Source organism: Bacillus sp. RHFS10 (assembly GCF_016757475.1).
In the GTDB taxonomy this organism is placed as follows: domain Bacteria; phylum Bacillota; class Bacilli; order Bacillales; family Bacillaceae; genus Bacillus; species Bacillus subtilis_G.
Genome location: NZ_JAESPO010000002.1, coordinates 691,635 through 749,305, shown reverse-complemented (window position 1 = coordinate 749,305; position 57,671 = coordinate 691,635). Strand labels below are relative to the sequence as shown.

At 45.0% G+C, this 57,671-nt stretch carries 54 protein-coding genes, 1 tRNA gene and 1 pseudogene (2 of these 56 cut by a window edge); 14 read left to right on the top strand and 42 right to left on the bottom strand.

The features are described from left to right. Positions 1-72, bottom strand: partial view of an ABC transporter ATP-binding protein gene (locus tag JMN17_RS10405; protein ID WP_087993492.1) — the start only. 834 nt of this gene lie to the left of the window's left edge; 72 of the gene's 906 nt are visible here — the first part of the coding sequence; the start codon lies at positions 70-72; its stop codon lies off the left edge, out of view. A gap of 276 nt (positions 73-348) precedes the next feature. Here JMN17_RS10405 and JMN17_RS10400 point away from each other — a divergent pair, with 276 nt between their 5' ends. Then, complete coding sequence (locus tag JMN17_RS10400) at positions 349-1,161, top strand: alpha/beta fold hydrolase (protein ID WP_202328007.1); 813 nt, start codon at positions 349-351, stop codon at positions 1,159-1,161. A gap of 29 nt (positions 1,162-1,190) precedes the next feature. Next, a complete protein-coding gene (locus tag JMN17_RS10395) occupies positions 1,191-2,402 on the top strand; it encodes a PP2C family protein-serine/threonine phosphatase (RefSeq protein ID WP_087993494.1) in 1,212 nt (403 codons plus the stop codon). A 50-nt stretch (positions 2,403-2,452) separates the two neighbouring features. Here JMN17_RS10395 and JMN17_RS10390 read toward each other — a convergent pair whose 3' ends face one another. The 7 genes from JMN17_RS10390 to lutR form a co-directional block, all read right to left on the bottom strand. After that, positions 2,453-3,742, bottom strand: a complete 1,290-nt coding sequence (locus JMN17_RS10390) for an arabinogalactan endo-1,4-beta-galactosidase (protein WP_202328006.1) — start codon at positions 3,740-3,742, stop codon at positions 2,453-2,455. Positions 3,743-3,819: 77 nt separating this feature from the next. After that, positions 3,820-5,883 (bottom strand): beta-galactosidase GanA, encoded by a 2,064-nt coding sequence (ganA, locus tag JMN17_RS10385; RefSeq protein ID WP_202328234.1) that lies wholly within the window; start codon positions 5,881-5,883, stop codon positions 3,820-3,822. A gap of 18 nt (positions 5,884-5,901) precedes the next feature. Then, positions 5,902-6,753: an arabinogalactan oligomer ABC transporter permease GanQ gene (ganQ, locus tag JMN17_RS10380; RefSeq protein ID WP_202328005.1), complete on the bottom strand. Its 852-nt coding sequence runs from the start codon at positions 6,751-6,753 to the stop codon at positions 5,902-5,904. A gap of 3 nt (positions 6,754-6,756) precedes the next feature. Further along, entirely contained in the window at positions 6,757-8,013 is a 1,257-nt protein-coding gene (ganP, locus tag JMN17_RS10375; protein WP_087993497.1) for an arabinogalactan oligomer ABC transporter permease GanP, read from the bottom strand. Between the two features lie 39 nt (positions 8,014-8,052). Beyond that, a complete protein-coding gene (locus JMN17_RS10370; protein WP_202328004.1) occupies positions 8,053-9,318 on the bottom strand; it encodes a sugar ABC transporter substrate-binding protein in 1,266 nt (421 codons plus the stop codon). Between the two features lie 139 nt (positions 9,319-9,457). Continuing rightward, a complete protein-coding gene (ganR, locus tag JMN17_RS10365) occupies positions 9,458-10,450 on the bottom strand; it encodes a galactan degradation operon transcriptional regulator GanR (RefSeq protein WP_202328003.1) in 993 nt (330 codons plus the stop codon). 162 nt (positions 10,451-10,612) lie between these two features. Further along, entirely contained in the window at positions 10,613-11,335 is a 723-nt protein-coding gene (gene lutR, locus JMN17_RS10360) for an L-lactate utilization/bacilysin biosynthesis transcriptional regulator LutR (protein ID WP_202328002.1), read from the bottom strand. A gap of 230 nt (positions 11,336-11,565) precedes the next feature. On the opposite strand from lutR, the gene lutP reads away from it, so the two are divergent. Further along, positions 11,566-13,263, top strand: coding sequence for an L-lactate permease LutP (gene lutP, locus JMN17_RS10355; protein WP_087993501.1), 1,698 nt, complete (start codon positions 11,566-11,568; stop codon positions 13,261-13,263). Positions 13,264-13,337: 74 nt separating this feature from the next. On the opposite strand, the gene JMN17_RS10350 is transcribed toward lutP, so the two are convergent. The 3 genes from JMN17_RS10350 to rpoN form a co-directional block, all read right to left on the bottom strand. Continuing rightward, a complete protein-coding gene (locus JMN17_RS10350; RefSeq protein WP_207194128.1) occupies positions 13,338-13,712 on the bottom strand; it encodes a hypothetical protein in 375 nt (124 codons plus the stop codon). Positions 13,713-13,717: 5 nt separating this feature from the next. After that, complete coding sequence (locus JMN17_RS10345) at positions 13,718-13,921, bottom strand: helix-turn-helix transcriptional regulator (RefSeq protein ID WP_087993534.1); 204 nt, start codon at positions 13,919-13,921, stop codon at positions 13,718-13,720. Between the two features lie 121 nt (positions 13,922-14,042). Then, positions 14,043-15,353 carry an RNA polymerase factor sigma-54 gene (rpoN, locus tag JMN17_RS10340; protein WP_087993503.1) on the bottom strand — a complete coding sequence of 437 codons (1,311 nt, stop codon included), beginning with the start codon at positions 15,351-15,353 and terminating at the stop codon, positions 14,043-14,045. 78 nt (positions 15,354-15,431) lie between these two features. Here rpoN and yvfG point away from each other — a divergent pair, with 78 nt between their 5' ends. Next, positions 15,432-15,650 (top strand): protein YvfG, encoded by a 219-nt coding sequence (yvfG, locus tag JMN17_RS10335; RefSeq protein WP_202328001.1) that lies wholly within the window; start codon positions 15,432-15,434, stop codon positions 15,648-15,650. Positions 15,651-15,659: 9 nt separating this feature from the next. Here the strand turns inward: yvfG and JMN17_RS10330 are convergent, their stop codons facing one another. The 15 genes and pseudogenes from JMN17_RS10330 to JMN17_RS10260 all read right to left on the bottom strand — a co-directional run bounded on the left by JMN17_RS10330 (position 15,660) and on the right by JMN17_RS10260 (position 31,396). Then, a complete protein-coding gene (locus JMN17_RS10330; protein ID WP_087993505.1) occupies positions 15,660-16,628 on the bottom strand; it encodes a polysaccharide pyruvyl transferase family protein in 969 nt (322 codons plus the stop codon). After that, positions 16,607-17,773 (bottom strand): DegT/DnrJ/EryC1/StrS family aminotransferase, encoded by a 1,167-nt coding sequence (locus tag JMN17_RS10325; RefSeq protein WP_202328000.1) that lies wholly within the window; start codon positions 17,771-17,773, stop codon positions 16,607-16,609. Before JMN17_RS10325 ends, JMN17_RS10330 begins: the two co-directional genes overlap by 22 nt. A gap of 16 nt (positions 17,774-17,789) precedes the next feature. Continuing rightward, on the bottom strand, positions 17,790-18,428 hold the full coding sequence (locus JMN17_RS10320; RefSeq protein WP_087993507.1) for an acetyltransferase: 639 nt from the start codon (positions 18,426-18,428) through the stop codon (positions 17,790-17,792). Beyond that, positions 18,425-19,033 carry a sugar transferase gene (locus tag JMN17_RS10315; protein ID WP_087993508.1) on the bottom strand — a complete coding sequence of 203 codons (609 nt, stop codon included), beginning with the start codon at positions 19,031-19,033 and terminating at the stop codon, positions 18,425-18,427. The genes JMN17_RS10320 and JMN17_RS10315 overlap by 4 nt, the downstream gene beginning before the upstream one ends. Continuing rightward, a complete protein-coding gene (locus tag JMN17_RS10310; RefSeq protein WP_087993509.1) occupies positions 19,030-20,547 on the bottom strand; it encodes an MATE family efflux transporter in 1,518 nt (505 codons plus the stop codon). Before JMN17_RS10310 ends, JMN17_RS10315 begins: the two co-directional genes overlap by 4 nt. Continuing rightward, positions 20,544-21,578: a glycosyltransferase gene (locus JMN17_RS10305; RefSeq protein ID WP_202327999.1), complete on the bottom strand. Its 1,035-nt coding sequence runs from the start codon at positions 21,576-21,578 to the stop codon at positions 20,544-20,546. The genes JMN17_RS10310 and JMN17_RS10305 overlap by 4 nt, the downstream gene beginning before the upstream one ends. Further along, positions 21,575-22,651 (bottom strand): polysaccharide pyruvyl transferase family protein, encoded by a 1,077-nt coding sequence (locus JMN17_RS10300; RefSeq protein WP_087993511.1) that lies wholly within the window; start codon positions 22,649-22,651, stop codon positions 21,575-21,577. The genes JMN17_RS10305 and JMN17_RS10300 overlap by 4 nt, the downstream gene beginning before the upstream one ends. A gap of 4 nt (positions 22,652-22,655) precedes the next feature. Continuing rightward, positions 22,656-23,690, bottom strand: coding sequence for a glycosyltransferase family 2 protein (locus JMN17_RS10295; protein ID WP_202327998.1), 1,035 nt, complete (start codon positions 23,688-23,690; stop codon positions 22,656-22,658). A 24-nt stretch (positions 23,691-23,714) separates the two neighbouring features. Then, a complete protein-coding gene (epsG, locus tag JMN17_RS10290; RefSeq protein ID WP_087993513.1) occupies positions 23,715-24,818 on the bottom strand; it encodes a biofilm exopolysaccharide biosynthesis protein EpsG in 1,104 nt (367 codons plus the stop codon). Continuing rightward, positions 24,815-25,964 (bottom strand): annotated as a pseudogene (locus tag JMN17_RS10285) (glycosyltransferase family 1 protein). The gene epsG and the pseudogene JMN17_RS10285 overlap by 4 nt, the downstream one beginning before the upstream one ends. Beyond that, a complete protein-coding gene (epsE, locus tag JMN17_RS10280; protein ID WP_087993515.1) occupies positions 25,957-26,793 on the bottom strand; it encodes a glycosyltransferase EpsE in 837 nt (278 codons plus the stop codon). The pseudogene JMN17_RS10285 and the gene epsE overlap by 8 nt, the downstream one beginning before the upstream one ends. Continuing rightward, entirely contained in the window at positions 26,790-27,935 is a 1,146-nt protein-coding gene (locus JMN17_RS10275; RefSeq protein ID WP_087993516.1) for a glycosyltransferase family 4 protein, read from the bottom strand. Before JMN17_RS10275 ends, epsE begins: the two co-directional genes overlap by 4 nt. A gap of 11 nt (positions 27,936-27,946) precedes the next feature. Next, positions 27,947-29,767: a polysaccharide biosynthesis protein gene (locus JMN17_RS10270; RefSeq protein WP_187441509.1), complete on the bottom strand. Its 1,821-nt coding sequence runs from the start codon at positions 29,765-29,767 to the stop codon at positions 27,947-27,949. Positions 29,768-30,002: 235 nt separating this feature from the next. Then, a complete protein-coding gene (epsB, locus tag JMN17_RS10265; protein ID WP_087993517.1) occupies positions 30,003-30,686 on the bottom strand; it encodes a protein tyrosine kinase EpsB in 684 nt (227 codons plus the stop codon). A gap of 5 nt (positions 30,687-30,691) precedes the next feature. Then, a complete protein-coding gene (locus JMN17_RS10260; protein WP_087993536.1) occupies positions 30,692-31,396 on the bottom strand; it encodes a YveK family protein in 705 nt (234 codons plus the stop codon). Between the two features lie 233 nt (positions 31,397-31,629). On the opposite strand from JMN17_RS10260, the gene slrR reads away from it, so the two are divergent. From slrR to JMN17_RS10245, 3 genes are all read left to right on the top strand, one after another. After that, positions 31,630-32,088, top strand: a complete 459-nt coding sequence (gene slrR / locus JMN17_RS10255) for an HTH-type transcriptional regulator SlrR (protein ID WP_087993518.1) — start codon at positions 31,630-31,632, stop codon at positions 32,086-32,088. Positions 32,089-32,162: 74 nt separating this feature from the next. Then, entirely contained in the window at positions 32,163-33,632 is a 1,470-nt protein-coding gene (locus tag JMN17_RS10250; protein ID WP_202327997.1) for a carboxylesterase/lipase family protein, read from the top strand. A gap of 2 nt (positions 33,633-33,634) precedes the next feature. Then, the gene (locus JMN17_RS10245) at positions 33,635-33,826 is read left to right on the top strand and encodes a hypothetical protein (protein WP_087993520.1); all 192 of its coding nucleotides are present in this window, start codon (positions 33,635-33,637) and stop codon (positions 33,824-33,826) included. A gap of 27 nt (positions 33,827-33,853) precedes the next feature. Here JMN17_RS10245 and padC read toward each other — a convergent pair whose 3' ends face one another. The 4 genes from padC to JMN17_RS10225 form a co-directional block, all read right to left on the bottom strand. Further along, positions 33,854-34,339: a phenolic acid decarboxylase gene (padC, locus tag JMN17_RS10240; protein ID WP_087993521.1), complete on the bottom strand. Its 486-nt coding sequence runs from the start codon at positions 34,337-34,339 to the stop codon at positions 33,854-33,856. A gap of 21 nt (positions 34,340-34,360) precedes the next feature. Continuing rightward, positions 34,361-34,816 carry a DUF3237 domain-containing protein gene (locus JMN17_RS10235; protein ID WP_087993522.1) on the bottom strand — a complete coding sequence of 152 codons (456 nt, stop codon included), beginning with the start codon at positions 34,814-34,816 and terminating at the stop codon, positions 34,361-34,363. Positions 34,817-34,941: 125 nt separating this feature from the next. Beyond that, complete coding sequence (locus JMN17_RS10230; RefSeq protein WP_087993537.1) at positions 34,942-35,625, bottom strand: aspartate/glutamate racemase family protein; 684 nt, start codon at positions 35,623-35,625, stop codon at positions 34,942-34,944. Between the two features lie 21 nt (positions 35,626-35,646). Continuing rightward, on the bottom strand, positions 35,647-37,002 hold the full coding sequence (locus JMN17_RS10225; protein ID WP_202327996.1) for a serine hydrolase: 1,356 nt from the start codon (positions 37,000-37,002) through the stop codon (positions 35,647-35,649). A 581-nt stretch (positions 37,003-37,583) separates the two neighbouring features. Between JMN17_RS10225 and sacB the strand changes: the two genes are divergently transcribed. The 6 genes from sacB (at position 37,584) to JMN17_RS10195 (ending at position 43,718) form a co-directional block, all read left to right on the top strand. Beyond that, a complete protein-coding gene (gene sacB / locus JMN17_RS10220; RefSeq protein ID WP_202327995.1) occupies positions 37,584-39,005 on the top strand; it encodes a levansucrase in 1,422 nt (473 codons plus the stop codon). Positions 39,006-39,081: 76 nt separating this feature from the next. After that, positions 39,082-40,632 carry a glycoside hydrolase family 32 protein gene (locus JMN17_RS10215; protein WP_087993524.1) on the top strand — a complete coding sequence of 517 codons (1,551 nt, stop codon included), beginning with the start codon at positions 39,082-39,084 and terminating at the stop codon, positions 40,630-40,632. Between the two features lie 106 nt (positions 40,633-40,738). Beyond that, positions 40,739-42,301: an aspartate/proton symporter AspP gene (aspP, locus tag JMN17_RS10210; RefSeq protein WP_087993525.1), complete on the top strand. Its 1,563-nt coding sequence runs from the start codon at positions 40,739-40,741 to the stop codon at positions 42,299-42,301. A gap of 94 nt (positions 42,302-42,395) precedes the next feature. Next, on the top strand, positions 42,396-42,980 hold the full coding sequence (locus JMN17_RS10205; protein ID WP_202327994.1) for a TetR family transcriptional regulator: 585 nt from the start codon (positions 42,396-42,398) through the stop codon (positions 42,978-42,980). Positions 42,981-43,062: 82 nt separating this feature from the next. Then, the gene (locus JMN17_RS10200; protein WP_202327993.1) at positions 43,063-43,398 is read left to right on the top strand and encodes a DMT family transporter; all 336 of its coding nucleotides are present in this window, start codon (positions 43,063-43,065) and stop codon (positions 43,396-43,398) included. Beyond that, complete coding sequence (locus JMN17_RS10195; protein ID WP_202327992.1) at positions 43,398-43,718, top strand: DMT family transporter; 321 nt, start codon at positions 43,398-43,400, stop codon at positions 43,716-43,718. The genes JMN17_RS10200 and JMN17_RS10195 overlap by 1 nt, the downstream gene beginning before the upstream one ends. 35 nt (positions 43,719-43,753) lie before the next feature. Here the strand turns inward: JMN17_RS10195 and JMN17_RS10190 are convergent, their stop codons facing one another. From JMN17_RS10190 to JMN17_RS10165, 6 genes are all read right to left on the bottom strand, one after another. Then, positions 43,754-44,269: a DUF3231 family protein gene (locus tag JMN17_RS10190; protein WP_202327991.1), complete on the bottom strand. Its 516-nt coding sequence runs from the start codon at positions 44,267-44,269 to the stop codon at positions 43,754-43,756. Positions 44,270-44,490: 221 nt separating this feature from the next. After that, entirely contained in the window at positions 44,491-45,621 is a 1,131-nt protein-coding gene (locus JMN17_RS10185; RefSeq protein ID WP_202327990.1) for a serine hydrolase, read from the bottom strand. Then, positions 45,581-46,930: a DCC1-like thiol-disulfide oxidoreductase family protein gene (locus JMN17_RS10180; RefSeq protein WP_202327989.1), complete on the bottom strand. Its 1,350-nt coding sequence runs from the start codon at positions 46,928-46,930 to the stop codon at positions 45,581-45,583. Before JMN17_RS10180 ends, JMN17_RS10185 begins: the two co-directional genes overlap by 41 nt. A gap of 21 nt (positions 46,931-46,951) precedes the next feature. Further along, positions 46,952-47,623, bottom strand: a complete 672-nt coding sequence (locus JMN17_RS10175; RefSeq protein ID WP_087993993.1) for a DUF5819 family protein — start codon at positions 47,621-47,623, stop codon at positions 46,952-46,954. A 55-nt stretch (positions 47,624-47,678) separates the two neighbouring features. Then, a complete protein-coding gene (locus tag JMN17_RS10170; protein WP_253268583.1) occupies positions 47,679-47,996 on the bottom strand; it encodes a hypothetical protein in 318 nt (105 codons plus the stop codon). Positions 47,997-50,017: 2,021 nt separating this feature from the next. After that, positions 50,018-50,093, bottom strand: a tRNA-Arg gene (locus JMN17_RS10165). Positions 50,094-50,363: 270 nt separating this feature from the next. Here JMN17_RS10165 and clpP point away from each other — a divergent pair. Further along, on the top strand, positions 50,364-50,960 hold the full coding sequence (gene clpP / locus JMN17_RS10160) for an ATP-dependent Clp endopeptidase proteolytic subunit ClpP (RefSeq protein WP_003219849.1): 597 nt from the start codon (positions 50,364-50,366) through the stop codon (positions 50,958-50,960). A gap of 51 nt (positions 50,961-51,011) precedes the next feature. Here the strand turns inward: clpP and pgmB are convergent, their stop codons facing one another. The 6 genes in view from pgmB to mdxF are tightly spaced (at most 4 nt apart) and all read right to left on the bottom strand, a layout consistent with a single transcriptional unit that may run on beyond the window. Next, on the bottom strand, positions 51,012-51,692 hold the full coding sequence (gene pgmB, locus JMN17_RS10155; protein WP_148962702.1) for a beta-phosphoglucomutase: 681 nt from the start codon (positions 51,690-51,692) through the stop codon (positions 51,012-51,014). Continuing rightward, complete coding sequence (locus tag JMN17_RS10150; protein WP_202327988.1) at positions 51,689-53,374, bottom strand: glycoside hydrolase family 13 protein; 1,686 nt, start codon at positions 53,372-53,374, stop codon at positions 51,689-51,691. The genes pgmB and JMN17_RS10150 overlap by 4 nt, the downstream gene beginning before the upstream one ends. Further along, entirely contained in the window at positions 53,367-55,640 is a 2,274-nt protein-coding gene (locus JMN17_RS10145) for a glycoside hydrolase family 65 protein (protein ID WP_202327987.1), read from the bottom strand. The genes JMN17_RS10150 and JMN17_RS10145 overlap by 8 nt, the downstream gene beginning before the upstream one ends. Continuing rightward, entirely contained in the window at positions 55,618-56,502 is an 885-nt protein-coding gene (locus JMN17_RS10140) for a DUF1189 domain-containing protein (RefSeq protein WP_087993792.1), read from the bottom strand. The genes JMN17_RS10145 and JMN17_RS10140 overlap by 23 nt, the downstream gene beginning before the upstream one ends. 4 nt (positions 56,503-56,506) lie before the next feature. Next, a complete protein-coding gene (mdxG, locus tag JMN17_RS10135) occupies positions 56,507-57,343 on the bottom strand; it encodes a maltodextrin ABC transporter permease MdxG (RefSeq protein WP_202327986.1) in 837 nt (278 codons plus the stop codon). Next, positions 57,344-57,671, bottom strand: partial view of a maltodextrin ABC transporter permease MdxF gene (mdxF, locus tag JMN17_RS10130; RefSeq protein ID WP_202327985.1) — the 3' end only. It continues 980 nt past the right edge of the window; the window shows 328 of its 1,308 coding nt (coding positions 981-1,308); the start codon falls outside the window, past its right edge — the gene reads right to left on this strand; its stop codon occupies positions 57,344-57,346. It abuts the gene before it with no gap.

Below are 57,671 nucleotides of genomic sequence, written 5' to 3'. Positions count from 1 at the left end.
GATGTTGTTTACAGCTGTTTTTTGCTGGAATTGTTTTGTCACATTGCTTACTGATACTGCCTCATTCATCACATGAACACCTCCTGATAGCTTATAATGATTGTAAAATGACGGAGAAGATGATGTTAGTATGAGGTGTCATGATGGTGGGTGACAAATGTCATATTCTTTCTCAAGTCTAGGTCATCCCTCCTCTACATCTTCCAATTTTTCCAGCTCGCCTATGCCGGATGTCCTCTTTCTTTTAAACTGCTATATACTTTCATAGAAAGACACACTCTTCAAACCGTGAGTGTTATGATATACATATTGAAATTTATTTTACTTTCCAGCTGAAAGGAGCCAATCATGAACGATGCGATTTTGTCTCGAAATGATGTGAAGATGAAGGGAAGCGGCAAAACATCTATCATTTTCGCACCTGGTTTTGGATGTGATCAAAGTGTGTGGAATGCCGTGGCCCCGGCCTTCGAAGAAGATCATCGGGTCATTTTATTTGATTACGTCGGTTCGGGACATTCAGACTTGCACGCATATGACCCGGATCGTTACCAGACACTTGAAGGCTATGCCCAAGATGTTCTTGATGTTTGTGAAGCTTTAGATCTGGAAGACACCGTGTTTGTGGGGCACTCTGTCGGGGCTGTGATTGGGATGCTTGCTTCCATCCGCCGTCCGGCGCTTTTTTCCCATCTGGTGATGGTGGGGCCTTCTCCTTGCTATTTGAATGATCCGCCTGAGTATTACGGAGGATTTGAGGAGGAACAGCTCCGTGGTTTGCTGGAGATGATGGAGAAAAATTACATAGGCTGGGCAACTGTATTCGCAGCAACCGTTCTGAATCAGCCAGATCGGCCTGAAATCAGGGAAGAGCTTGAAAACCGTTTTTGTTCTACTGACCCTGTAATTGCCCGCCAATTCGCGAAAGCCGCGTTTTTTTCTGATCACCGGGAGAATCTTTCGAAGGTAACGGTTCCCTCTCTGATTCTCCAATGCGCGGACGATATCATCGCACCGGCCGCAGTAGGCGAGTATATGCATAAGCATCTTCCTTATAGTACACTGAAACAAATGGAGGCTCGCGGGCATTGCCCCCACATGAGCCATCCTGAAGAGACGATCCAGCTGATCAGCAATTATTTGAAAGCGCTCGTGATATAGGAACGAAAGAGATAGAGGTGACCCTCTTAATGGACAAACAATTGAATGATGCACCATGCGGTTTCCTCACTTTGTCAGAAGAGGGTTCAATCATAGCTGTCAACCGCACCCTGCTCAAGATTCTGAATTATGAGCCGAAAGAGATTGTCGGCCGGCATATGAATATGATCCTGACAATTCCCGCACAGCTTTTCTGCCAGCTCTATTTTGAGCCGCTTTTAAAACTGGAGCAGCACATTGAAGAAATCTACATTTCTCTGCAAACTAGAGATGGAGAAGAAATTCCCGTCCTTGTCAATGCTGTTGCAAGAGCTGATGGCGGATTATCTGTCACCGAGTGTGTTCTGATACCGATGCGAAAGCGAAATGAATATGAAAATGAGCTGCTGATGGCCAGAAACACGGCTCAGGAAGCTTTGCTTGCCAAACAGAAAGCCAATGCGGAGCTAGAAATGGCCTTGGAAGCGCTGAAGGCAAAACAAGAAGAACTTCTTGAGATCAACAAACAAAATCAGCAATTTAAACTAAACACTAAAAGAGAGCTCGAGCTTGCCAGAAAAACACAGGAAAACTCGTTGACTGAACCGATTGTAAACGACCAGATCCAGATTGACGCTTATTACAAAGCATCCAGTGAATTATCGGGTGATCTATACGGATTTTATCAAATCGATGAACATCGATACGGCATTATTATTCTTGATGTGATGGGGCATGGGATTTCATCTGCATTGATTACGATGTCTCTGCATCCTTTGTTCCAGCGCCAGATCACGCAAGGTCTCAGTCCCGGCAAAGTCATGAAGGAATTAGACCGCCACCTTCACAGCTTGTTCCAAAATGATGAGGAAGCAAGACATTATTGCACAGCCATTTATCTCGAGATTGATACAGCCCGGCAAAAAATTGATTATGTCAATGCAGGGCATCCGCCGGCATTATGGCAGGGCGCCGGCGGAACCCAAAATCCGCTGCATACAACCGCGCCTCCGATCGGGATGTTTGAAGATACAGTCTTTCAGTCAAGCAGTCTTTCATACACGGAGGGCGGAAGGCTCCTGCTGTATACAGATGGCGTGATGGACCCTACAGCGTCATGTTATTTATTTGATTTATTAAAGGACCATCCCGATTTGCCTATCGCTGACTTGAAAGAGCAAATTCTTACATCCCTGCATGATCATAAGGAAGCCCATCATAAAAGTGATGACGAATGTTTTATATTAGTTGATTTGACATAAAATGATCCCTGAGACGCAACAATGATTTGTTACATCTCAGGATTTTCTGTTTAACGTTTTTTCGGAATATGGCCTGACTCCGCATATTGAAATACCTGCAAGGAAGGCAGCGGGTGTCCGTTAAAATCAAACAAAGCTTGGTTATCCACAGCACTTCCCCCATACCACTTCCCGGCATCTTCTGGGTCATATTCAGCGGCATAGCTCGAGGCCCATCCTGAACCGAATGTTTCCCATAACACTTTGTTTTTCTCCACCTGTGTTTTCGGCCCGACTGGAATCCACGCAGGCTCCCAATAGAACACGCCAAGTCCCGCCGTTCCTGTATTCGCTACGGCCTGCATCACATCTCTTATCACATTCGCCTGGCCTTGAACGGAAATAGGATATGGCAGCGTCTGCCCGCTTTTTGGCGTTGTATTTTCATGCCCATCACCGTCCTCAGCGGTATAAGTGTACGATGTCTCCGCCACCATGACTTTTTTGCCGTACGTCCCGGCAACTGCCTTCAGCACAGAGGTCAAATTCTGCAATGTGCCGTGCCAGAAAGGATAATAAGAACTGGCAAACACATCATAATCCACTTTGTTTTTGCGGAGTGTTTCTGCAATAAATGAATACCTTCCAGTTGTTTCAGGATTGGTAAAATGCAGCGCGACCAAGATGCCTGGGTCTGTTTCTCTGACCGCCCGGCTTCCTTCATTAAATAATTGACTCATCTTCGCCCAATCGGTTTCGCCCGCAAATGCCCCTGTTGTTTCATTTCCGACCTGAACCATGCCGATGTCGACGCCTTCCTTGATCATTTTTTGCAGGCTTTGTTTCGTATACTCATAGAGCTTTGTTTTTTTAGCTTCAAAGCTTAAATTCGCCCAAGCTTTGGGGGCCTTCTGTTTCGCAGGATCGGCCCAGAAATCAGAATAATGAAAGTCGGCCAGCACCTTCATTCCATTCGCTGTCGCTCTTTTTCCGATCTCAATGGCTTTTTGAACATCATTGTTTCCCCCTCCATATCCACTGCCATGTGAATCATACGGATCATTCCAAATGCGGACGCGAACATAGTTGACGCCGGCTTGTTTTAGGGTTGTAAAGATGTCCTGGCGTTTTCCGCTTGTATTGTAAAAGGTGACTCCGCTGTTTTCTAAAGCAATAACACTGGACACATCTGCCCCTTTGATAAAGTCCTTGTTCATGCCCTCTACTTTTTTAACGAAAAGATCCTCTGTCCGAGGCTTCGGCACATGTTTCTCCTCCCCAATGGCAGCGGCATATCCCGTAGAACTGAATACACTCCACACGATGGCAGCTGCAAAGAACATTTTCACGCTGCATTTCATGACACTTCTCACTCCTTGGTAAACGCTTTCAAAATACAATAAAAAAGAATCCGCCCATATCGAGCGGAGGCATCAGCCTAATGTGTGTTTACGACGATTCTCACTTCATATTTTTCCATCGTCAGGTCGCCAGATACTATCTCTCCGGTCATCATATCTTTCACACTCTGATTAAACGTGACCAGCTGTTTTTCTTCCGTGAAATTCATTACAAAAATGTAATCATTATCCTGATCCTGCCTCGCTTGTACGGAGACGCCTTTTCCGTGCCGAACCGGAAAAACAGGAGAAAGAGACAGGTCTGTGATCAGCCCTTCATAGAAATCCCGATGAAATTGATCCTCCAAACGCGCACCGATAAAATACGCCTTGCCCCGCTGATATTGATGGCTTGTCACCGCTGGCGTACGCGCATAAAAATCTTCTTGATACAAAGCTTCTGCAGACGCCGTCTTTACATCAATCACCGTTGCATAATCCTTCATTTCATATGATTGGCTGCGATAACTGACAGCATTTCGATCCTTTGGGTACAGCGTATCGGTTTCAAGAGGCTCCATTCCGAAAATGGCTTGCAAATCCGGATGCCATCCGCCTGTGTACGTTAAGTCATGTTCGTTCACAATTCCGCTGATATATGTCATGACTAAGGTGCCGCCATTAGCCGTAAACGCTTTTAAACGGGAAATGGTGTCTTCGCTGATTAAATAAAGCATCGGGACGATCAGCAGTTTATATGATAAAAAATCTTGTTCTTTTGTGATGACGTCGACAGGGATATCGTGTTCCCAGAACGTGCGGTAATGCTGCTGAAGCGTTTGCGCATAACGTTTTGTCGCCTTCGCAAAACCCTGAGCATCCTCGAGCGCCCAATGATTTTCCCAGTCATATAAAATAGCAGTTTCAGCGGGCCGATTCGTTCCGACAATCGCGGAAAGCTGTTCTAATGTTTCGCCGACTTTGGCCACTTCTTGAAAGACCCGGTTCTTCGGGCTATTATCATGATCAACAATCGCCCCGTGCAATTTTTCTGATGATCCGCGCGATTTACGGTATTGGAAATAGAGTACGCTGTCTGAACCGTGGGCAATCATTTGCATAGACGACAGCAGATTCATGCCCGGGCGCTTCGCCTTATTGACGTTATGCCAATTGACCGCGCTTGGCGTACACTCCATTAATAAGAAAGGCTGCTGCTTTAGGCTGCGGTACATGTCATTGATAAAGCCGGCCTTCATCGCCAAATCGGCTGTGCTTTCCCAGTCATTGTGCCAGACCGGATAAGCGTCCCAGCTGATGACATCGACATGCTTCGCAAATTTGCTGTAGTCGAGGCCCTGATACGGAATCAAATCCGGTGTGTCAGCCATAAAGTTCGTTGTGATAGGGATATCAGGCGTCAGTTCTTTCAGCGGGATGATTTCATTTTCATAAAACGAAATCGTTTGATCAGTGACGAACCGGCGCCAGTCTAAGTTCAAACCGTGCAAGCCATTTTCACCGATCGGCGAAGGGCTTTCAATTTGTGACCAATCATTAAATGTATGGCTCCAAAAAGGAGTCCACCACGCATGGTTCAATGCCTTGAGGCTGTTGTCATATTTCGATTTCAGCCACACCCTGAAAGCATGCTGGCATTGGTCGCAGTGGCACTCTCCTCCGTATTCGTTGGAAATATGCCACATTAACAGCGCCGGATGATTGCCGTATCGTTCTGCTAATAACCGGTTGATGTGACGTGTTTTTTCACGGTAGACTTTAGATGTAAGGCAGTGGTTGTGCCTTCCGCCGTGCAGCTGTTTGACGCGGGAGGCATTGACCCGCAGCACTTCAGGATAGGTTTGTGACAGCCAGGCAGGACGGGCTCCGCTTGGCGTTGCTAATATGACCCGGCCGCCTATGCTGTGAATCCGTTCAAAAATATCATCAAGCCATTCAAATTGATATACGCCCTCTTCCGGCTCAAGCGCGCTCCATGCAAAAATGCCGACAGAAAACGTATTCGTATGAGAAAGCTTCATCAGCTTAATATCATCGGCTAAAATATCAGGCCGATCCAGCCACTGATCAGGATTGTAGTCTCCTCCGTGGAGCATAAACTTCGCTTTAGTAACGTACGTTTTTTCAAGCTTTGCCATTATTTTCTCCCCCTTATTCTCTTACCCTTTTGTTCCCCCAGCGGTTAATCCGGACACAAAATGCTTTTGCAGCATGATAAAGATGATGGCAACCGGTATGCTGATAAGCAGGGCTCCGGCTGCAAATGTTGTATAGCTGGCTCCCATGACATCATTCACTAAATTGAATAGACCTACGGGCAATGTATATGATTCTGGCGTTCTCAATATCGTTGAGGACAGCACAAAATCTCCGAGCGGGCCGGTAAAGCCGTTCATGGCGACTACTGCCGCCATCGGTTTTGATAATGGCAGAATGATCTGGAAGAAGATTCTTGTGCTGCCGGCCCCGTCAATCTTGGCGCTTTCGTCTAAATCCATCGGAATGGAATCCATGTATCCTTTCATCAAATACGTATTCATCGGGATCAGGCCGCCGATATAAAGCAAGATTAACAGCCAGTGGCTATTGATCATCCCCAAGATTTGCGCCAGCACAAACAAGGCGATTAAAGCCGAAAACTGAGGAATCATTTGCAGCAATAAAAAGAGGGTTAAAGCGTATTTCCTTCCTTTAAATCGAAAGCGCGAAAATGCATAGGCGGTAAACGTCACACAGATCAAAGATCCCGCCATCGTAAACAGGCTGATCTTCATTGAGTTGAGATACCACTGCACATATTGAAGGCTTTCTTCGCCCGCAAATAACTCCTTGTAATGATCGAATGTCGGATGCTTCGGAATGATGGATGTACTGATTAAGCTGATGCCGGGGTTAAAGCTTGCGCCTGCCGTCCAAAGGAGAGGATAAACAATGATGGCCGCCATACAGGCTAACAACAAGTAAGACAAAAGGAGACGAATACATTTTCTGACCTTCATATCTGCCAGCATGCCTCATGCCTCCTCTTTAAAAGACTTCGTCCGTCTGAACTGCCACAATGCGATAGAGATGACAAACACAGATAATAAAATCGTTAAAGCCGCGGCGAGTGAATATTGACTGGACTGCATTGTCAATTTGTAAATCCACGAAACAAGGATATCTGTCCCGCCGGCTGTTGACCCGGTTACCGCCGGACCGCCGCCATTGAATAGATAGATAATATTAAAGTTATTAAAATTAAACGTAAACTGAGTAATGATAATCGGAGCCATAGCAATGAACACCATCGGAAGCGTGATGTATCTCAGCTTCGAGAAAACAGAAGCGCCATCAATCGTGGCTGCTTCATACAGATCGTCCGGAATGGACTGCAAGACGCCTGTTGAGACGAGAAAGATGTACGGAAACCCGAGCCAGCCCTGCATAAGAATCAGCGCAAGCCTCGACCAATTGGCATCTGTCATCCATGGAAGAGGCTCTATGCCGAAGAAAGCCAAGATATCATGATTCATCGCACCGAAGCTATCATTAAACAGCCCTGCAAAAATTAAAATCGTCACAAAACCGGGAACAGCCCATGGCAAAATCAAAATCGTCCGGAAAAAACGTTTAAAACGAATGTCTTTCTGATTGACAATAATCGCGAGAAAAATCCCCAAACTGACTTGCAGTGTGGATGCAGCAAGTGTCCAAACCACCGTCCAAGCCAGCACATCAAAAAAAGTCGACCTCCAAATATCAACTGTGAAAATGTTTGAGAAGGTTTGAAAACCGACCCAATCAATTAATTTAGCAGGAGGCGAATGATATAAATCATAGTTCGTAAAGGCTAGTGCAAAGCTGAATAAGATGGGGAAAATGACGGCGAAAATTAAAATAAACAAAGATGGTCCGCTGACGACATAAGGGTAGCCATGAGAAATGATATGTTGGTATTGTTCCTTGAGAGAGCTCAATGGCTTGTTTTCATCGCGCTGTTTTCCGCTTTGAAACGCATCGCGAAGATTCACATAATACACCGCAAGGCCAAAGCAGGTCACGATTACAGCGATAATCCCTTCCGCCAGCAGAAACACGGAATGATCCCGCGGCACCTCTGTTCCCAACGTGAAAATTCCCCAAAACCCCATATTGAGCAGATCTCCAAAGACCGCAAAAAACGATACGCCTAGGAAAAGAAAGACCAAACCTTTTATCCATTGCTTGTTATAAAATTGCCCGAACCCCGGGATGATAGACAGCAACAAAGCGATTTGACGATGCTGCACCGTTTTCACCTCTCTCACAATACAAATCTAGCTTTCTCTTTATTTTCCGCTGTGCTTTGCCTTGATTTGTCCTTTAGCCGTTTCAGCCGCTTGATCCAATGCTTGTTTCGGATCTGCTTTTCCTGTTGCAATCGTCTGTAATGCTGAATCAGCCGGCGTCCATATTTCATTCATTTCCGGAATATTTGGTGTCAGCTCTGCGAAGCGGGTTTGTTCCGTAACAGCCCGTGCCGCCTCGCTTTTCATAATAGCCGGATCATTGGCTAAGGATTTCACAGCAGGGACTTCTTTCGTTTTTTCATAGCGTGTTTTAGCATTTTTTTCGTTTACAAGAAAAATGGCTAATTCCTGCGCCAGCTCCGCATTCTTTGAAAACGCACTGACATTGTAGCTTTTGACGCCGATAAAGGAACTCATGTTTTTCCCCTTTTCCAGTTCCGGCAGTTTCGTTATGCCATAATTGATTCCTGCTTTCGAAAAGGCGTCTACATTCCATGGGCCCGAGATAATCGCTGCGGCTTTTCCTTCTGTGAACAGTGATTCCAGCACGTTTATCCCTTGTTCTCCAATAATGCCTGCCGGGAATAAACCATCCTTGTAAAACTTTTGAATCTGCGCCGCACCTTTGACAGCGCCTTCATTATTGATCCCGATGTCTGACGGGTTATAGCTGCCATCTTTGTCTTTTCCGAAAATATATCCGCCGTAACCGCTCATCACACTTTCCGCGTAATAAATTTGATCAAATAACGCTAAAAAGCCAAATTTGCTGCCGTCAGCAGTCTTTTTGGAATAGTCGTACCACTCCCCCAGCGTTTGCGGCAATTCCTTCTCTGAAATAAGATCTTTGTTGTAAAAAAGCACTGTCGTTTCGACCGCTTTAGGCAGCCCATAAAGCTTTTGATCTACCATTTGAGATTGGATGGAAGTGTCAGTGTAAAGCGATTGCACGTCCTTTTCAACATGTAATTCCTTGAGTAATCCCTCCGTGACAGCCGTTCCGATTTGGTCACCCGGCATGGTTAACACGTCAGGACCCGTGCCGGCCGGTCCGTCCATTCGCAAATCTTCAATCTGCTTGGCATACGGTTTTTCAACGACTTTGACCTTCACATCATGCTCTTTTTCAAACGCGGCAACGGCACCTTTAATGCCGATGCTCTTTTCTTTATCCTCCCACACGACAAGCTTTGCCCCTTTTGAGCTTGGTTTGGTGCTGCCGCTTTCCTTTGGGCCGCAAGCCGCCAAGGATAAACTGACAGCCGCACAGAGCATGAGTGCGGAACACTTTTTCGCCATTTTCATTGTTTGTCACCCTTTCGCTAGTAATGAAAGCGCTTAAAAAAATAATATAGCACGGCTGAGAAAATATGTAAACAAACTATTTACTTCTATCAGTAAATTTTTTCACCAATAAAAAATAGCTTAGTGTCCTAAGCCATTCTTAATTCATACTCTTTCTGACGATTAATTCCGCGCCCACATATAATGTTTTTACCGCTCTTCTCTTGTCCTGCACTTGTTCAAGCAGCATTTCAACAGCATTTTTGCATAATTCATGTATATCAATATGAAACGTTGTCAGAGGGGGTGAGACATACTTTGCAAAGCTGATGTTGTTGATGCTCACAATGCTTACCCTGTTCGGTATGGCAATTCCTTTTTCGTTCAGGGCTTGCAGACAGCCAACTGCAATCGGGTCCGCCGCGATCAAAAAAGCCGTTGGAAGCTGATCGCCTAATGTGTCGATCGCTGCTGTCATCAGACGATAGCCGTTTTCTACAGAGAACCCGCGATGACAGAAAATATAGCACTCGTCCAGCAAGTCTTTTTCCCTCATATAAGATCTAAAGGTTTGTTCACGGATGTCCATTTCGTCCTGATTGGTGTTCGGATTTTTGTATGTGCCGCCGATAAAACCGATGCTCTTATGCCCTTTCCCGCTCAGGATATTTACCGTCTTCCTTGTCATTTGAGCTAAATCGGGCCTTACCGAGTCAAAATAATCGGGATCAGGAGTTGAATCGATAAACACACCGTTTTCAGTGAGATTTCTGAGAAAAGCCAGCTCTTCATCAGAAAATGTTCCGACGGCAATAAACCCTTCTAAATGTGCAGGAATGCTTTCGATTCCATCCGATATTTTATAAGTGGTCATGTCGACATTGAATGCTCTCGCCAGTTTCTCTACTTCTAATCTCATCGTTTTAAAATAGACATCTTCTAATTCTTCTTTATCTGTCAGCCAATATAAAAACGCAATATGTTTCACTAGCGGCCTTACTGTTTTCTTGCGGTAATTGAGTTTTTCCGCGGCTTCATAGATTTTCTCCCGTGTCTCATCAGGAACAGAAAGGCTTTCATCGTTATTTAAAACGCGGGAAACAGTTGAAATCGAAAATCCCGCTTCCTGCGCGATATCTTTAATTGTCGCCATTGCATCTGCCTCCATTATTCAGCTCATATTCATTTTAGTAAAATATTTTACTTTGTTTTTCGCAAATGTCAAGTGCTGCTGCAAGCAAAAAGACTGAACCATTTCCGGCTCAGTCTCGGTTTTTCATTCGGCACCGGCAGAATTGCCCGGGAAATGAGTTGGTTATTGCACATTTTCCTCGAAATATCCCGAAAGCACATCTTCCACATTCGTTAAATGCGCCAGCATAGCAGCCTCCGCCTGCGCTCCATCCTGTGCAGCCACGGCATTGTAAATCCGTTCATGCTCTTCATAAAGCCGCTGAACTGAGGTCTTCTTGGAAAACAGCCAGATTTTCCGTGTTTCTCTCATCGTTTCCAGCAGCAATGATGAAACGTGGTTCATCAGATGTTTGAGAAGATCGTTTTGGGAAGCGTCAGCCAGCGCCAGATGAAACGCGAAGTCTGCTTTCTCTCCAAGCTCTCCGTCGGCTTCAATGCTGCCCATTTCCTTTAACGCGGCATTTATTCTTTCGAGATTCTCTTCTGTTCTTTTTTCAGCAGCTAATGAAGCCACGCCGATTTCAAGCAGTTTTCTAACCTCGAGCAGCTGCTTGACGTCCTCTTTTTTCATAAGAAGGGCGGCTGAGAGCGGCTGAGAAATTTGATTGAGCTCAAATTCCTTTAGGTATGTGCCTTCTCCCTGTTTCATTTCGACAAGCCCCATCGCTTTTAGCGCGGAAAGTGCTTCGCGAACCGCTGAGCGGCTGACTTGAAAGCTTTCGGAAAGCGCTTGAACGGAGTCCAGTTTATCTCCCGGCTTCAATTCGCCGTTTTTGATCATGTCTAATAGTGCGTCCGCCACTTCTTCATATATTTTCTTTGTTTTAATTTGTTTGTATTTCAATGCAATTCACCCCGTAACTTGTAGGTCTGGCTGTTTACGATCTATTATACTCTGTTTTTGGGGAAGCCAAAAGATTTTGACAATTTTGTCAAAAAGTCTTGTACTTTGTTTTTTTTCAAAATATAATGCTAGGTAACTGGTCTTATTACCCAGTCATCAGATGATCATACTACCATCTATAGAAAACGCTTACACACAACGCCAGTTTATGTTTCTAGGAGGGGTTTGGGATGCAATGGACACAGGCATATACGCCTATAGGGGGAAATTTGCTTTTATCAGCGCTTGCGGCACTTGTACCGATTATTTTCTTTTTTTGGGCACTCGCGATTAAACGGATGAAGGGGTATACAGCGGGCTTGTCCACATTGGGGATCGCACTTTTCATCGCTGTATTGGTTTATCGGATGCCGGCGGAAAAAGCGCTGATGTCCGCGACACAAGGAGCCGTATACGGGATTTTGCCGATCGGCTGGATCATTGTGACGTCTGTTTTTTTGTATAAAATCACTGTGAAAACGGGACAATTTGATATCATTCGCAGTTCTGTTCTCTCGATTACGGATGACCGCCGGCTTCAGGCGCTCCTGATCGCTTTCTCATTCGGGGCTTTTTTAGAAGGAGCGGCGGGCTTCGGAGCGCCGGTCGCCATTTCAGCCGCGCTGCTGGTCGGCCTCGGCTTTAATCCTCTTTATGCGGCGGGAATCTGTTTGATCGCCAATACGGCGCCGGTCGCCTTTGGCGCGATTGGGATTCCGATTACAGCCGTAGAAGGGCCAACAGGAATTCCGGCGATGGAGATTTCGCAAATGGTCGGGCGGCAGCTGCCGTTTTTATCCGTATTTATTCCTCTTTATTTACTCATCATCATGAGCGGGTTCAGGAAAGCCTTTGAGGTCTGGCCGGCCATTCTCGTTTCCGGTGTTTCCTTTGCTGTCGTTCAATATCTTAGCTCCAATTTTTTAGGGCCTGAGCTGCCGGATGTTTTGTCAGCGCTTGTTTCGATGGCAGCGCTTGCTGTGTTTTTGAAATGGTGGAAACCGAAAACAACATTCCGGTTTGCCGGTGAACAGGAATCGGCCGCAGCGATTGAAACGGCGAAAACGAGTCAGGCAGCGCCTGCATACAGCGGGGGACAGATTTTTAAGGCCTGGTCGCCATTTTTGCTGCTGACGGTGATGATTTCTATATGGGGCATTCCCTCTGTCAAATCTGCGCTGACCGGGCATTATGAAGGCGCTTCTGTTTTCTTGAAGTGGCTGAATGGTATTGGAGAAAAACTGACTTTCGCCCCTGGTGTGCCTTTTTTGAACAATCAAATTGTCAATGCTGACGGTACGCCGATTGAAGCGGTTTACAAGCTTGAGGTGCTTGGTTCGGCCGGCACAGCGATATTGATTGCGGCCGTGCTGTCAAAGTTCATCACGGCGATTGCATGGAAAGACTGGGGAGCTGTTTTTAAAGAAACGATCCAAGAGTTGAAGTTTCCGATTTTGACCATCGCTTCTGTCGTTGGTTTTGCCTATGTCACCAACTCTTCGGGGATGAGCACGACCCTCGGGATGACACTTGCGCTGACAGGTTCGATGTTTACCTTCTTTTCGCCTGTTCTCGGCTGGCTCGGCGTCTTCATTACCGGCTCGGATACGTCTGCCAACCTGCTGTTCGGCAACCTGCAGAAAGTCACCGCGTTATCAGTCGGCATGGACCCTGTTCTGTCTGTCGCCGCCAATTCATCAGGCGGTGTCACAGGAAAAATGATCTCGCCGCAGTCGATCGCGGTCGCGTGCGCCGCGGTAGGGCTCGCCGGGAAAGAGTCGGATCTTTTCCGCTTTACGATTAAGCACAGCTTGTTTTTACTGCTGCTCGTTTGTATCATCACTTTTTTACAGCATCACGTGTTCAGCTGGATGATTCCAGCAGGATGATGCAGTATGAACAGTCAAGATTATCAAGAAATAAAAACAAAACTGGCAGATTGATGTTCTGCCAGTTTTATTTCTTAATATTTTTTTGATAATATCACCCACGAAGTGAAGGTTGTAATGATTGTTAAGGATATTAAAATCCTCATGATTTCAACTGCCGATAACGCCACTGCGCTGAACTGAATACTGAACAAGGTTATTACGCAATAAATCAATACAGAATAAAGTGCGTACTGCATTCCTTTTTGCTTAATCAAGTTTGCTCTTTCATCTTTTTCTTTGAAATGCGGATAAATATAGCCCGCAGCAAAACTTAAATAAGACAGTGCTCCCCACATTAATAATTCAGTAATGGAAACAGAATGAGTCACAATTTGAAAAAAAGCTTTCATCAGTAAAATCATTGTGAATAAAGCGCCAATGATGAAGTAAACTTTTCGTAATGCCATGATTTTCACCTCTCGTTCTCATCTTCATAAAACATGTTTTCGACAGTTGTATGAAACGTTTTCGCGATTGCTAATGCCAGCGGCAAAGAAGGATTATATTTTCCTTTCTCAATTGATATAACCGTTTGTCTGCTAACGTTTAGCAGCTCAGCTAATGTATCTTGGGAATATCCATATTTCTTTCTGTATTCTATTAACCTATTTTTCAAAGGGATTACCTCTTTTTCCATTAATTGTACAATAAATTCATTATAACGTAAAGCTTGCTTTACAATTTGTGAATGTAGCACCGCAATTACGCAATAAAAATCCTCCCTTTTCGGGAGGATTTTATTTATACCGTTTTCTCGCTGCCGATGACGGAATGCTCATTTGATCGCGGTACTTTGCCACGGTGCGTCTGGAGATTTGAATGCCGTGCTGTTCATATAGCAAATCGGCAATCTTTTGATCTGAGAGCGGTTTTGTTTTGTCCTCTTGATTGATCAAGTCTTCAAGCTGTGTTTTGACTGCATAGTTAGACGCATCTCCATCTCCTGATGCCTCGGCTTTTGCTGAGAAAAAGAGTTTCATCTCAAATAGTCCGTACGGCGTTTGTAGCGTTTTTCCTTTGATTGCCCGGCTTACAGTTGATTCATGAAGGCTTAGGCAGTCGGCTACCTCTCTGAGGGTCAGCGGCTTCATTGCGCTTCTCCCTTTCAGAAAGAACTCCCTTTGCCGTGTGATCAGCTCATTGACAATTCTTGTGATCGTCTGTTTTCGCTGTCGCAGCGCGCGGCTCAGCCAGCGCCATTCCTGATATTTCGCGGATAAATAAGAGGCGGTATCCTGACAGGAGCCCGACGATAAAAGCGGTCTGTACTGCGAATGCAGTTCTATTTCCGGAAACGAGCGGGTATTCAGCTCCGCTGCGATGTGCCCGTTTTTCACAGAGATAAAAATGTCAGGCTCGATATACATATCTTGCTCTGGCCGGGCAAACAGAAGGCCTGGTCTCGGATGAAGAGCCGCGATGTCATCAGAGATATCTTGAATGGTATGAAGCGGAATCCCGGTCTCATTTGAAAGCGCTTTCCACTTTTTTTGCGCAAAAGCATCAAAATGAGCTGAAACAAGCATTTCCGCTTGCTCATTTCTGTCCGGCAGCCGCTGTAATTGAAGAAGGATACATTCCTTCAGAGATCTTGCGCCGATTCCAGCTGGCTCTAACGACTGGAGTTTTGCCAAAACAGCTTCCGCTTCCTTGGCCGAAACAGATAGGCGCCGGGCTGCCTCCTCCACCTCTTCTTCCAAGTACCCGTTTGAATCAAGCGAATGAATCAGATAATTGAAAATCTTTTTTTCGGAGTTTGTCAGATTCATATCGAGTGACTGCTGTTTTAACACATCCTGCAATGTTTTTTGCGGATCACTTAATTGAAGGCCTGCTTCCTGTGGATTCATCCTGTTTTTATTTGTTTTATGGTAAGATAGTGGCGGTGTGTCTGTTTCCTTTCGTTCAATAAGAGGGTTTTCCAGTGAGAGCTCATCAATGTATTCGGCGAGTTCTGCCGAATGATAGCCAAGCAGCGTGATGGCCTGCCTGAGCTCCTGTGTCAGTTGAGGCTTTAATACTTGTACTTGCTGAAGTTTCATATCCATCTTGCTCACTCCCCTTTCTTCATTGTACATGATTGAGATCACACCGTATACATTTATGAAAAAGGAGCTGCCAAAAGAATGTCTGAACTTTTTTCCGTCCCTTATTTTATTGAGAATTTAAAACAGCATATTGAAATGAATCCGTCTGAGGATAAAATCCATGCGATGAACAGCTACTACCGTTCCGTCGTCTCAACGCTTGTTCAGGACCAGCTGACGAAAAACGCGGTTGTCTTGAAACGGATTCAGCATTTAGATGAAGCGTACAATAAAGTCAAACGGGGAGAAACAAAATAAACCTTCCGCTCACATGTGAGCAGGAAGGTTTTCCTTCTTTGAGGCGTTCTGGATGAGTCGGGTGTTCGGTACTTCTTCCATCCAGGTGTGATAGTAATTGGCGTTTTTCCCATAGGAATTATCAATAACCGTGTTTTCTTTTTGAAGAAGAGATGAAAAGATGTGGCCGTGCAGCCTTGACGTTTCCACCGATTCGTAACGGCTGAAGAACCGAATCGCTTTTTTGACGATATAATCCGAGTATTTTTCCCATATATACGCGATGGGCAGAGGATTGCCCGCTTTTTTGTTCAGGACGTTCAGCGTTTGCAGAAAAGCGATTGTCCGGCGGTCTGAAGCTGACAGCACCGTACGCCAGTCGTAGCTTTCCGCTTTAGCGTGTTCCTGAAGCTCCTTATTCGCTTCGTGATCTGTTCTGATAAATCTCAGCTTTTTATTGAACGGCTGCTGCGTGGGAACGACGGGAAACAGCTGATGAGCCATATCAGGCAGAAGCTTAATGTGATTGCTTGTAAAATAAGCCTGCGCCGTAGCATAGGAGGCTTTTTCCCTTGTGATGATATGGAGATTCGCATGTGCAGAAAATATCTCCGCCGTCCGTTTAAGATTGTCTTCGTTTTGAAAATAAATCGATTGCGGCAGGATCACGATTTTATGGTTCGGATAGGTTTGGACGATTTTCTCTCTAAAGCCTTGGTAATACGGATACAAATCTCCGAAGTTGCCGCCTCCCTGGCAGACGATGATGAGATTCGGGTCCAGCGTTCGACCGACTGGAAAGTTGTCGGGATTCCAGCGTTTTCTGACCTGAATCCCATGTTCTTTAAAGAAAGCTTCTGTTCCCTTCATAATAAATAAATCCCCTACATTTCCGTATAGAGGATAATCGGCATAGATGATCTCGGATTGTTTCGGAATGACGTCGAGCAGCCCGGACAGTTTCTGTTTCAGGCTGATCATCGAATGCTTGCTGTCCATTTCTTCACCTCTCCAGTTTGGAATAAGTGTACGAGTACATCAATAACCCGGTCTTGCTCTTCTTCCGTCAGATTTGACCCTGATGGGAGACAGATTCCCCGCTTGAAAAGATCTTCGCATATGCTTCCTGTATCTTCATGAGCATAAAATAAAGACGGCTCAAACAGCGGCTGGGTATGGAGCGGCTTCCACAGCGGGCGCGCTTCAATGTTTTCTTCCGCAAGACGCTGAACCGCGTCATACGGGCTCAGCCCGTTATCAAGTGTAAGTGTGGTGAGCCAGCGATTGGATACACCTGCTGCATGTTCCGGCATAAAGCGGACTCCGTTTATGTGACCGAGTGCATTCTTGTATCTCGTGAAAATGGCCCTTCTTTTCTCCACCCGTTCATCCAGCACCTCAAGCTGGGCAATGCCGACGCCGGCCAAGATATTGCTCAGCCTGTAATTGTGCCCGATTTCGCTATGCTGATAATGTACAGCCGGCTCACGTGCCTGTGAAGCGAGAAATCTTGCTTTTTCAATAGCTGCTTCATCATCTGAAACGAGCATCCCGCCGCCTGATGTGGTGATGATTTTGTTCCCGTTAAATGAAAAAATGCCGAAGCGCCCGAATGTCCCGCTTTGCTTCCCTTTATAAACTGTGCCGAGAGATTCGGCTGCGTCCTCAATGACAGGAACTCCATATGCATCACACAGGCTTACAATTTCATCCATTTTCGCGCTTTGCCCATATAGATTGACGGCAATAACCGCTTTAGGCAGCTTTCCGTTTCTTTTCGCTTCCTCCAGCGCTCTTTCTAGGGCTTGCGGCGACATATTCCACGTATCAGGCTCGGAATCAATAAAGACGGGCACCGCTTTTTCATATAAAATCGGATTGGCGGTCGCCACAAATGTGAAGGACTGGCAAAACACGCTGTCTCCTTCTTTTATTTCAAGCAAACGCAGCGCCAGATGAATCGCCGCTGTTCCTGAGCTGACAGCCGCCGCCCCTTTTACGCCGACACGTTCAGCCAATTGCTCTTCAAATGAATTCACGAGAGGTCCAAGCGGCGCAATCCAATTTGAGCGAAAGGCTTCTGAAATATAGTGCTGCTCTCTGCCGCTCATGTGAGGGGGAGATAAATAGATTCTTTTATGCATATAATCATCCTTTGTTTTATGTTTGAATGGGAGAAATAATGCGCGCCGGGGCACCGGCCGCCGTTACCCTGTCCGGTATGGAACGGATCACCGCCGAGCCGGCGCCGACAACGCTCCAAGATCCGATTGTGAGCTGCGGTATGACATTTGCGCCGGTTCCGATGTGAGCGCCTTCCTGAACGGCAACCGCTCCTGACAGCGTGACACGCGGGGAAAGATGAACATAATCGCTGAGTTGATTGTCGTGCTCTGCCACTGCGCCCGTATTGATGATGCAGTGGGCGCCGATCCGCGCATCCGCCTGAATGATCGCGCCCGCCATAATGACTGTCCCTTCCCCGATGACAGCGGACTTGCTGACGATGGCTGACGGGTGAATCAATGTAATAAAATCTTCTTTTTTCAGTCCCAGCCGCTCCGCCAGGTGTTTTCTGACACTGTTGTTTCCAATGGCGATCAGAAACAACACGTCGGGAACCAGCCTGCGTACTTCAGAAATGGCTTCCAGCGGGCCTGTGTACCACTCTTTTCCGGCTTCAAATGTTCGGAATTTATCATCCAGCACCGCGGCTAAGCGCGTATCTGACCGGGCGTTTATCAGCTCTCTGATCACCTTTCCGTGCCCGCCGTCACCCACAATGGCAACGTTTCTCATGAGGACACATCTCCGCTTCCTGTAAACCGTTCCGCGGTCACATGATTGGTTTGCTGAACCCCTTCTGAAACAAGCACTTTTCGCACCGTCAAACACAAAATTTTCAAATCGAGAAAAAATGACCGGTTGTCAACGTACCACACATCTAATTCAAATTTCTTTTCCCAAGAAATCGCGTTCCGGCCGTTGATTTGCGCCCAGCCTGTGATGCCCGGCTTCACCTCATGGCGCCGGGCCTGCTTTTCTGTATAAAGAGGCAGATAGTCCATCAAAAGCGGGCGCGGGCCGACAAGGCTCAAGTCGCCTTTTAGGACATTCAGCAGCTGCGGAAGCTCATCAATGCTCAGTTTTCTGATCAGCCTGCCCGTTTTCGTCAGCCGAACTTCATCAGGCAGCATATTTCCTTCACTGTCCCTTTGATCCGTCATCGTTCGGAACTTATAAAGGGTGAACGGCTTGCCGTTCAGGCCCGGCCTTACTTGCTTAAAGAAGACAGGTGATCCTATTTTCAGCCTGACAACGGCGATGGTGAATAGAATGATGACACTTGTACAGCACAATAAAAAAATGGCGGCCGTCAGATCAAAAAGTCGTTTCAGGATCAAAGATTCACAGCCCCTTTCGTTTTTCGAAATCGTTTCAGTACCAACTGTCTTTCCTCTTTCGTACAAACGAGCGCAAACGCGAAAATGGCGTAGCAGCAGCTGACTGTTATTCCCGTCGCAATCAATGATGTCCAGTCGTCAATCTTCACAGCGAACCTGATTGCCTCACAGACCGCCCAGGCAAACACAGCCGCTGAAAGAGGCCCGATTATGCCTTTAAAAAACACGTGCTTTTTGTAGCCGGTCATGCGGGATACGTAAAGCGGCGTAAAAATGGCGTTTTTCAAAATAAGGGAAATCGCTCCGGCCAACGTAATGCCGTACAGACCGAGATGAGCCGGCCCGCTCAGTGTGACGGCCAGCACTACATTTAACACGCCTAACAGCAGGGTAATGATCGCCGGTGTTTTTTGTTTATTAAAGGCGGTCCAGATATAAAACAGCGGCATAAAGGCGAGGCTGACCACCAAGTATCCGGCATGAATATATAAAATCGGTGCGATAGACGAAAAGGACGGTCCGAGCCAGATCGTCAGAAAAGGCCCAGCCAGCCCGCCCAATAAGGCAGCAGGAAGCGCAAGCAGAAGACCGTTCAGCCTTACTGCCTTGTTGGCGTAATTCACCAATCCGTCCATATCGCCTTTTGAATAATACGACGTCATGAGAGGCGCAAACAGAGATGCGACCGTTCCAGCCAAGCTGCGCAGCAGCAGCGGAAACTGGATAATCGCCGCGTATTTTCCGGCTTCAGACGCTCCCAGCACCAAATTGGCGGTTAATAGATCAATCTGCAAAAAAAGCAGGACGCCGATTTGATTGACGGAGCTCCATGTGCCCGCCTGAAACAGCTCTTTGCTTATGCGGAATGAAAGATCCTTCACCCGAAACGTAAACCACGGAATCAGCTTTTTGAAGAAATAGAAAGACAGCACAGCCGCGATGACAGCACCAGCTAAAGCGGCAAGCTGGATCTGCCAGATTTTCGGTGTGAAGCATGCAAACAAGAGCAGCACAGACAGCACGCGTACAAGCATTTGCACCGCCTGAATGGAGCTGGTGATGTAAAGGCGGTTGGCATAAAATGGGGCAGCGCCGAAACCCGCCATCAGAAACGTTAAAATAAACAGTACACTACCGATCAAAATCGACAAACGCACATCAGCCAAAATCGCCTGCGGCACGTTCATGACCCGGTCAATATAGAAAGCTGAACCCGCAAGAGGCAGCAAAAGAAGCAATGATATCAGAACAGAAGCCGCCAAATAATTGCTGATATACGCATTTGCTTTATCCCGCTCCCCCCGGTGTGCGGCGACAGAAAAAAAACGCACGACAACCGAGCTGAGCGCGACGGTGATGATTGAAAAGTAATTAATCACGTTTTGGGTCAAATGAACAAAACCGAACGCTTCCACACCAAGCGTTTTGACAATAAAAGGCGTCATCCAGACCGACAAGAAAACGGACAAGAGAAAAGCCGTGAGATTTGCGCTGAAGTTGATCGTGAATTTCATGCCTGCTTCGCACTGCCTTTCATCGTTCCCCGCTGCTCGAAAAACAGCTTGATGAGAAAAATGAGCCGCAATTTGCACAGTCCTAATACCAAACGCTCGCCTCTTAATAATTTCTCATGCTGAAACGGTGTATGTCTGACGGCCTGCCGCACCATCTCATAGGATAAAATGTGTTTGATCTGCTTTTTAATGTCTTTCGGCGAATTTGGAGAAGCACAGGCGTTTGCCAGAAGCATCGGAAGCTGGTGCTTGCAAATGTACACATTCAAATCTTCTTTGCATGCGCCTGCTATACCGTAATGATTGTAGAATGCGATTTTCGCCTGATATTGCTTTTGAATATGTTCATCCATCGCCGGCTTATAAGGGACTTCTGTCAGGCTGTTCGGGTTTTCGCGATAGACGTACAAGCCTTCATCCAGCATTTTCACCCGCTCCGCTTCGCAAAAAGCGGACAAATTGAAGGGAGAGTCTTCAGCAAAACGGATGTCTTCATCAAACATCAGATTGGCTCTCTCCAAAAGCTCACGGCGATAAACATAACGCCATACATACCAGATAAATCTCGTTTCGTGAGCATATTTGAGCCATTCAGCCATTTCAAATTTTGTCAGCACGCGGTTTGTGTCAAGCTGCGGCGGCACATAAGTCCGCCTGTCCGCTGACTGCTTGTAAAAACCGCAGCCAACGATGTCGAGCCGGTGCTGTTCCGCTTCTTTAATCAACCTTTGGAACATGGCGGAAGATACATAATCGTCACCGTCCACAAAGCCGATGTAAGTCCCCCGGGCGGCCTTTATTCCCGTATTACGCGCTGAACTCAACCCGCCGTTTTTCTGATGAACGACCCGGATTCTCGCATCCCGTTTTGCATAATCCTCTGCAATCTCGCCAGAACGATCCGGCGATCCGTCATTCACAAGGATGACTTCCATATCAGAAAGCGTTTGGCGAAGCAGTGAGTCAATGCACTCTTCTATAAATGGTTCAACGTTATACATCGGGACAATAATGCTGACGAGCGGGGTCATTGCGCTTCACCGCTGATTTTGTCACGCAGCCCTTTAAAATACACGTCTCTCGGAAAGCCGGAACGGATTGTTTCTTTTGTTAACAGCTCTTTTACTGCGACTGTCACGCGCTCCGGGTCCGGATGTTCAATCAGCTTCATGTATGGGATGTCTTTGAGCCATTGATAGCCTTCCATCACCTTATGGTCAAAGGAGCGGATGACGACACACGGCGTTCCTGTCAGCGCGCAAAAAATCATGCCATGAAGCCTGTCAGTGACAACAGCTTCTGCACTTTGCAGCTTAGACCACAGCGCTTCAAGCTCCCGCTCCCGGGAATCGCGGCTGACCCGGCGCCCGACCGTTGTCGTAAAGGCTTTAATGTCGCCGAATTCTTCAAATAGCGCAGCCTTCACATTGTTTCTCTCATCTTCTTGAAGCACGCTTTCCTGATCCTCGCGCAAACACATATAAACCCCTTCGCGCTCTGCGGGGGTCTTGCTTCTGTCTAAGTACAGCACCATGTCCGGCTGCTTCAAAATCATTTTTTCTTGAAAATGCTGTTTCATAAATTGATACGTTGTTTCATCCCTGGCCATCAGCAATAGGCCGGGGTGCGCGTTATAAATTTTTTGCGCCCGTTTCAGCTCTTTGCGTCCCTTTTTCGTGTCAGAAAAATGAGCCGTTGCGGGAAGCTGGACAACTGGATAGTCGTGAAATGTTTTAATGATGAAGCGGCGCGTCCACTCCTCATAACGGTATAAGTCCCCCATGTTTCCGCCTCCGATGATAAAGACCATGTCCGCCGGATGGCGCGAGCGGAGCAGCGCTTTTGCTGATTTATAAATGTCCTTCATATCAACCTCAACGATGTTAAAATCGGGGTATTCCTGCTCAAGAAATGCCTTGCTGGCATAAGCAATCGCGTGATCCCCCAAATTGTCATGGGACGGCAGCAGGGTCAGTATGATTTTTTTCTGATGTGCTGCGGCCTTGACCGGCTGATCGGCCGCACCCAGCCAATATTGGGACGGGTATTTGACCTTAAGCAGCAGCCATTCTGCAAGATTGATTTTCAACGATTGTAACGACATGTCCTCACCCTCTGTTTCTCATTTTGTACTCGATTACCCGCTGATACACGGCCGACGCCATAGCGACGAACGGGATCATTCTGTATTTCGCCATCAGAAGCAGGCATGACCGTTTTGCGTCAAAAGGCGCGGTACCCGTTTTTGAGAGGCTCTCTTGAAATATGGGATCCCCGCAAATCACGCCGACATTTCTAAACTTGTCAAACAGCCGGCAGCTGCCGCTTGTTTTCCATTCATTCAGCATACAGATGCTGCTGTGAAGCACGATAAAGGTATCAAGCTCCTTACCGTACTCCTCCAGTTTGTTGTTCTCCTGTAAAAACGCCGCATTCGCCTCATACAGTGCAAGCCCCGATTCAAACAGTTTTTTCTGATAGCGCTGCACGATGGATGATAGGTGAATGCGGTAATGATAGAGCGGCGCTTTGACATAGGATACTGTACGGGCGAAAAAATGAGTCCTGAAGCTGAAAAACTGATCCTCGACATGCTCCAGCTCGCCTCGAAGCGGAAACGACAGCCGATGTGCTTTAATCATGCTTCTTCTGTACAGTTTGTTCCACGAAAACCCTCTGACCTTCCCTTCGAATAACGCCTTAATATAGTTCTCTTTCGGCTGATCCTGGTAGGTTTCCGCAATGTCAGAGATCATCGTTTTTCCAGTGTCCTCAAACTCCGCGGCGTAGTTGCAAATAATCAGATCAGTTTCATCACCCGCTGCTTGGAGCATCCGCTCGCAATAATCAGGCTCGATCCAATCGTCTGAATCGATAAACGCGATAAATTCGCCGCGTGCCGCCTCTACGCCTTTATTTCGAACCGCACCGAGGCCTTGGTTCTCCTGATGAATCACCCTGAACCTGTGATCCTTTTTGGCGTATTCCTCCGCGATATCCGGGCTGGCGTCTGCCGAACCGTCATTGACGATGATGATTTCAATATTGTCCACCGTCTGGTTCCGCAGCGATTCGAGGCACGTTTTGATATATGTTTCTGTGTTATAAACAGCGACTAGCAGACTAACCGCAGGTATTTCCATAATGACCGGCTCCTCTTGCGTAAATTACCGGGAAAAAATCGTTCTGTAAGGCAGAACGGACGAATCAACCGGCATAAGCAAATAACTGTAAAGAAAATAACAAACAACGATCGCGATATAGATAAGGGCATTCGATTTTTCATCAAATATCCTGACGAAATAAGGGACTAGGATCAATTGATACAGGCCGAAATAAATATTGAATCTGGCAAAGATCACGTCTTTTGTGGCCAAAAGCCCGAATAAAAAACCGAGCAGACACAGATTGACGACGATGTCGATTTGCGGCCACAGCTTCCGCAGACGCGCCCTGTAGCAAAAGGCGAGAAACAGCGGCAGAACCAAGACAGCGATTTTGATCACATTCATTCCATTTGTGTTCGTCATCAGCCATTTCTCATAATGGCTGTATGAGCTGTTTTCAAGCACAACAACAAACACGGAAATGAATTTTTGATATAAAAACGTCATGCCAAGAAATAAAACGGATAGCCCGAATATCGCCGGTGACCAGGCTTTTCTTCTGACAATAAAATATACTGGAATCATAATCAGCGCCGAGGAATGAAAGAGCGAGCTGATCAGCACGATCAGAAAATATCGCTTCCAGTTCCCGCTAATGATGTAACGAATCGCCCAAAACAAACCGGCTGCCACCATGTATTGCCTGATGCCGTTAAAAGACGCGTAATAATGAAAGGTTCCTAAAAATAAAAAGACACTCAGCTCAAACGGCCTTCCGTAATCAGCGAGTGTCTTCATAACCAAACTGTAGGTCACGGCCGCAACTGTTATATACATGATTTGCGGATCTGCCGTGATGACATTCATCAGCCAAAGGAGTGCGGTAAAGCCCGGATCCGTCGCCATTTTCGCTGTGCCGAAACCGAATATCTGCCACACATTTTGATAATCGCCCGCCAATTCATACAGCAGCGTGTACGTCTGAAAATCCGTGCCGACTCTGTAACGGAGACCCGACACAAGCACAAGTGACACTAGCGGAATCCAGATTAACAGCTTATTCGGCCGATACCCCGTAGCGAGCGAATCGTCACGGCCGCCGCACATTTTGGCAAACCAAGACCAAATATATACAATTCCCATATTGACGGCATATACAATCATCGTTTATTGTCCTTTTCCGCTGCTAATGTTATATACATTCAGCAGCGCTCCTACATTTTGCTGTGCATCGTAGCCAAGTTCGGCGAGTGTTTCTTTGATAAGCTCCCGCTTCGGCCTGCCTGCGGCGGCCGCCCTTGCAATGGTTTCAGCCCAGATGCCGATCGGCTCAGAAAGATTCAATCTTGTCACAAGTCCTAGACCGGCATCGACTTTTTCTGTGATGGTGTCTGAAATGATGCATGGAAGCCCCGATGCCTGCGCTTCCACCAGCACAACCGGCAAGCCTTCGTACAGAGACGGCATGACAAACACATCAAATGTGCGCATCAATTCATGAATGTTGTCTTCAGTGCCTAAAAAGAGGACATCTGAAAGCAGATTCTGCCCCCGCGCCTCCTCTTCCATTTTCTCGCGCAACGGCCCGTCTCCTGCGAGCACGAGCTGAAAGCGAACCCCGCGTTCTTTAAGGTGTGCGGCAAGCTTCAGCAGAAACGCGTGGTTTTTCACTTCATGAAATCGGGCGACATGGCCAATAATGAGACGGTCAACTGCAATGCCGCGTGCTGTTTTTTCTTCATCATCCCACTGCACATTTGGGGCGAACAAATCAAGATCAATCCCGTTTGGAAGGAGATGAACACGCTCCATGTTGGACGGTCCGAATAAAAACTTGCCCGCATCCTCTCCGCAGGCACACAGTGCTGTCGCGTTCGCCAAAATCAGCCGCCTGAACACCATCAGCTGCAGGCGATCCTTCCAATTGAAGCCGGTCTTCCACGACGTATTATGGGAATGACATACCCTGACCGGCACTCCGGCTAGCCTTGCCGCAAGGGCGATAAAGCCCGTTTGGAAATCCGTGTGCGCATGAACCGCGCTGAACGGCCCGTTTTCTGTTATCGTATGTCTTACATTCCTCACAAATGTAAGAGGATTGCTTTGCCCGATGCTCGGGACATAAAAAAGCCGCCCGCCTAAAGATAAAATTTCTTCATCAAAAGCGCACGGATCATTTCGATACGTTAAAAAATCAAATTGTACTTTGCTTCTGTCCATTTTCCGATATAAATTCATCACCATGGTCTCCGCGCCGCCCCTGTTCATGCCGCTGAGAACATGGAGCACGCGTTTTTGGCTGCTATTCATGTTTGACAAGCCCTTCCTTTTGGTTCATCACTCTTTTTTTGTGGTAGCGATTCATCACGGCTGGAGGCATAAGCGCGCGGATTAACGGTTTTGCGATATATAGGTAATCAGATAATGGAAGCTTCAAGCGTCTGCATGCCTGATAGACAAGGATGGCATTGTCAATGGAATACGTAAATGACCGCCGTTTGAAAGCATCGCTGTCTTCCCTTACTTTATACAAGGCTTCCTGGAGATTGTAGCCCCTGAAGCCCTCTTCAAAAAAGCGAAGCCATAAATCAATATCCTCCATCCGTCTCGTCCGCCGCACCGAACGGTAGCCTTTCAGCGTGCGGTAGGCGCTCGCTCTCATCATAATCGTTCCGTGGCAAAACGGGGTCCCTTTTGCCATGATGCCCGGCTCCGGAACAGAAGGCAGGATGCGTGTGCCCCTTACGCCACATTCATCAAATACAAGCATGCCGGTGCCAACCACCTGATAGTGGCGGTGCTTTTCTAAAAATGCGACCTGCTTTTCCAGACGGCGCGGAAACGAAAGATCGTCTCCGTCCTGGCGGGCGATATACTCGCCTGTGGCATTTGAAAGACAATGATTTAATGAAGCGGCAAGCCGCTTGTTTGTTTTGTTTTGAATCACCTTGATGCGGTCGCTGTAATGAGCGGCATACTGCTTCGCGATGCGGAGCGTGCCGTCTGTTGACGCATCATCGCACATAATCAGCTCCCAATTTTTATAAGATTGGCTGAGTATGGATTCAATACTTTCCGCCAAAGTGCGTTCACAATTATAAATGCCCATAATGACAGAAACTTTCGGTCCTGAGTTCATACGCTTTTCTCCTTTGTATCCATATCCATGTACGCGGAATAAATATCTGCCATTTCTTCTACCGTGCGCGCCTCCGAAAAGCGCAAGGCTGTTTTTCGGCCTTCCTGCCCCAAATTTATGCAGAGTTCCGGTTTACGGTAAAGCTGTTCGATCCGGCGGGCAAACGCGGCACTATCACCGACTTTGATCAGAAAACCGTTTTCTCCGTCCCGGATGATTTCCCGGTGCCCGCGGTTATCCGTGGCAATCGCCGGTTTTTCCGCGGCCATCCCCTCAAGCACATTCATGCCGAGGCCTTCTCTCATGCTGGATGCCACAGATACATCTGCAAGCTGAATCAGCTCGTGAATGTCTCGGCAAAAGCCGTAAAAGCAGACATTGCCGGAAGCGCCAAGCTTTTCAGCTAACGTTCGATACGTTTGTTCCATCGCCCCTTCTCCGGCAAAAACAAGGCGAAGCGACGGTATTTTTTCTTTCAGCAAGGCCGCGGCTTCAATTAACAGCTTCTGATTTTTGTTGAAATTAAGCTCAGCCGGATAAACCAATATAAAATCGTCTTCGCTGAATCCGTGTTTTTCTCTGAGGCTTTGCTTCTCTTGCAGGCTGACAGGCCGAAACCGCTCTGTATTCACCCCGATGCCGTGAATTTTCCGCGTCATGCCGCCCGGCCTTTGAAGTCCTTTCGCCCGTATGTAATCCTCTTCATTGATCGTAATCAGACAGTCCGTATAGGCCGAGAGCCATTTCTCAACCGGATAGTAAAGAAGCCAATTTTTGACCGGCGCTCCGCTGCAGAAGTGAAATCCGTGCGCGGTGTACAGCACCTTTGTTCCATGCCGCCTCGCTTGCCTCGCCGCTAGTCTGGCAAGCACGCCGCCAACCGGCGTATGGCAATGGACAATGTCGTATTGATTGGTGTCAATCACTTCCTTCAGCTGTCTGTAAACGGCCAGATTCTGAGGATGAAAGGGTGACCTGCGAATCGCAATGGAATATTTCTCGTCCACATACGGCAGTTTGGTTTGTCCGCTCGCCGCGACATGAACCTCCCAGCCCATTCGTTTAAACCATTTAAAGTAAGGAAGATGAAAGGCCTTAAAATGATAATCAACAGTCGCACAAAACAAGATCTTTTTCGTCATCTTCACTCCCCCTATTGAACACTGGCAGCCGTCATTTTGTCTGATGTATCAATCGCCGCAAACAGCCTCGCTCTCAGATCGTCTTCCGGCATCTCATGAAAATCCTCGATAAAGCGCATCAGCACTGGCCAATCGCCGTCAACCGCTTTGCCGATATGAATTTTCGGAAAGATTTGTTCAGCGTGTACTTCATTTTGGTTCAGCAATTCCTCATACATTTTTTCACCGGGACGAATGCCTGTGAATTCGATTGGAATCTGCTCAGTCGTATAGCCGGACAGATGAATGAGATTTTTGGCAAGGTCCACAATCTTTACGGGCTCTCCCATGTCGAGAACGAAAATCTGGCGCCCTTTCGCAAGTGCCCCGGCCTGAATGACAAGCCTTGAGGCCTCGGGAATCGTCATGAAATAGCGGGTCATCGCCGGGTGTGTGACCGTCACCGGTCCGCCTTTTTCAATCTGCTTTTTAAAAATCGGAATGACGCTGCCGCGGCTCCCGAGTACATTGCCGAAGCGGACAGCGACAAATTTGGTTCTGCTCATTTTACCAAGATTCATAATAATCATCTCGGCGAATCGTTTTGTCGCCCCCATTATATTGGCCGGGTTCACCGCTTTGTCCGATGAAATCAGCACAAACGTCTCTGTCCCCGACATATCGGCTGCTTCCGCGACATTTTTTGTTCCGATGATGTTGTTTTTGACAGCCTCTTCGGGATTGTGCTCCATTAAAGGCACATGTTTATGGGCAGCTGCATGGTAGACCACGTGCGGCTCGTACTTTTTCATCAAGGTAAACATTTTATCGCGATCCTGCACATCCGCAATTTCCGTATGGAACACAATGTGTTTGCCGAATCGCCCGTTCAGCTCTGTATAAATCGAATGAATGCTGTTTTCTCCATGGCCGAGCAGAATGATTTCTTTAGGCTGAAACGCGCTGATCTGCCGGCAGATTTCCGAGCCGATTGATCCGCCCGCTCCCGTGACGAGAACTGTTTTTCCTTTGATGCGGTTCGAAATTTCGCTTGTGTCGAGGGTTACCGGCTTTCTGCCAAGCAAATCCTCAGCTTTTACATCTCTGATTTGCCCGGCAGTTCGTGTGCCGAGCAGCATTTCATCAAAGTGAGGCATAATTTTGATGTTGACTCCAGTCCGCACACATTCTTTATATAAAACCTGAAGCTCATGGGTGTGGAGTGAAGGAATCGCAATAATAATATAGTTAATTTTGAGCTTTTGCACCGCAGGCATGATACTTTCTTTTCCGCCGATCACGGGCAGCCCCATCATTTCTAATTTATGTTTTGTCTGGTCATCATCAATAAAAGCGACAGGCGTGATGTCAGGATCATCTTTTGAAAGCAGCTGTCTGACCATCAGAGTCCCGCCTGAGCCCGCCCCGATAATCAGCGCGCGGGATGAGGCGCTGCGGTTTTTTCTGATGCTTTCTTTTAACACTCTCGACAAAACACGGGTTCCTCCGATGGACAAAAGCTGCAGCACCCAGCACGCGATTAACAGACGGAAGAACATCGTATGATACACAGCATACTGAATGAAGCCGGTCACAGCGGCCGAAAGCGTGATGCCCTTAAGCAGGACGATCAGCTCGCCGATTCCGGTGTATGTCCACACCTGTTTATACTGATGGAACAGAAAAGCACATACATGATAACTGAGGAGCAAGCTGACAGCGGTAAGCAATAATGCTCCGGAGTCATAAAATTGATAGGAATCTTTTAAAAATTGATATCCTGCAATAACTGAATTTAAAACGAGATAAGTGTCCAGCGCAATAATCATTGACAGTCTTCTCCGGTAACTCAACCTTTTCCCCCCTAATTCTTTTATCGGTTTAGCTGCGGCGGCTTTCGTCCTCCAAAACATCGGCAGCAGCTAAACCGACAACACGTCCTATGTATATATCAAATAAGTGGGCATTTAACCCATCCTCACGCCCCGCCAGTGACGACCAGCATCTAAGGCAGCAACACCAGCTGCCCACAGCAGAGCCGAGTGCCTCCATTGATACAGGTCAGGAGACATCACCTTTACCATCTATTTAGTAGGAATAGTGTTCCGATTTTTTCATTTTCTTTTTGTTTAAAAGAGCGCCTAACAGCTTTGCGTTGGATTGTTCCAGTGCATCCTTCGCTTTTAGGATGGTATCGGTTTTTGTTTTTCCGCTTAAAACGACGAGCACGCTGCCGTCTGTCTGGTTTGCTAAAATCTGAGCATCCGCAACAGCCAAAAGCGGAGGAGAATCAAAGATGACAAGGCTGTATTGTTTATAGATCTCAGATATTAAATCTCCCATCGCTTTTGAAGACAGCAGTTCAGCCGGATTCGGCGGGGTCGGTCCGCTTGTCAGCACATATAAGTTATCGATCGGCGTCTTTTGCACCGTCTCACTGAGTGAAGCATTACCGACCAGCACATTTGTCAGCCCGGTTACATTCCCAACCTGAAACGTCTGATTGATGGTCGGCTTTCTTAAATCGGCATCCACCAGCAGCACTTTCTTTTCCTGCTGCTGCGCAAAGACAGCCGCAAGATTCGCCGCACTGAACGATTTACCTTCTCCAGGCACAGAGGAGGTGACGAGGATAGACCGCAAGTTGGTCTGAACGGATGAAAACTCAATGTTTGTCCGAATGGTGCGATATTGTTCCGCAACAATTGATTTATTGTGTAAAACGGATATTTGAGCCAAACCACGCCTTGCTTTCTTTTTTCTAAAGATCACTCGCTTCACTCCCCGAAGTGTTTTATCCCGCGATTCCGCCCTTTTTGGACATCAGGGACGGAGCCTAAGCATGGCAATCCGGTTCTCTCGCTGAGCTGCCGTGCGCTTTTGCACGTATCATCGAGAAAATGCAGAAAAAATGCCAGTGTAATGCCGCCCATGACAGCAGCGCCAAAAGCCATGACCATATTTCGCAGCCGGGCCGGCTTTATCATTGGGCTTTCAGAAGCCTTTGCCTCTGATAAAATATGTACGCCTTGTATGTTCAATCTTTTATCTACTTCTTTTTCAAACTTGTTCACTAACGTGTTCGCAATCTCAGCCGCTTCCGCCGGATCGTGGTCCCGGACGGCAACGGTGATAATTTCTGATTCATTTTCACTGCTGGTTATCACTTTTCCTTTCAGCGAGGAAGCCGATTCAGAAAGATGCAATTCCTCCTTGACCTCTTCCATCAAGGCCGTGCTTTTCATGATCGCTTGGAACGTGTTGCTGTACTGAAGATTTCGCTGGATGTCACTGAGATTCGAGTTTTTTTCACCATCTGATTCATGAATCAGCACTTGCGTCGACGCCTGATAGGTCGGTGAAACGACCTTAAATTGCATAAAACCCGTCATAAGGGTGACGCCGATTGTGATGAGCAGGATCAGCACGAATCTGTGTCTGACAATCGCATATAATTCTTTAAAACTCATATTCTCATTCATGTATTCATAGCCTTCGGCTGGCTTCCCGCGCCCCTTTCTGTTAATGATTGGATTATAAAAGAAAAAGATATTATTTAAAAATTGCAAAATAAGCCAATAAGTTCTCTTTAGAGAACAAATTCATGATTTTCCTCTTATTTACTGCACTTCCCTTATTATTTTAAATTTTATAAAGAACGAACAATTCCTTATAATGAACGAAATAACGACAGGAATAGAGGAGAATTTTAATTATGATTGGAAGAATTATCCGTTTGTACCGCAAAAGAAAAGGCTATTCTATAAATCAGCTGGCCGTTGAGTCAGGTGTATCTAAATCCTATTTAAGCAAGATTGAAAGAGGCGTTCATACGAATCCGTCCGTTCAATTTTTAAAGAAAATTTCCGTCACGCTGGAGGTGGAATTAACAGAATTGTTCGACGCGGAAACGATGATGTACGAGAAAATCAGCGGCGGTGAAGAAGAATGGCGCGTGCATCTTGTGCAAGCCGTACAAGCCGGAATGGAAAAGGAAGAACTGTTCACTTTTACGAACATACTAAAGAAAGAACAGCCTGAAACCGCTTCCTACCGAAATCGTAAACTGACGGAATCCAATATAGAGGAATGGAAAACGCTGATGGAGGAAGCAAGAGAAATCGGCTTGACCGTGCAGGAAGTCAAATCCTTTTTCAAAACGATGGGAAGATGAATATCGGCTAAGGGCTGACGTTCGCATGATCAGGGTAAATCTGTTTATAATGGGGTAAAAAGGGAGAGAGAGCGATGTCACATACAACAGTAACAACTTCATACGGGAAAGTAAAAGGCACAACAGAAAACGGCGTACATATATGGAGAGGCATCCCCTATGCCAAGCAGCCTGTCGGACAGTTGCGTTTTAAAGCACCGGAGCCCCCGGATGCGTGGAAGGACGAATTGGACACAACAGCGTACGGCCCGATTTGCCCGCAGCCGCCGGATTTAATGTCACTTTCGTATGCTGAGCCTCCCCGCCAGTCTGAGGATTGTCTGTATCTCAATGTATTCGCGCCTGACACTGAGAATCAAAACCTGCCTGTCATGGTGTGGATTCACGGCGGCGCTTTTTATCTCGGAGCGGGCAGTGAGCCATTATACGATGGATCAAGCCTTGCGGCGCAGGGAGACGTCATTGTCGTTACATTGAATTACCGGCTGGGGCCGTTTGGATTTTTACATTTGTCTTCGTTTGATGAGGCGTATTCCGATAACCTCGGGCTTTTGGACCAAGCCACCGCGCTGAAATGGGTGCGAGACAATATCTCAGCGTTTGGCGGTGATCCGGAGAACGTAACGGTATTTGGAGAATCCGCAGGCGGCATGAGCATTGCCGCGCTGCTCGCTATGCCTGCGGCAAAAGGCCTGTTCCAGAAAGCGATTATGGAAAGCGGCGCTTCCCGAACGATGACGAAAGAGAAAGCGGCAAGCACCGCGGCAGCCTTTTTACAGGTCCTTGAGATTGATGAGAGTCAATTGGACAGATTGCATACGCTATCGGCGGAAGATTTGCTTAAAGCGGCCGATCAGCTTCGGAAAGCAGAAAATGAAAGTATCTTTCAGCTGTTCTTCCAGCCCGCCCTTGATCCGAAAACGCTGCCTGCTGAACCAGAAAAAGCGATCGCAGAAGGTGCTGCGGCCGGCATTCCACTGTTAATCGGAACAAATCGCGATGAAGGATATTTATTTTTCACCCCGGATTCAGATGTTCATTCTCAGGAAACGTTTGATGCCGCGCTCGAGTACTTATTAGGACAGCCGCTGGCGGAGAAAGCCGCCGATCTGTATCCGCGTTCGCTTGAAAGCCAAATCCATATGATGACTGATTTATTATTTTGGCGCCCGGCCGTCGCCTATGCCGCCGCCCAGTCCCATTTCGCGCCTGTCTGGATGTACCGATTCGACTGGCACTCGAATAAGCCGCCGTACAATAAAGCGTTTCACGCATTAGAGCTTCCTTTTGTTTTCGGAAATCTGGGCGGCTTAGAACAAATGGCAAAAGCGGAGATTACGGATGAGGTGAAACAACTTTCTCACACCATACAATCAGCATGGATCACGTTCGCCAAAACAGGAAACCCAAGCACTGAGGATGTAAAATGGCCGGCGTATCATGAAGAAACAAGAAAGACGCTGATTTTAGATTCAGAGATTACGATTGAAAACGATCCTGAATCTGATAAAAGGCAAAAACTATTCCTTCCAAAAGGAGAATAAACATGGGGAAAACAGGGTACATTGGTGCTGTCATCGTTGTGGCAGCTTGCATCATCATTTCGTCGGCAGTCGTATTATTGCGGGGCACAGCCTATTACGATCCCTTCCGCTGGACTGGAATCATACTGTTTTTTACGGGAATTGTAATGGTTCCGGCATACGCAGCAAAAAGAAAACCCGGAAAAGAGAAGTAATTTCTCTCTTTCCCGGGTTTTTGTTTTTTACAATTTTCCGGCGCGAATATCGTCTGTCATTCCTTCATAAGGAGCTTTCGAAATCACTTCTTCATTGTCGGCTCCCTCATTTTTCAGAAATGTAATCTCCGCAAATTCAGGTACAACGTATTTCGGATACGTTTCATATTTTTCGCGGGATTCTTTCATAAGATCAATGTGGTCATTTTGATAGCAGACCGTAATTTCAGGGTGTTCATGCACCCATTTCGGGAAGAAAATAATGCCGTGCATGCGTTTTTCATTCGGCATAAAATTTAATGAAACATCTGTGCCTGTCGGTTCTGTCCAAGACACTTTATATACGCCTTCTGTCAGTTTAACAATATTGACTTCCTGATCCCGAACCCAGCGTCCGGCAACCATTCCGCTATGAATTCTATAATCGATGGTATGATCGTTTTTTATATAGATCTCGTATTCCCATCCGTTTTCATAAGTATAAATCATGTGGCTTCCGATAAAGTCTTCCATCTTTCACACTCTCCTTAGTCTTTACTGTACTTCATAAATGTCTAGTCGAACGCAATCAGGGGTTCTTTCTGCGGAACCGATAAACAAGCGGTCATGCAGCCATTGATAAGCTTCACTACCTGTTTCAAATGTCGGCACCGTACGGAAATAAACATGTGCCGGATCAATGATGTCCCCGGCTGCGGCTTGTTTTCGAAACGGCTCGCTGACTTGCCGTATTCCATTGTTTTCAATGTAAATCAGTTCATGATCGGCTGTTTCGATGGCATACCTGGCAGATAAATCTGTTCTGCCGTCAGCGCGAATGATTTGTGAATCGGCACCGCCCGGCAAAATACGCCCTTTTACTTTCCCTGTTATTGTTCCCGAACGAATCGGAATCCATCGTCTCATTCCCAGGCCTGTCTCACCAATGGTGATAGGCGGCTCTACCTTGATTTCTAAAGAGGCGAATAATGTTAAAATCGGCTTCTTCATGAGCACCACCTCACATCCAGAAAATCATGTAACTATTTACATGTTAAATTTAACACTGTTTCTTACAACTGTCAAACAATAGGAACATAAAAAAAGGACTGGTTGAAGACAGTCCTTGTTTGAAGCTAGCTTTGATTGGCAAGATATATGCTGACAGTGCTTTTCGCCAGACACTCAGAGGAATCTATAATCGGAATCTCGCTTTGAACATGATCTAACACCGCATTTAAATCCGTGCAGGCTGAAATGATGATGTCTGCATGCTGGCTGATTTCGGTATATAGCTTCTGCCACAATGCATGTGTATGCATCATATTGTTCGGCTGTTTGATAGCGGCGATGAGCTGATTCACAGCCTGCTGCCAATGATCCTTGTGAACAACTTCTTGCCCGTTTGCCTTCAGCCCTTTTTGGTAGATGCCCGATTGGATGGTTGAATCTGTTCCTAAAACAGCCGCTTTTTTTGCAGTATGCGGAATTTCCTTTACCGTTTCCTTTATGATATGTAACAAAGGAACCGCCAACGCCTGCTGAATCTCTTCATAATACACATGTGCCGTATTACAAGGAAGAGCGATAAAATCAACGCCTGTCTTTTCAAGCTTTACCGCGCCATCGATAATCGCTCTTTTCATCCCGTCATGATCGATGGGACGATCTGCATAGAATGGGGTCGGGCACGAATAAATCATCATGTGTGGAAAGTCGATATCATTTGAAGCCCCATACAGCTTCTGACAGTAATCAATCACCTTATCAATAAACGGCGAGGTTGATTTCGGCCCCATTCCGGCTAATATTCCGATCATCACGTTCATTCCTTTCTCTTTCTAATTCGTACGGACTACTACTTCTTCTGTGCCATCTTCATAGAGGATAAAGCTTTTCGCAACATCATCGCCTAACAAAAATTCGATTTCAACAGACAATGACCGCAAAAAGAAACGGGTTTCCGAGGAAGGAAATAATTCAAGCCTCATCTGTCCTATGATCTGCAAATAAAGCTTTTCATTCTCGGCTGTCACCCGTGCAGCCGTCCCATCCTGAAACGAGTAGCTGCCAACATAGCGGCTGTATATCGCCGGATCAACTTCTTTTTTCTTTTTATCAGCAGGACGTTCCGGGATCTCATACGGCTGGCCAAATAAAATATGTTCCGCCGCCTTCAGAATCGCTTGTTCATATTCCGCATCCTCTTCCTTGTTACTCAAATAGATCAGCGTTTTACGCAGATCTATATACCGGATCATCATCGTCAAATAACCTGGCCACCCACCGCTGTGGCTGACAATCTTCCCTTTTTCAGGACTGTGTTGCAGCACCCAGCCAAAGCCGTAATCGAACGTTTCACCATTGTTCAGCCGCACCGGAGAAAATGCGGCCTCCTTAGAAGTGTTACTAATTAAATCGTCCTGATATAGAGCCTGATCAAATCGAAACAAATCGCTTGTGACAGAGTTCACCGTACCGTCTCCCTGTATGCCATCGAGGTACACAACATAGTTCGTTTCTTCCAGATCATCAGGAAGGACGTACGTTTCGGAATGTACATCATACACGTATCCATATGCATAATGATCCATGTGCTCAGGCCGAAGCCTCCTATTATGCACTTTCGTTTCATTCATGCCGACCGGTGAAAAAATATGTGTTTTCATAAAATCCGAATAGCTCATGCCGGAGGCTTTTTCCATGATAACCGCCAACAGCACATACCCCGTATTGCTGTACTGCCAGCCTTCGTTCGGCTCAAAATAACCAGGCAGCCCCTCATTCATCAGCATATCCACAATATCCTGATTCACCGCAATCTTGTGTTTGTCCCAATTGGCAAGAAACCATTCAAAATAATCAGGCAGCCCTGACGTATGGTTCAATAAATGTCGAATCGTGACGCCCTGATATGGAAAACCCGGCAGCCAGCGCTCGACTTTGTCTTCATATCCAAGAATTCCTTTCTCCTCGAGCAATATGATCCCTAAAGCTGTAAAAGGCTTTGACAGAGACGCTAACTCAAACAAAGAGCTGGTTTGCAAAGGGCTTTTTTCCGCCAGTTCCGCATAACCGAAAGAGTGATGATATAAAATATCGCCATCCTCCGCAGCCAGAACCGTCCCGTTGAACTGTTGTTTTTCCGCCAACACAGAGAATAATGTGCCAAGATGTTTCCTTTTTTCTTGCTTCATTTTTACACCTCCCTTAATACCTACGATATTTACCCTTCTATGTTTCAAAAATTTGAAAAATATGAGAGAAAGAGTGATAATGGCCTGTATCCTGAATCCGTTTCACAATCGCTTCCGCAAACCCTGAAGTCGAAGCCCCCGAATTCAACGGTTGCGAAAAGACCCTTTGACATCTGACCCGTGCGACCAGTCTCTAAAACAGCCGATCTCCCAGAAAAGAAAAGAGCTTTCACCACATTGTTATAGAGAATCCCCCTGACTTTCCGTAACACCCATTAGTCTATTCGACTCATATCCGCGAAGGTCTTTTTTCATTTTCTATCAAACAAAAGAGGAAAATAGACCCGTTGTAATCTAAACGAGAGTTTAATAGAATGATGTCGAAAAGTAAATCACGCAGGTTTGTTACTGATAAAGCAGGCAAGACCTAAAATGTGTAAAGGGCAAAGTATATTCTTTGGCGTCACCCCTTACATATTTTAGGTCTTTTTTTATTGTGCGTAACTGACTTGCCATCTTCAAACAGGAGGGCCGGGAGAAGCAAACCGCTAACACAGTACATAAAAAAGGAGACATGAACGATGAACATCAAAAAGTTTGCAAAACAAGCGACAGCATTAACCTTTACAACTGCACTGCTGGCAGGAGGCGCGACTCAAGCGTTTGCGAAAGAAACGAACCATAAACCGCATAAGGAAACGTACGGCATTACCCATATTACACGCCATGATATGCTGAAAATCCCTGAACAGCAAAAAAATGAAAAATATCAAGTGCCTGAATTCGATCCATCCACAATTAAAAATATCTCTTCTGCAAAAGGCCTGGACGTTTGGGACAGCTGGCCATTGCAAAACGCTGACGGCACAGTCGCAAACTATCACGGCTACCACATCGTCTTTGCATTAGCCGGAGACCCTAAAAATGCGGATGACACATCCATTTACATGTTCTATCAAAAAGTCGGCGAAACGTCTATCGACAGCTGGAAAAACGCGGGCCGCGTCTTTAAAGACAGCGACAAATTCGATGCAAATGATTCTATCCTGAAAGACCAAACACAAGAATGGTCAGGTTCAGCGACATTCACATCTGACGGTCACATTCGTTTGTTCTACACTGATTTCTCCGGTAAACATTACGGCAAACAAACCCTGACAACGGCACAGGTTAACGTATCAACGTCAGACAGCTCTCTGAACATCGACGGTGTAGAGGATTATAAATCAATCTTTGATGGTGACGGCAAAACGTATCAAAATGTACAGCAGTTCATCGATGAAGGCAACTACAGCTCCGGCGATAACCACACGCTGAGAGATCCTCACTACGTAGAAGATAAAGGCCGCAAATACTTAGTATTTGAAGCGAACACTGGTACTGAAAACGGCTACCAAGGCGAAGAATCTTTATTTAATAAAGCATACTACGGCAAAAGCACATCATTCTTCCGTCAAGAAAGCAAAAAGCTTCTGCAAAGCGATAAAAAACGCACGGCTGAATTAGCGAACGGCGCACTCGGCATGATCGAGCTAAACGATGACTACACACTGAAAAAAGTGATGAAACCACTGCTTGCATCTAACACAGTTACAGATGAAATTGAACGCGCGAATGTCTTTAAAATGAATGGAAAATGGTACCTATTCACTGACTCCCGCGGATCAAAAATGACAATTGACGGCATTACATCTAATGACATTTACATGCTCGGTTATGTTTCTAATTCCTTAACCGGCCCATACAAGCCGCTGAACAAAACAGGCCTTGTGTTAAAAATGGATCTTGATCCTAACGATGTGACCTTTACTTATTCACACTTCGCTGTGCCTCAAGCTAAAGGAAACAATGTCGTCATTACAAGCTACATGACAAACAGAGGCTTCTTTGCAGACAAAAAAGCAACGTTTGCGCCAAGCTTCCTATTAAACATCAAAGGCAAGAAAACATCTGTTGTAAAAGACAGCATCCTTGAACAAGGGCAATTAACAGTTAACAAATAAAGACGCAAAAGAAAATGCCGATATCTTATTGGCATTTTCTTTTATTTCTTATCAACATCATAAAGGTGAATCCCAGATGAACTATAAAAAAACAGGCAAATGGCTAACAGTAATCCTGAGCTTTTTAGGAATATTGCTGTTTATCAACCTATTGCCAAACGAAGAACCTGTCAACAAAACAAAATCAACACAGAAGCCGGACTACCGGGCGGCCTATCATTTTACGACGCCGGATAAATGGAAAAATGATCCCCAAAAACCGGTCTATTTTGAGGGCAAGTATCATTATTTCTACCTTTATAACCGGGATTACCCAAACGGGAACGGCACAGAATGGCGCCATGCCGTATCAGAGGACTTGGTGCACTGGACCGATGAAGGCGTGGCGATCCCGAAATACACAAACCCAGACGGGGACATTTGGACCGGTTCTGTCGTGCTCGATAAAGAAAACACAGCCGGATTCGGGAGAAACGCGCTCGTCGCAATCGTGACCCAGCCTTCAGCCAAAGATAAAAAACAGGAGCAACATTTGTGGTACAGCACAGACAAAGGAAAATCATTTAAGTCCTATAGTGATAATCCCGTTATGCCTAATCCCGGCACAGACGATTTCAGAGACCCGAAAGTCATATGGGATGACCAGAATAACAAATGGGTCATAGCCATGGCTGAAGGAACAAAAATCGGCTTTTATGAATCCGATAATCTAAAGGACTGGCATTACACAAGCGGATTCTTAACGGAGCAGGCGGGAATTGTGGAATGTCCTGACCTCTACATGATGCGGGCAAGCGATGGAACGACTAAATGGGTTCTCGGCGCGAGCGCGAACGGCAAACCGTGGGGCAAACCAAATACGTACGCCTACTGGACCGGAAGCTTTGACGGAAAAGAATTTACAGCGGATCAAACCGAAGCCCAATGGCTTGACTACGGCTTTGACTGGTACGGCGGCGTGACGTTCGAAGACGGCAAAAGCACAGATCCATTAGAAAAGCGGTATGCACTTGCCTGGATGAACAATTGGGATTACGCCAACAACACACCGACAATGAAGAACGGCTTTAACGGCACAGATTCTGTCATACGCGAACTCCGGCTGCAGGAGCAGGACGGCACATACAGCCTCGTCTCACAGCCGACCGAAGCTTTGGAGCAGCTGACCGTTTCAACTGACAAAGTAGAGGATCAAGATGTGAGCGGATCAAAAACACTGTCGATCACTGGTGATACGTACCAGCTTGATATGGATCTTTCTTGGTCAGAGCTAAAGAACGCAGGCGTCAGACTGAGAGAATCGAAAGACCAAAAACGCCATATTGATGTCGGCATTTTCGCCGAAGACGGCTATGCATATGTCAACAGAGCGGCTACAAATCAGCCTGACAAAAGCAACACCTATGTTGAAAGCAAGGCTCCCTTCGATGTAAGCAAACAGAAGGCCCATTTGAAAATTCTCGCCGATAAAACAACGATAGAAGTATTTGTCGGCGACGGGAAAACCGTTTTTTCAAATCAAGTGTTTCCAAAACCCGAAGATAAAGGCATTACCCTTTATTCTGAAGGCGGCACAGCCTCATTTAAAAATATAACGGTGAAACACTTCGATACGATTCATGAATAAAAAACAGATGCAGCGCAGGCTGCATCTGTTTTTTATTAGAGCGGTATTCTCTGTTGCATATTGGGCATTGTAAGGAATATAAGGCTGGTTGCTAAGGAGGAAGCGGATGTCTAAACAAGGAAATTTTCAAAAATCAATGTCGCTGTTTGATCTGATTCTGATTGGGATGGGAGCCATCTTTGGATCAGCGTGGCTGTTCGCTGTCAGTAATGTCGCATCTAAAGCGGGACCCTCCGGCGCTTTTTCCTGGATCATCGGCGGAGCCATCATTCTGTTAATTGGGCTCGTGTACGCGGAGCTTGGAGCTGCCCTGCCCCGTACCGGAGGCATCATTCGATACCCCGTTTATTCACATGGGCACCTTGTCGGCTATTTAATTTCATTTGTCACAATCGTCGCTTACACAAGCCTGATTTCGATTGAAGTCACGGCAGTCCGGCAATACGTGGCCTATTGGTTTCCCGGCCTGACCAAAGAAGGCTCTGATTCACCGACCATTGCCGGCTGGCTCTTACAGTTTGCCTTGCTCTGCTTGTTTTTCCTGCTGAATTATTGGAGCGTCAAAACATTCGCTAAGGCAAATTTCATCATATCGATTTTTAAATATATTGTGCCGATTACCATCATTATCGTGCTGATCTTTCATTTTAACCCGCAGAATTTATCTGTTGAAGGATTTGCGCCGTTCGGTTTTACAGGTATTCAGGCTGCGATATCGACAGGCGGCGTAATGTTTGCATATCTTGGCCTGCACCCGATTGTGGCTGTTGCAGGCGAAGTGCGAAATCCAAAACGCAACATCCCGATCGCTTTAATCGTTTGCATCATTGTTTCCACCATCATTTACACTGTTTTGCAAGTCACCTTTATTGGTGCAATTCCGACAGAAACGCTTAAAAATGGCTGGCCCGCAATCGGACGGGAGTTCTCATTGCCGTTTAAAGATATTGCGGTCATGCTCGGTTTAGGCTGGCTTGCAACGCTTGTCATTTTAGACGCCATTCTGTCTCCGGGAGGAAACGGGAATATTTTTATGAATACGACATCTCGCCTCGTCTACGCCTGGGCGCGGAACGGCACATTATTTGGCATATTTTCAAAGGTCAATAAAGAAACGGGAACCCCCCGTGCTTCACTCTGGCTTTCATTTGCCTTGTCCATTTTCTGGACGCTCCCCTTCCCTTCGTGGAACGCACTCGTCAATGTCTGTTCTGTAGCGCTCATCCTTTCTTATGCGATTGCACCCATTTGTTCAGCAGCGCTGAGGGTCAATGCGAAGGATTTAAACAGGCCGTTTTATTTAAAAGGGATGGGTATTATCGGGCCGCTTTCCTTTATTTTCACGGCGTTTATCGTTTACTGGTCAGGATGGACGACCGTTTCCTGGCTGCTCGGTTCACAGCTCATCATGTTTTTGGTCTATCTCTGTTTCAGCAAATATGCGCCTCAAGAAGATGTCAGTCTGGCCCAGCAGCTGAAATCAGCTTGGTGGCTTATCGGGTTTTATATCATGATGCTGGTCTTTTCCTACATCGGTTCTTTCGGACATGGTTTAGGCATCATCAGCAATCCCGTCGACCTTATTTTGGTCGCCATCGGCTCACTTGCGATTTACTACTGGGCAAAGTATACCGGGCTCCCGAAAGCCGCTATTGATTATGATAAATAAAGAAGCAAGAGGTTTTCTTGCTTCTTTATTCTTTACAAACGCACATACCCGAGATAAAATGAATGATAGTCAGTCATTACAGGAGGTATTCCTTATGCCAAAACAAACTTCGGGCAAATATGAAAAAATTCTGCACGCTGCCATTGACGTTATATCTGAAAAAGGTCTCGACAAAGCCTCTATTTCTGATATTGTCAAAAAGGCCGGCACTGCACAAGGAACGTTCTATTTGTACTTCTCATCTAAAAACGCCCTGATTCCGGCAATCGCAGAAAATCTGCTTACCCATACGCTGGATCAAATCAAAGGAAGACTGCATGGAGACGAAGGTTTTTGGACCGTTTTAGATATATTAATTGATGAGACATTTCTCATTACAGAACGCCATAAGGATATTATCGTCCTCTGTTACTCCGGGCTTGCGATCGACCACTCCATGGAAAAATGGGAGACGATTTATCAGCCTTATTATTCCTGGCTCGAAAAAATCATTCATAAGGCGATTGAAAGCCGCGAGGTAACTGAAGAAATCAAAGCAAAATGGACGGCCAGAACGATTATTAACTTGGTCGAGAACACAGCAGAACGATTCTATATCGGGTTTGAACAAGATGAAAATGTTGAAGTGTATAAAAAAGAAATCTTTACTTTCTTAAAACGAAGCTTAGCTGCAGCGTAAAAAATGACTGGGTAAAACCGCTCATTTTTTAACGCCTCAAAAATGACTGACGTTCATTCATAAAAATAGAGAGGTGTTTCATTTGAATTGGGTGCTTGTTTTCATTGCAGGGCTTTTAGAAGTTGTTTGGGCCTCTTCCCTCAAACATGCCGATTCGCTTTTGGATTGGATCATTATTTTTATTTTGATCGCGGTCAGCTTTATCCTGTTAATCCGATCTTACCAAAAAATCCCGATGGCCGCGGCGTACACTGTATTTGTCGGAATCGGAACCGTCGGAACATATATCACCGGAATTGTTTTGGGCGAATCCTTCTCAGCAGCCCAAATGTTCTTTTTAGCTTTATTGCTGGCCGGCATTTTAGGAATGAAGCTATTCACGAAAGAAAGCAAAACGCAGTCGGGAGGTGACTCGTAATGGCATGGTTTTTATTAGTGATTGCCGGCATAGAAGAAATTATAGCTGCCGTTGCCATGAAATATGTAGACGGAACAAGAAAAAAATGGCCGATTATTGTGATGACTGTTGGATTTGGCTTATCCTTTTACTGCCTTTCACAAGCGATGCTGATCCTGCCTGCCGGAGTCGCTTATGCCGTCTGGACCGGCATTGGCAGCATTGGCGTTTCGGCGGTTGGCTTTGTCTGGTTTAAGGAGCGGTTTCAGCTTTCACAAGTGATTTCTCTTTGCCTTATCCTCGCTGGCGTCATCGGCCTGCGTCTTACGGCTTCATCATAAGATAAGGGCACATACAGCTGTATATGCCCTTGCCATTAGGCTTCGTCTTGATGGTTGTGAAGATGAAGCGGCGGCGGGATGAGCCAGCCTTTGTTTTTTAGCAGCCTTAAGTATTTTGCTCCCATTGCCGCTTTCGATAAATGGAATTGCCCAAACATCATGGCAATATCCTCACGTATTGACTCACCCATAATTTTGCTGCATGCCATAAGGCCTGCAGCATTTTGCGCTGCCGCAGAGACCGCCACATCCGGATCGAGAAACCGCGCCCCCGTCGGAATATCTTTAAGATCCGCTGCCGGCGGTTCAGGAGAAGCCGGCGGGAGCGCCACACCGTTTTCCTTCAGGATGTTGCTGACTTGTTTCATTTCATCCTGGCACTTCTCAATGGCCTCATGAAGCAGCTTTTTCAAATCGTCATCACCGACATGATGCAATAACATCTGGTAATTGCCGACCATTTTATTGCCTGCCATTACATAACTCCACAAGCTGAAAACCTCACCGTAATGCATCGGTTCCTCTTGCGGATTTCCGCTTAAAATACCCAATTTCATCCTCCTTGTAAATTCAATATCGCACATTTCATAAAGTGCCCGGCAGGAGGAAAATTTATGTTCCGATGAGAAAAGATTTTTAACATAAAACAAAAAAGACAAGAGCGGCAAAGTGCCAAACCCTTGTCTTTCCTGTTGTTCTATTGGACGCGCTCGGAGGGATTCGAACCCCCGACAGACGTGGTACCGGAAACCATTAAAAAGCTTCATAAATATTATAATTTCCCCTTTAAATCAGCTATTAATTGTTTTCGAAATAAGGGGTCGTTAGTTATCTTTTGAAGAAATGACTGGTAAACATGATCAATCCATAACATATCTAAACGAGTCATGTCCTCAATAAAAAAGGCCAATGAGATGGAATCTGACGCAGTTTCTTTAAAAATAGCCGACGTCATAACAAACAAGGTAGAGCCTCCTTTATACCAAATACGGTTTTCAGCTTGAGGGTTCGGCGGCCCTGTTATCTCATCTAATATTCCTTTTTCCACTTCACTTAAAAGGTCCCCAGTCCCCAGACGGTACATTAATCTGGCGTAGTTTTCGCTGGATGAAGATGGAAGTTTCCTCGTGAACTCCCTTTGTATGTCAATATGATTAGCAGAAGAAAGTGAGGATATTAACGGAGCAGCTTTACCATGCACAAGGGCATCGAAAGTTTCCACTGAAATATCCATGAAATATTTTTGCTTCATCTCTTTCATATAACCAGAGATTTCTTTCGTTTTTTTATTTTCATATTTTTTCAGATAAGGAGCGACTAACATTGATGAGTTTATAGAAAAAACAGGTGTGTGATTATCAGGCAAATATTTATCAATTATTTTTTGGATATTGTCTTTTCCGACCCTTAAGTAAATATAATCGGTACATGCATTTGAACTGTATCTCATCATACCAATGAGTACTTCTTTCATCGTCACAGTTTGACCAATATTCTCTTTGCTCTTCCAATTATCGTGTGCTCCTCCGTCAGTATTCGGAATATAAAATTTATCTATTTCAATGATACTGGCAGTATCATTGAAACTTATCTGATTTTTTCTGGCCTCATGCACAAATGCTAGCAAAAAAAGGATTTTCACTGTGCTGGCTAAGGGAAACATCTTACTTCCATTATGATTTAAAAGGATTTGATCATTCTGTATAATAGTGAGCGAAAAGCGTTCAGGATGAGAAAACATAAAACGTGTCAAATCCTCAACCGTTCTATTTCGATCCCTTCTTTTCAAAAATGCCGCTAAACCAAAAAAACCGAATATAAAAACAGCTACTATCAATATTAAAACAATGAGGAACAAACTATTACCCCTTTCTTTGTTGCTGATTAAGGCCGCATGCCCCATGATTACATTGCCCATGAGGAATTATTTTTCTTTTTGAGGCAATCAAATCATATATCCTATCGCTAACATGAAACAACTTAGCTAAGAGCAATATCATATACAATACCCATAGCGGAATAACCCGCTTGCTTATTTCGATAAAAGTATCTGCACCAGAGACGATGCTTTTTTCCAACGTCTTTCCATGCATCCGCTTTTCTAATTCCTCTATATCCACCTCATCAATAATAGACGATGTCCCATCACGAAATGACTCGAAAACAATTAAATTGAGCCAGTCCGCCCTCTCGATACGTTTTTTCGTTTTGGTACATAACGGGCACCATGCATCATAGTATACAGTCATTTTCCAGTGGGCTTGAAATTTTCGCATTAATTTTTTCCTTACCAGCCAATTAAGATTATTTTTTAATTGCTGATAAGTAGAGAATATGCGATTGTACTCCTTATCGGTAAAAATCACCAACTCAATCGCGATCATGACAATAGAAAAGGAATATAATCCCATTCCAAATGCAATACCCAAATGCAGTAAACAAACCATTAAGACAGCAAGCCATCTTGTTTTTTTGTTTATAATTAGAAAAGGAAAAGCAATTTTTAATAACACACTAGAATAACAAATCACAACACTTAAATAGATGTGTTGAGTGACTAACGACTCAAGAAAAGGCATCGCAACCGTTTTAACTTGTGATATATAGTATAAGGCTGTTCCATTATTCCAAGTTTCACCCATAATCTGATAAATAGCAGACGTAACATATACAATACAAACTTGCATAACACAAAACAAAACAACAAAGTACTGAATAATATTAGCGATAGTTTTCTTACAGTCAGATACATAAGTCTCTTTTTTTCGCAACACTGCATCTATAGAAAAATATTTTGTAGTATTTGCAAACAAGAGATAAAAAAGTGTAATTATCATTAAATTGTCGCCACCGTCTCCAATATATGAGAAACGAACATATAATGAATAGAACAAAACATAATTCAAGATTCCCATAAGCCGGCCTTTAAAACCAAGAGTAAATAGAATGGCTGACATAATGCCAACGTGATATACCGCATCAAAGTAATTTAAGGATGAAGTTACATTATACAATGAATATGTAGTTGGTTTCATAACATTATGAAATGTATTAATACCATAATCGGAAAACAAGAAATGCCTTTGATTGTAATGGATTAAATAAAAATATAAAATGAGTAAACCAAATACGATGCGAAGCAAGCTTACCCCAATATAAAAACGTTCTTTTGAAAAATAGTCGATAACTCTGTTAGTGATACTGTTATTCATAATATTGTTCCTCCACTCTCATTAAAAAAATGGAACCACTTTATTATTGAACGTTTTCCATTCAAATGTAGTGCTTTGTTCAAATTTTTCTTCTTTATCATCATTGTTATCTCGTAGAGAAAACGGAATCGGTTTCACTGTATCTATTCTTACTCTTATTCTTTTTATTGTTTTAGGATTGTATATAGATTTAGCATACGAACTTGCATAACGATATACATTTTCCTCGCCAATTTTTTGACTCTTCTCTATTTCCTTTGTTATAGCTTTTACCTGTTTATCATTTTCATTTGCTTTTTTAACGTATTGAAAAATGACATCATCTTGATTATTCCCAAAAATATCAGAAGAAAGCCCATCTATAATTCTAACAATTCGATTGTAAGGGGTTACGATTTTAGTGTGATTTTGGTCTTTTAAGGGGGTTGAAATGTCAATCCACTCGTTCTTTCCCCTCTCTTTTCCAGTATCAACCTCCATATATATATTTGTATTAGTTGTAATAGGGTCTGGCGCAAATAGGTGCCAATTCTGTTGGAATAAAGTATTTGTGTAACGATCAGAAACAGGTTTGACCGCAAGAGCTAACGGATTAGGGGGTAATACAGTAGATAAAATTAAAAAGAAATGTGCAATGAAAGTAAATAATAAAATAAACAACAAACCGATAATTAAAGTTTTATTTTTTCTCATCAAAATCCCCTCTATTAAAAAAAGGGAGACTATAATAATCCCCCTTTCTTATAGATTATTTTTTGTCAAAGATAACATCCATATCTTGTACCTCTTCGTTTGAAGGTTTAGCTATACCTAACCCTCCATTATCTAAAAACATATTCAAAGCTTTTCCTCCATAATGCTTTGCTGCTTCAGTCCCATAAACCCAGGCTTTTTGAGCTAAGTTCCCAATACCTCCTGCTGCATTAGCATCTTTGCCCTCCTGAGAGACATTTTCCAGTTCAACTTTTTTTGTTTCTAATGTTGCTGCTGAAGCCGATGAATACATTACAGATCCCAGAATTCCAGTTCCAATAGTAACAGCTATGACAAATCTTTTAAGCTTCACAAAACTCCTCCTTTTATTTGTAATCGAACCCAATATTAGGGAAAAAAATTCGATATGTCAAATCTTTGTAATTGATATCAAAATACCATTTTATAGGAAATGATGATCCTATTTTTTTATAATAATTATATTTTTATTGTTTAATACTAAACTAAAGTAAAGTTTATTTGAATATATTTTATTCTCTGAAAATAGTTTTGAATTTAAACTGGGTATTAAGAACTTTTTTTATTCAGACATCAATTCCATAGGGATGGTAGTCGTTAAAATAGTACTAACAAATCATTACCTTTAGGATTTTCCATTTAATCTGCGGTATGATATATTTTACATCGAATCGCGATACTAAGGTGAAGTATTAAGTTATAAAGGAGTCATTTAATGAGGAAATCAAGTAATATCTGGGCAGTTGTAGTGATTATCGGGACAATCATTACTTTATTTTCATTCGTCTTCCTGCGTGATACTGATTTTTATGCCGTCCGGTGGGTAGGAGTCGTTATTATGGTTATAGGATTTGTTTGTGGTCCGACCTACATAGCACCAAAAAATAAAAATAATCGTAAAAAAGATACCCGGTAGATAGGTCTTACCCCTGTCAAGTCGATAGCTATAAAAAGCCTAAACAGTCAGTGTGTTACGGTATTCAACCGGAGCACACTGGTTTAATTTTTTCTGGTTTCGTTCGTGGTTAGAAATGTATGTAATCTTCTATGCTATTGTGGAGCTCTTTCTCGGTTTGCCACGAAGAAAAATATGCGTTCTCTGTTTTTGACATTGAGAAAAACAATTCGATACAGGCAATATCCAGGCAGTTCCTCTTTCAAGCGTGACTGCCTTAGAGCCAACAGTTTTGAGGCGCTTTTGATTTTGTTAGGTATTGAAAGCCTTGAGCTGAGTGAAGAATAGCCCTTGGACATCCTGGAAGCTGTAAACTTCCCACTGTCTTCATGACCAGTTCAAGATTATTATTTCGGTTAGGAAGTTTCCATATATTGTTGTAAAGATCTTGTACGACAGAAAGATAATAGAAACGCTGTCCGCAAGCAATATAGGATAATATCGGTTACATAGCTGGTTAGGATAATTGGTTTGAAATTCTAGGTTAAGTCCGGTTTGGAAAATAACCGATGCCTTTCTTCCAAAATAATCCTTCTATTTTCGAATATTCGAGTTAATATTCATCTTTTCATCAATCTATAAACACGCGCTTATGGTTGATGAAAAAGCCTTCCTTCTTAGTTGCCTTGCCATTCGAATTCTTTGCGTCTTGCGCCATTTATAGTACCCCACCCCATCTTGATACTTTGGCCTATACCCACCAGCCATGTCATTGGAGAAGGTTCTTCATTTCGTGAATAGCTACAAAACGTGCCCATGCAGATTTAGATGACGATTTTCAGGACTCGACTATGTTTCTTTAAATACTCTCATTCTTCCTCAACGCTTTCAACGTTGTCTTCCCAGCGTCCAGTAAAAGGATTGTCTGACTTTGTATCTTTTCCCCTTTGATCCAAAAGGCTTGCCGTCCCAATATGTACTCACCCAATTTTTAGCTGAGTTACACTCCGAAGCCCTCATGAAATAAGTGTTATAGATTTTGTTTCCTTTCTCATATGGCGGCTTTCCTTTTAAATTTTTTCATATCGTGCTGAAACGTTGTCCTTTCTCTCCCTAAAAAAACCCCTCCAAGTGAAACAGGCACTTCCGAAAAGCCGGCTGTTTCACTTGGAGGGGATAACTATCAGGTTGTCGGGTTTTATTTTAGCACATTAAACTTAATCTTATTGTATTGATCTCTTCCCCCTCATTGGTAAGGAAAAAATGATTTCGAAAATTATATAAGTACTCTAAGACTTTAGGGTTGCAGGCACTCTATAACATTTAATGTTATTTTTGATGTATCAGAAAGCTTCTCTAATATGTAAAGGGAGCTGAATCCTTAGTTTTTCATTATCTCTCACAAAAAAGACAAGAGCGGCAAAGTGCCAAACCCTTGTCTTTCCTGTTGTTCTATTGGACGCGCTCGGAGGGATTCGAACCCCCGACAGACGTGGTACCGGAAACCACCGCTCTATCCAACTGAGCTACGAGCGCATATTCACTGCGTGCTAAGAACGTCAGCACAACTCATTATACGATAATTCCATTCAAATAACAACCCTCTATTTCAAGAGGCCGTTTTTCACATCTAACACAGCATCTTATTTGGCAATCTGACATACGATGGTTTGAACCCATATAAATTTGGGGAAAATGGGAAAAAGAGAAGACTTTGCGTGTCAAGCCAGCTTTTTGTTTGACCTTTATTGACCAAAAATGTATCATGTAACTACATACTTACCTAAAAGGTGAAGGAGGAGCATTATGAATTTAATACCTACAGTCATTGAACAAACGAACCGCGGGGAAAGAGCGTATGACATTTATTCTCGTCTATTAAAGGATCGTATCATCATGCTTGGATCTGCGATTGATGACAACGTTGCGAACTCCATCGTGTCACAGCTTTTATTCTTAGAAGCGGAAGACCCTGAAAAAGATATTTCTATTTACATCAACAGCCCGGGCGGCTCTATTACAGCCGGTATGGCGATCTATGATACCATGCAGTTTATTAAGCCGAAAGTATCCACCATTTGTATCGGTATGGCTGCATCAATGGGCGCGTTCCTGCTTGCCGCCGGAGAAAAAGGCAAACGCTATGCGCTTCCAAACAGTGAAGTCATGATTCACCAGCCGCTTGGCGGTGCGCAAGGTCAGGCGACAGAAATTGAAATTGCCGCGAAACGCATTCTCTTGCTTCGTGACAAATTAAACAAAGTTCTTGCTGAACGTACTGGCCAGCCGCTTGAAGTAATCGAACGCGACACAGACCGCGATAACTTCAAGTCTGCTGAAGAAGCGCTTGAATACGGCCTAATTGATAAAATTCTGACTCGCAACACAGAAGAGCAAAAGTAATACTGAAACCTGCAAGAGCTATGTCTCTTGCAGGTTTTTTCATTTATGAATTCACTCTCTAATCTTTCTTATTCCATACTGCACCCACTCTTCGTTCAACAGTTCAAGCGTCAAATCACTGGTTTGTCTCACAATCAGATCAGCATCAAGCATTGACTGTTCATGACCGACTCCCACCGCAAACATCCCGGCAGATTTAATTGCGGAAATCCCTGCTTCAGCGTCTTCTATTGCCGCACAATCAGCAGGGGAAACGCCGAGCAGCGCTGCGGCTGTCAGAAAGATTTCGGGATCAGGTTTTCCCTTCGCGAGAGCTGTCGGGTCAACAATAGCATGAAAATCATCCATAATCTCCAAACGTTTTAAAATCGCAGGAGCATTACGGCTTGAAGACGCTAACCCGATTTTTATATTTTCACCTTTTAATTCACAAAGAAACCTGCCGATTCCCGGCAAAAGATCTTCCGGCGTCAATTTGCTGATCAACATTTGATAGTATTGGTTTTTTTGATCCATAAGTGCTTGTTTCTCCGCATTTGTATACTTTGTTTGCGCACCGCCAATGATAAGCATGCTTTCAAGTGACTCTGCTCTGCTGATTCCTTTTAGGCTTTCATTCACACTTCTGTTAAAGGGAATATCGATTTGTTCCGCGATATGCTTCCAAGCGAGATAATGATATTCAGCGGTATCTGTTATCACACCGTCTAAATCAAAAATGGCCGCTTTCATATGCGAATGCCCATCACAGCTTCATAAGGTTCGAGGCAAATGCGTTTTAAGTCAGCCCGCTCCTCCGGATAGTTGGAAATCAGCACTTTCCAATGCTCAGGGGCCAGTTCAGGAGGCGCTTCGAACAGAGCCTTATCTTCCGACAAATTCACAACGACGAGAAGCTTTTCTCCTTGGTATTCACGGAGATAAGAAAAGACTTGCGGATCATTCTCATTCAGCAGCTGATAATCTCCATATATGATGGTCTTGTATTGCTTTCGTAATTGAATGAGTTTCTGATAGTAATAGAAAATCGAATCTTGGTCTTCCAAGGACTCCTTCACATTTATCTCTTGATAGCGGGAATTTACTGCTATCCAAGGGTCTCCGGCTGTGAATCCCGCATGTTTTTCGCCATCCCATTGCATCGGTGTTCTGGCATGATCCCTTCCTTTTTTCATCACGGCTTGTAAAAATTCTTTTTCCGGCATCGTTTTGTTTTCGACGACTAGTTCACGATACGCATTTTTTATTTCAAGATCATCATACATCTCCAGCGGCATATCACTGTTGACCATGCCGATTTCTTCTCCCTGATAAATAAACGGCGTTCCTTTCATGCCATGGAGAACCGTTGCAAATGCTTTTGCACACTGCTTTCGCAGCTTGCCGTCATTGCCCCAGCGGGATATAACCCTCGGCTGATCATGGTTTTCAAAATACAGGGTATTCCAGCCGACATTCATTAACCCGGTCTGCCACCTTGTCATCGTCTTTTTTAAAGCAATCAAATCAAACGGCTTGATCTGCCATTTCCCGTTTGGCGAGTTTTGTTCTGTATCAATATCCATATGTTCAAATGTGAAAATCATATTCAGCTCTTGCCTGCTTGCATCCGTGTACTTCATCGCCTCTTCAATATCAGAGCCGTTTGCCTCTCCGACCGTCATGCAGTCGTAATGAGAAAGCACTTCCTTGTTCATCTCCTGAATAAACTCATGAAGGCGGGGGCCATTCGAATGATAACGGCCGACGATATAGCTGCGGATGTTATCTGTTTCGTAGTTCGGAAAATCAGTATACTTGGAAATAGAGCCGATCACATCCATCCGCCAGCCGTCAACGCCTTTATCCATCCAAAATCTCATCACATCATAAACTTCCCGGCGCACCGCTTCATTTTCCCAATTTAAATCAGGCTGCTTTTTTGAAAAGTAGTGCAAATAATACTGCCCTGTCCCTTCATCAATTGTCCACGCCGGGCCTGAGAAGATCGACCCCCAATTATTCGGCTCTGAGCCGTCCGGTTTCGGATCTTTCCAAAAATAATAATCCCGGTAAGGATTGTCCTTCGACTTGCGGCTTTCAGCAAACCAGGCATGTTCATCCGACGTGTGGTTCACAACCAAATCCATGATGATTTTCATTCCGCGTTGGTGCACTTCATCAATCAGCTGAAACATATCTTCATTTGTCCCAAATTTTTCGTACATGTTTCTGTAGTCGCTGATATCATAGCCGTTGTCATCCTGCGGGGAATCAAACACCGGGGAGAGCCAGATCACATCCGCCCCGAGATGTTTGATGTAATCCAGCTTTTGAATCACTCCTTGCAAATCCCCAAATCCATCTCCATTGGCATCATAAAAACTGCGAGGGTAAATTTGATAAACGACAGCTTCTTTCCACCATTCATTCATCAGGCGTGCTCCTTTCACATCGTCCATTTAGGACAACTGGTTCCTCATACACTTTCATGTGCAGCGGCTCGCCTTTTACAAGCTCAAAGACGGCGCTCAGTTCATCAACCGTAATATTGATTAACCTGTTTCGATAATTGATTTTGAACGAATATCTGTCCCATTCTTTCGGCAAAAACGGGGCAAATGACAGCGTCTCATTCGCGATGCGCATGCCTGCAAAGCCCTGAACGATCGCGAGCCAGCTTCCCGTCATTGATGTGATGTGCAGACCTTCCTCCGTGTCATGATTATAATTGTCAAGATCGAGCCTTGCTGTACGCTTATATAATTCAAGCGCTTTCTTTTCCATCTTAAGTTCGGCTGCGAGAACGGCATGGACAGAGGGCGACAGGCTTGATTCATGAACAGTCATTGGTTCATAAAATTCAAAGTTTCGCCGTTTTTCTTCCATTGTAAAACGGTCATGAAAAAGATAAATACCTTGAAGCACATCTGCCTGTTTAATAAAATTGGAGCGGAGAATCTTGTCCCAGGACCAATTCTGATAAAGAGGCCGCTCAGCTGGATCTAATTCATCCGCTGATCGCAGGTCTTTGTCCAAGAATGTGTCATGCTGAATGAAAATTTGCAGTTCATCACTATACGGATAGTACATGTGCTGGATGATTTTTCTCCAGACGTTCAGTTCTTCTTCCTGCACATCAAGCAGGCGGCGTTTTTCCGCTGAAACCCTTTCGAGATTTTCCAATGTATATTCCAACGTCCAAGCCGCAATGACATTTGTATACCAATTGTTGTTGACATTGTTTTCGTATTCATTCGGCCCTGTGACGCCGTGGATCATATACTTGTTTTTTCGTTTCGAGAAGTGAACGCGGTCTGCCCAAAACCTGCTGACTTCCACAAGAACGTCTATCCCGTATTCCTTTATATAGTCATGGTCACCTGTATATTGGACGTAATTGCAGATCGCATAGCAGATCGCGCCATTGCGGTGAATTTCTTCAAAGGTGATCTCCCATTCATTGTGGCATTCATCGCCTGTAAAGGTCACCATCGGGTAAAGTGCCCCTTTCATCCCCAGTTTGGCGGCATTCCGTTTCGCTGCCTCCAAATGATGATAGCGGTACAAAAGCAGGTTTTTCGTGACCTCTGGTTCGGCTGTCGCCAAATACATCGGAACCGCGTACGCCTCCGTATCCCAATAGGCGGCGCCTCCGTATTTTTCGCCAGTAAATCCTTTCGGCCCGATATTCAAACGGGCATCGCCGCCGTAATATGTCGAGAATAACTGAAAGATATTGTAGCGGATTCCTTGCTGAAGTTCCTCATCCCCTTTAATCTCTATGTCCGCTTTTGCCCACCTTTCCTTCCATTGTTCAATGTGCCTTCGTTTTGCTTCTTCATATCCGTTCTCAAGTACACCCGCCAAAAGCTCCTTGGCTTTCGCTAAAAGCTCTGCCTCACAACAATCACGGGAAGTCGTGACAATAATAAACTTTTTCAAAGAAGCCTTCGTTTGATAACTGTAGCGGTTCTCGACATACATTTCAGCTGTTTTATAGCTTTCATTGACAAACCCCTCTGTTACGTTTGCCATTGCGGCTGAAACGGTAAAGCGCGGTGTTTCAAATGGATTTTCGATCGTTTTTGCCGCTAAATGGCCACGGTGGGAATCAGCCCCTTTCGCTTCTTCCTGCCAAAATTGTTCTTGGTAGTTCGAATCTTCATTTGCGACATTTCCGTCCAAGTAAGGAACAAGTGTAATGACAGCATCTTCTGTCAGGCACTCCGCTTCATAATGAATCGCGCAAAGCTCTTTTACGGCAAGGCTAATAAATCGCTCCGCTCTGATTCTAACGGTTTTATCCTGAATACGGACAACAGCGCTTCTCCGCAGAATCCCCTCTTTCATATTAAGTTCTAACTCAAATGATTCGATTGGGTTTTGATAAAGATCGACTTTTTCACCATCAATATATAAACCTATGCCTATAAAGTTCATCGCATTGATCACTTTTCCGAAATATTCCGGATACCCGTTTTTCCACCAGCCTACTCGCGTTTTGTCAGGGAACCACACGCCTGCAATATATGTGCCTTGGTGACTGTCGCCTGAATAGCCTTCTTCAAAATTCCCTCTGACTCCCATATAGCCGTTGGCAAGAGAAGTCAGGCTCTCCTGCAGCCGTGTATGTTCCTTTCGAAATGTATGTGTTTTGACATTCCATTCATCAATCTCAAATAACCGCTGATTTATCATAATTTCCTCCCGAATGTAAGTTTCCATGATCACGGCGGGTTTTCGTCAAATATCTAAACGCAAAAGAGATCATCAAAGTAACGCCGCACGAATGGATCATCAATACAGTGATCAAGTTAAAATGAACCATACCGATAACAGCTGCGGCAAATGCCGGCAGTGCGGATGCGCAAACCGCCGCAGATGCCGCTTCCTTGAATGACGCAATAGAGATCATGTTTGATATTTTTGTGATCCAGAGGCCCCCCGCAAGAACAGCCGTTACAAATAGCTGAATCACAAAAATCACCGCATATGCCAGCATCATGATCATCGGCTTATACTGTGCCAGCCACAATGTATCGATCAAAGCCTCTATATCATGGACGTTCGGTTTCTTAAACTCAGCGTCCATTTTCGCATAGCCAACAGAAAACCCCGTTCCGTTTTGATCGGTGATCACCAGTTGATCGGATTGAAAGACGATGGCGTTATCATATCCGGTTACTTTCAATCGCCCATTTTCACCGCTTGTCTGATATTGATGCTTCATATCAATCGCCAGCAAACTCTCTCCCTCTTCAATTCGATCAGAGCTCTTCCCCCCCGTCAGTTTTCCATTTCTGATTTGATAACCTTGTAATTGATCAGCAAATTGATGATTAAGCTTTTGAATCGCTGACGGCATGAAAGATGTAACACTGAAGCGATCCATTTTCATAAACGAAACCGTAATCGGCGCCATCAAGCAGGCCGTTAAAAACATAAAGAGAAAACAGAGCTGCAGCCAGCTGAATGTATTCCCGTAACGGCATACACCTGATGGAGACGCAGCCGCTTTTAGACAGCGGATCATAAAACTTTCTTTTTGTAGATTCTTCATCGAATTACCCCTTTGTTCCGCCGGCTGTCAGCCCGGACACAAAGTTCTTTTGGAGAAAAAAGAATAAGACGCATATCGGCAATGCGGCCAGTATAGCTCCGGCTGCAAACAGGGCGACTTTTTGCTGCTGCGGATTTGAAATAAAGGACTGCAATCCTACAGCGATGGTCAGCCTTTCCGATGAGCGGAGCAAAAACTTCGCCAGCAAATAGTCGCCGAACGGCGCCATGAACGCCCAAAGCGCTTGTACTGCAAGCATCGGCTTAACAAGCGGGAGAACAATTGATGCGAAAATCCTCAGATGTCCCGCTCCATCAATTCGCGCCGCTTCATCAATTTCTCTCGGCACAGTATCAAAATAACCTTTCATCAGCCACGTGTTCATCGGAATTCCGCCGCCGATATAGATCGCTGTCAAAAACCAGTACTGATCGAGTGCGCCTATCAGCATCGCTAGGACATAAAAAGCAGTAAGCGCTGCCATCGTCGGCACCATTTGAATGATGAGAAAGAAGACCAGGCTCTTTTTTCGTCCCGCAAACCGATAGCGGCTGTACGTATATCCGGCAAGCGTCACGATCGTAACCTGCAAGACCATGACCGATAACGCGATGATAAGTGTATTACTGTACCAATGAAGGTAAAGCGTCTCGTCAAATAGCCGCCTAAAATGATCTAAAGTCCACGAACCCGAAAAATCAAGCTGAAAAGCCGCCGCATTTCCCACACGGAAAGCGGATGATGCCGTAATCAGCAATGGATATATAATGACTATACTTAACAGCGTCAAAAATAAATAAGTACAGATTCTATTCAGCATTCTGGCCGTTCCCGCGTTCACTTACATAACCTCCTCATTGCCAAAAGCATTCGATTTTTTGAAAGCAATCAGGGAAATTCCAATGACAATGAAAGAAATTAACAGTGTAACAGCCGCCGCAACGGAATATTGCGGTGATGTGCCTGTTGTCAGTTTATAAATCCACGAAATTAAGATATCGGTCGACCCAGCCCCGGCTCCCGCGCTGCCCGGTCCTCCCTCATTAAATAAGTAGATAATCGAGAAATTATTAAAATTAAACGTATACTGGGTAATCATCACGGGTGCTGTCGCAAATAAAATCATTGGCAATGTAATATGTTGAAAACGCTGGATAAAAGTGGACCCG

What these genes read in the sequence shown, in the direction of transcription:
- JMN17_RS10400 (WP_202328007.1), top strand. Translation starts at nt 349, where the DNA reads ATGAACGATGCGATTTTGTCTCGAAATGATGTGAAGATGAAGGGAAGC.
- JMN17_RS10395 (WP_087993494.1), top strand. Translation starts at nt 1,191, where the DNA reads ATGGACAAACAATTGAATGATGCACCATGCGGTTTCCTCACTTTGTCA.
- JMN17_RS10390 (WP_202328006.1), bottom strand. Translation starts at nt 3,742, where the DNA reads ATGAAATGCAGCGTGAAAATGTTCTTTGCAGCTGCCATCGTGTGGAGT.
- ganQ (WP_202328005.1), bottom strand. Translation starts at nt 6,753, where the DNA reads ATGCTGGCAGATATGAAGGTCAGAAAATGTATTCGTCTCCTTTTGTCT.
- JMN17_RS10370 (WP_202328004.1), bottom strand. Translation starts at nt 9,318, where the DNA reads ATGAAAATGGCGAAAAAGTGTTCCGCACTCATGCTCTGTGCGGCTGTC.
- ganR (WP_202328003.1), bottom strand. Translation starts at nt 10,450, where the DNA reads ATGGCGACAATTAAAGATATCGCGCAGGAAGCGGGATTTTCGATTTCA.
- lutP (WP_087993501.1), top strand. Translation starts at nt 11,566, where the DNA reads ATGCAATGGACACAGGCATATACGCCTATAGGGGGAAATTTGCTTTTA.
- JMN17_RS10350 (WP_207194128.1), bottom strand. Translation starts at nt 13,712, where the DNA reads ATGGCATTACGAAAAGTTTACTTCATCATTGGCGCTTTATTCACAATG.
- rpoN (WP_087993503.1), bottom strand. Translation starts at nt 15,353, where the DNA reads ATGGATATGAAACTTCAGCAAGTACAAGTATTAAAGCCTCAACTGACA.
- yvfG (WP_202328001.1), top strand. Translation starts at nt 15,432, where the DNA reads ATGTCTGAACTTTTTTCCGTCCCTTATTTTATTGAGAATTTAAAACAG.
- JMN17_RS10330 (WP_087993505.1), bottom strand. Translation starts at nt 16,628, where the DNA reads ATGGACAGCAAGCATTCGATGATCAGCCTGAAACAGAAACTGTCCGGG.
- JMN17_RS10325 (WP_202328000.1), bottom strand. Translation starts at nt 17,773, where the DNA reads ATGCATAAAAGAATCTATTTATCTCCCCCTCACATGAGCGGCAGAGAG.
- JMN17_RS10320 (WP_087993507.1), bottom strand. Translation starts at nt 18,428, where the DNA reads ATGAGAAACGTTGCCATTGTGGGTGACGGCGGGCACGGAAAGGTGATC.
- JMN17_RS10310 (WP_087993509.1), bottom strand. Translation starts at nt 20,547, where the DNA reads ATGAAATTCACGATCAACTTCAGCGCAAATCTCACGGCTTTTCTCTTG.
- JMN17_RS10305 (WP_202327999.1), bottom strand. Translation starts at nt 21,578, where the DNA reads ATGACCCCGCTCGTCAGCATTATTGTCCCGATGTATAACGTTGAACCA.
- JMN17_RS10300 (WP_087993511.1), bottom strand. Translation starts at nt 22,651, where the DNA reads ATGTCGTTACAATCGTTGAAAATCAATCTTGCAGAATGGCTGCTGCTT.
- JMN17_RS10295 (WP_202327998.1), bottom strand. Translation starts at nt 23,690, where the DNA reads ATGGAAATACCTGCGGTTAGTCTGCTAGTCGCTGTTTATAACACAGAA.
- epsG (WP_087993513.1), bottom strand. Translation starts at nt 24,818, where the DNA reads ATGATTGTATATGCCGTCAATATGGGAATTGTATATATTTGGTCTTGG.
- epsE (WP_087993515.1), bottom strand. Translation starts at nt 26,793, where the DNA reads ATGAACTCAGGACCGAAAGTTTCTGTCATTATGGGCATTTATAATTGT.
- JMN17_RS10275 (WP_087993516.1), bottom strand. Translation starts at nt 27,935, where the DNA reads ATGACGAAAAAGATCTTGTTTTGTGCGACTGTTGATTATCATTTTAAG.
- JMN17_RS10260 (WP_087993536.1), bottom strand. Translation starts at nt 31,396, where the DNA reads ATGAATGAGAATATGAGTTTTAAAGAATTATATGCGATTGTCAGACAC.
- slrR (WP_087993518.1), top strand. Translation starts at nt 31,630, where the DNA reads ATGATTGGAAGAATTATCCGTTTGTACCGCAAAAGAAAAGGCTATTCT.
- JMN17_RS10250 (WP_202327997.1), top strand. Translation starts at nt 32,163, where the DNA reads ATGTCACATACAACAGTAACAACTTCATACGGGAAAGTAAAAGGCACA.
- JMN17_RS10245 (WP_087993520.1), top strand. Translation starts at nt 33,635, where the DNA reads ATGGGGAAAACAGGGTACATTGGTGCTGTCATCGTTGTGGCAGCTTGC.
- padC (WP_087993521.1), bottom strand. Translation starts at nt 34,339, where the DNA reads ATGGAAGACTTTATCGGAAGCCACATGATTTATACTTATGAAAACGGA.
- JMN17_RS10235 (WP_087993522.1), bottom strand. Translation starts at nt 34,816, where the DNA reads ATGAAGAAGCCGATTTTAACATTATTCGCCTCTTTAGAAATCAAGGTA.
- JMN17_RS10230 (WP_087993537.1), bottom strand. Translation starts at nt 35,625, where the DNA reads ATGATCGGAATATTAGCCGGAATGGGGCCGAAATCAACCTCGCCGTTT.
- JMN17_RS10225 (WP_202327996.1), bottom strand. Translation starts at nt 37,002, where the DNA reads ATGAAGCAAGAAAAAAGGAAACATCTTGGCACATTATTCTCTGTGTTG.
- sacB (WP_202327995.1), top strand. Translation starts at nt 37,584, where the DNA reads ATGAACATCAAAAAGTTTGCAAAACAAGCGACAGCATTAACCTTTACA.
- JMN17_RS10215 (WP_087993524.1), top strand. Translation starts at nt 39,082, where the DNA reads ATGAACTATAAAAAAACAGGCAAATGGCTAACAGTAATCCTGAGCTTT.
- aspP (WP_087993525.1), top strand. Translation starts at nt 40,739, where the DNA reads ATGTCTAAACAAGGAAATTTTCAAAAATCAATGTCGCTGTTTGATCTG.
- JMN17_RS10205 (WP_202327994.1), top strand. Translation starts at nt 42,396, where the DNA reads ATGCCAAAACAAACTTCGGGCAAATATGAAAAAATTCTGCACGCTGCC.
- JMN17_RS10195 (WP_202327992.1), top strand. Translation starts at nt 43,398, where the DNA reads ATGGCATGGTTTTTATTAGTGATTGCCGGCATAGAAGAAATTATAGCT.
- JMN17_RS10185 (WP_202327990.1), bottom strand. Translation starts at nt 45,621, where the DNA reads ATGGGGCATGCGGCCTTAATCAGCAACAAAGAAAGGGGTAATAGTTTG.
- JMN17_RS10180 (WP_202327989.1), bottom strand. Translation starts at nt 46,930, where the DNA reads ATGAATAACAGTATCACTAACAGAGTTATCGACTATTTTTCAAAAGAA.
- JMN17_RS10175 (WP_087993993.1), bottom strand. Translation starts at nt 47,623, where the DNA reads ATGAGAAAAAATAAAACTTTAATTATCGGTTTGTTGTTTATTTTATTA.
- clpP (WP_003219849.1), top strand. Translation starts at nt 50,364, where the DNA reads ATGAATTTAATACCTACAGTCATTGAACAAACGAACCGCGGGGAAAGA.
- pgmB (WP_148962702.1), bottom strand. Translation starts at nt 51,692, where the DNA reads ATGAAAGCGGCCATTTTTGATTTAGACGGTGTGATAACAGATACCGCT.
- JMN17_RS10150 (WP_202327988.1), bottom strand. Translation starts at nt 53,374, where the DNA reads ATGAATGAATGGTGGAAAGAAGCTGTCGTTTATCAAATTTACCCTCGC.
- JMN17_RS10145 (WP_202327987.1), bottom strand. Translation starts at nt 55,640, where the DNA reads ATGATAAATCAGCGGTTATTTGAGATTGATGAATGGAATGTCAAAACA.
- JMN17_RS10140 (WP_087993792.1), bottom strand. Translation starts at nt 56,502, where the DNA reads ATGAAGAATCTACAAAAAGAAAGTTTTATGATCCGCTGTCTAAAAGCG.